Origin of the sequence: Mastigocoleus testarum BC008, assembly GCF_001456025.1 — a bacterium.
Lineage (GTDB): Bacteria > Cyanobacteriota > Cyanobacteriia > Cyanobacteriales > Nostocaceae > Mastigocoleus > Mastigocoleus testarum.
Window position 1 is genome coordinate 1 of sequence record NZ_LMTZ01000152.1, and the last position, 57671, is coordinate 57671.

General features: G+C 37.3%; 38 protein-coding genes. 10 read left to right on the plus strand and 28 right to left on the minus strand.

All coding sequences use genetic code 11. The annotated features are described in order from the left end of the window. The first annotated feature begins 411 nt into the window (after nt 1-411). The gene (locus tag BC008_RS41170) at nt 412-1215 is read left to right on the plus strand and encodes an SH3 domain-containing protein (RefSeq protein WP_058184653.1); all 804 of its coding nucleotides are present in this window, start codon (nt 412-414) and stop codon (nt 1213-1215) included. A 511-nt stretch (nt 1216-1726) separates the two neighbouring features. Beyond that, nucleotides 1727-2881 carry a YncE family protein gene (locus BC008_RS41175; RefSeq protein ID WP_036266773.1) on the plus strand — a complete coding sequence of 385 codons (1155 nt, stop codon included), beginning with the start codon at nt 1727-1729 and terminating at the stop codon, nt 2879-2881. Nucleotides 2882-2991: 110 nt separating this feature from the next. Here BC008_RS41175 and BC008_RS41180 read toward each other — a convergent pair whose 3' ends face one another. Then, nucleotides 2992-3393: a fasciclin domain-containing protein gene (locus BC008_RS41180; RefSeq protein ID WP_027844923.1), complete on the minus strand. Its 402-nt coding sequence runs from the start codon at nt 3391-3393 to the stop codon at nt 2992-2994. Nucleotides 3394-3753: 360 nt separating this feature from the next. Between BC008_RS41180 and BC008_RS41185 the strand changes: the two genes are divergently transcribed. Together BC008_RS41185 and BC008_RS41190 are read left to right on the plus strand one after the other, a co-directional pair. After that, nucleotides 3754-5415, plus strand: a complete 1662-nt coding sequence (locus BC008_RS41185) for a CHASE2 domain-containing protein (RefSeq protein WP_058184654.1) — start codon at nt 3754-3756, stop codon at nt 5413-5415. A 23-nt stretch (nt 5416-5438) separates the two neighbouring features. After that, nucleotides 5439-6275 carry a DUF928 domain-containing protein gene (locus BC008_RS41190; protein WP_058184656.1) on the plus strand — a complete coding sequence of 279 codons (837 nt, stop codon included), beginning with the start codon at nt 5439-5441 and terminating at the stop codon, nt 6273-6275. Nucleotides 6276-6310: 35 nt separating this feature from the next. Here the strand turns inward: BC008_RS41190 and BC008_RS41195 are convergent, their stop codons facing one another. The 4 genes from BC008_RS41195 to BC008_RS41210 form a co-directional block, all read right to left on the minus strand. Next, on the minus strand, nt 6311-10852 hold the full coding sequence (locus tag BC008_RS41195) for a CHAT domain-containing protein (RefSeq protein WP_058184658.1): 4542 nt from the start codon (nt 10850-10852) through the stop codon (nt 6311-6313). 582 nt (nt 10853-11434) lie between these two features. Then, a complete protein-coding gene (locus BC008_RS41200) occupies nt 11435-13051 on the minus strand; it encodes an FAD-dependent monooxygenase (protein ID WP_036266774.1) in 1617 nt (538 codons plus the stop codon). Between the two features lie 145 nt (nt 13052-13196). Next, the gene (locus tag BC008_RS41205) at nt 13197-16553 is read right to left on the minus strand and encodes a ferritin-like domain-containing protein (RefSeq protein WP_027843588.1); all 3357 of its coding nucleotides are present in this window, start codon (nt 16551-16553) and stop codon (nt 13197-13199) included. A gap of 575 nt (nt 16554-17128) precedes the next feature. After that, nucleotides 17129-18643, minus strand: a complete 1515-nt coding sequence (locus BC008_RS41210) for a flavin monoamine oxidase family protein (protein WP_027843587.1) — start codon at nt 18641-18643, stop codon at nt 17129-17131. Between the two features lie 263 nt (nt 18644-18906). On the opposite strand from BC008_RS41210, the gene cbiD reads away from it, so the two are divergent. After that, nucleotides 18907-19968 carry a cobalt-precorrin-5B (C(1))-methyltransferase CbiD gene (cbiD, locus tag BC008_RS41215; protein WP_027843586.1) on the plus strand — a complete coding sequence of 354 codons (1062 nt, stop codon included), beginning with the start codon at nt 18907-18909 and terminating at the stop codon, nt 19966-19968. A 477-nt stretch (nt 19969-20445) separates the two neighbouring features. On the opposite strand, the gene BC008_RS41220 is transcribed toward cbiD, so the two are convergent. After that, nucleotides 20446-20778, minus strand: coding sequence for a hypothetical protein (locus tag BC008_RS41220; RefSeq protein WP_027843585.1), 333 nt, complete (start codon nt 20776-20778; stop codon nt 20446-20448). A gap of 4 nt (nt 20779-20782) precedes the next feature. After that, nucleotides 20783-21664 (minus strand): hypothetical protein, encoded by an 882-nt coding sequence (locus BC008_RS41225; RefSeq protein WP_027843584.1) that lies wholly within the window; start codon nt 21662-21664, stop codon nt 20783-20785. Between the two features lie 340 nt (nt 21665-22004). On the opposite strand from BC008_RS41225, the gene BC008_RS41230 reads away from it, so the two are divergent. Continuing rightward, nucleotides 22005-22799 (plus strand): cobalt-precorrin-6A reductase, encoded by a 795-nt coding sequence (locus tag BC008_RS41230; protein WP_058184662.1) that lies wholly within the window; start codon nt 22005-22007, stop codon nt 22797-22799. Between the two features lie 31 nt (nt 22800-22830). Here the strand turns inward: BC008_RS41230 and BC008_RS41235 are convergent, their stop codons facing one another. Both BC008_RS41235 and BC008_RS41240 read right to left on the minus strand, forming a co-directional pair. After that, complete coding sequence (locus BC008_RS41235; protein ID WP_027843583.1) at nt 22831-24789, minus strand: BamA/TamA family outer membrane protein; 1959 nt, start codon at nt 24787-24789, stop codon at nt 22831-22833. 214 nt (nt 24790-25003) lie between these two features. Beyond that, nucleotides 25004-26230: a serine hydrolase domain-containing protein gene (locus BC008_RS41240; RefSeq protein WP_058184664.1), complete on the minus strand. Its 1227-nt coding sequence runs from the start codon at nt 26228-26230 to the stop codon at nt 25004-25006. 409 nt (nt 26231-26639) lie between these two features. Here BC008_RS41240 and BC008_RS41245 point away from each other — a divergent pair, with 409 nt between their 5' ends. The 3 genes from BC008_RS41245 (at nt 26640) to BC008_RS49020 (ending at nt 29589) form a co-directional block, all read left to right on the plus strand. Next, nucleotides 26640-27833 carry a sensor histidine kinase gene (locus BC008_RS41245; RefSeq protein WP_027843582.1) on the plus strand — a complete coding sequence of 398 codons (1194 nt, stop codon included), beginning with the start codon at nt 26640-26642 and terminating at the stop codon, nt 27831-27833. A 416-nt stretch (nt 27834-28249) separates the two neighbouring features. Further along, entirely contained in the window at nt 28250-28387 is a 138-nt protein-coding gene (locus tag BC008_RS50090) for a hypothetical protein (protein ID WP_161938221.1), read from the plus strand. A gap of 116 nt (nt 28388-28503) precedes the next feature. Then, nucleotides 28504-29589, plus strand: coding sequence for a DUF2927 domain-containing protein (locus tag BC008_RS49020; RefSeq protein ID WP_063800859.1), 1086 nt, complete (start codon nt 28504-28506; stop codon nt 29587-29589). A 156-nt stretch (nt 29590-29745) separates the two neighbouring features. Here BC008_RS49020 and BC008_RS41255 read toward each other — a convergent pair whose 3' ends face one another. The 11 genes from BC008_RS41255 to BC008_RS41300 all read right to left on the minus strand — a co-directional run bounded on the left by BC008_RS41255 (nt 29746) and on the right by BC008_RS41300 (nt 42620). Beyond that, nucleotides 29746-30321 carry a hypothetical protein gene (locus BC008_RS41255; protein WP_027843581.1) on the minus strand — a complete coding sequence of 192 codons (576 nt, stop codon included), beginning with the start codon at nt 30319-30321 and terminating at the stop codon, nt 29746-29748. Between the two features lie 209 nt (nt 30322-30530). Beyond that, nucleotides 30531-32123: a TrbI/VirB10 family protein gene (locus BC008_RS41260; protein WP_027843580.1), complete on the minus strand. Its 1593-nt coding sequence runs from the start codon at nt 32121-32123 to the stop codon at nt 30531-30533. Between the two features lie 43 nt (nt 32124-32166). Further along, entirely contained in the window at nt 32167-32862 is a 696-nt protein-coding gene (locus BC008_RS41265) for a hypothetical protein (RefSeq protein WP_027843579.1), read from the minus strand. A gap of 312 nt (nt 32863-33174) precedes the next feature. Continuing rightward, on the minus strand, nt 33175-33978 hold the full coding sequence (locus tag BC008_RS41270; RefSeq protein WP_027843578.1) for a hypothetical protein: 804 nt from the start codon (nt 33976-33978) through the stop codon (nt 33175-33177). An 89-nt stretch (nt 33979-34067) separates the two neighbouring features. Beyond that, nucleotides 34068-35108, minus strand: a complete 1041-nt coding sequence (locus tag BC008_RS41275; RefSeq protein WP_027843577.1) for a hypothetical protein — start codon at nt 35106-35108, stop codon at nt 34068-34070. Nucleotides 35109-35340: 232 nt separating this feature from the next. Then, nucleotides 35341-36114: a hypothetical protein gene (locus BC008_RS41280; RefSeq protein ID WP_058184666.1), complete on the minus strand. Its 774-nt coding sequence runs from the start codon at nt 36112-36114 to the stop codon at nt 35341-35343. 13 nt (nt 36115-36127) lie between these two features. After that, on the minus strand, nt 36128-36265 hold the full coding sequence (locus BC008_RS50950; RefSeq protein WP_201026229.1) for a hypothetical protein: 138 nt from the start codon (nt 36263-36265) through the stop codon (nt 36128-36130). A 64-nt stretch (nt 36266-36329) separates the two neighbouring features. After that, on the minus strand, nt 36330-39077 hold the full coding sequence (locus BC008_RS41285; protein WP_027843630.1) for a hypothetical protein: 2748 nt from the start codon (nt 39075-39077) through the stop codon (nt 36330-36332). Further along, nucleotides 39025-39402 carry a hypothetical protein gene (locus BC008_RS41290; protein ID WP_058184668.1) on the minus strand — a complete coding sequence of 126 codons (378 nt, stop codon included), beginning with the start codon at nt 39400-39402 and terminating at the stop codon, nt 39025-39027. The genes BC008_RS41285 and BC008_RS41290 overlap by 53 nt, the downstream gene beginning before the upstream one ends. 77 nt (nt 39403-39479) lie before the next feature. Beyond that, a complete protein-coding gene (locus BC008_RS41295; protein WP_036265657.1) occupies nt 39480-39995 on the minus strand; it encodes a hypothetical protein in 516 nt (171 codons plus the stop codon). Between the two features lie 990 nt (nt 39996-40985). Further along, nucleotides 40986-42620 (minus strand): alkaline phosphatase PhoX, encoded by a 1635-nt coding sequence (locus BC008_RS41300; protein ID WP_058184670.1) that lies wholly within the window; start codon nt 42618-42620, stop codon nt 40986-40988. A 1498-nt stretch (nt 42621-44118) separates the two neighbouring features. Between BC008_RS41300 and BC008_RS41305 the strand changes: the two genes are divergently transcribed. Then, nucleotides 44119-46500, plus strand: coding sequence for a phosphoketolase family protein (locus BC008_RS41305; RefSeq protein WP_027843628.1), 2382 nt, complete (start codon nt 44119-44121; stop codon nt 46498-46500). A gap of 205 nt (nt 46501-46705) precedes the next feature. Here BC008_RS41305 and BC008_RS41310 read toward each other — a convergent pair whose 3' ends face one another. The 8 genes from BC008_RS41310 to BC008_RS41345 form a co-directional block, all read right to left on the minus strand. Further along, on the minus strand, nt 46706-47617 hold the full coding sequence (locus tag BC008_RS41310; RefSeq protein ID WP_027843627.1) for a carbonic anhydrase: 912 nt from the start codon (nt 47615-47617) through the stop codon (nt 46706-46708). A gap of 298 nt (nt 47618-47915) precedes the next feature. Then, nucleotides 47916-49010, minus strand: coding sequence for an anthranilate phosphoribosyltransferase (trpD, locus tag BC008_RS41315; RefSeq protein ID WP_027843626.1), 1095 nt, complete (start codon nt 49008-49010; stop codon nt 47916-47918). Between the two features lie 426 nt (nt 49011-49436). After that, nucleotides 49437-50681: a tryptophan synthase subunit beta gene (gene trpB / locus BC008_RS41320; RefSeq protein WP_027843625.1), complete on the minus strand. Its 1245-nt coding sequence runs from the start codon at nt 50679-50681 to the stop codon at nt 49437-49439. A gap of 169 nt (nt 50682-50850) precedes the next feature. Next, entirely contained in the window at nt 50851-51663 is an 813-nt protein-coding gene (gene trpA, locus BC008_RS41325) for a tryptophan synthase subunit alpha (protein WP_027843624.1), read from the minus strand. 60 nt (nt 51664-51723) lie between these two features. Continuing rightward, nucleotides 51724-52560, minus strand: a complete 837-nt coding sequence (gene trpC / locus BC008_RS41330; RefSeq protein ID WP_027843623.1) for an indole-3-glycerol phosphate synthase TrpC — start codon at nt 52558-52560, stop codon at nt 51724-51726. A 393-nt stretch (nt 52561-52953) separates the two neighbouring features. Then, a complete protein-coding gene (locus BC008_RS41335; RefSeq protein ID WP_027843622.1) occupies nt 52954-55158 on the minus strand; it encodes an anthranilate synthase in 2205 nt (734 codons plus the stop codon). 369 nt (nt 55159-55527) lie between these two features. Continuing rightward, complete coding sequence (gene aroF / locus BC008_RS41340; protein WP_027843621.1) at nt 55528-56622, minus strand: 3-deoxy-7-phosphoheptulonate synthase; 1095 nt, start codon at nt 56620-56622, stop codon at nt 55528-55530. A gap of 666 nt (nt 56623-57288) precedes the next feature. Then, nucleotides 57289-57657, minus strand: coding sequence for a hypothetical protein (locus BC008_RS41345; protein ID WP_027843620.1), 369 nt, complete (start codon nt 57655-57657; stop codon nt 57289-57291). Between the last annotated feature and the right edge of the window lie 14 nt (nt 57658-57671).

Sequence of the window (57671 nt, forward strand, 5' to 3'; positions counted from 1 at the left end):
GTGGTAAAAAGTACTTTTTTACTCTTTTATTATTGATTTATTTAAGTAATTACCGATTGTGACAGTTAGAGTGCGGAAGATGGGTTTATTATCGCCTTCCGATCCCCTTACCCTCCTTGAAAAGGACGAAAATTAATTCAAATTTCCCTTTTTAACGGGATTTAAAGGGGATATAATTATTTTTTACTTAAGATTGTAATTTAAAATCCGAGAGACAACTAAAATCCGCGTTTTAACTGTGCATTTTTGATATTATAATTTTTTGTTTTTAAGTATAAACACTTATGTATGAGGTGAATTTTGAATCCTTAACATAAGTTATTAATGTTACATTATCTTTATATGCCTTGATTTTCTGGTGGCATAGTAATAGTTATAAATCATACAATCTTCAAAGTGGTAAGAATTGTCATGGATAATTTAGCATTGTTGATTAGTTATGCCGAGAACGAAAGAGATTCTGTTGTGAGTTCTCATGCTGCACAAACTGGAGCCGCTAAAAAACAAGGTTGGAAAAATCCTAAAGTATGGTTGAGTCTTATAGGTTTTTGTTTATCTTTATTCACTGTTTGCTTATCTGGAGCCGTAGCAGAAGCTGCTCCTGTTAGAGTGAATGCTCGTAGTGGATTGAATGTCCGTACGAGACCAACTACGAGTTCTCGTGTTGTCAGAACTTTATATAACGGACAGGCTGTTAACACAAGTGGGCGCGTATCTAACGGTTGGGCACAACTTGATAATGGTGATTGGGTTGTTCAGAGGTACTTGACTTACATCAATAGCGGTGGTGGTACCGGTGGTGGAAGTCGAGTCGCAAGAGTACAATCGGTGTCTGGAGTAAATGTGCGTAGTGGTCCAAGTACCAGATACAGAAGAATCAATGGCTTAAGAAACGGAACTGAAGTGAGAACAAGTGGTCGCACATATGGTGACTGGGTTCAATTAGCTAATGGTTATTGGATACATGGGGATTACTTAAGCTTCGGTCCCCGTTCTGGTGGTGGTACTGGTGGTGGTACTCGTACCTCATTTATAAGGTATGTAAGTTCATATACTAGTGGAGCAAATATCCGTAGTGGTCCGGGTACTAATTACAGTAGGGTCAATTATTTTTCCAATGGTACACCACTAAGTCTTACTGGTCGTTCCTCTAATGGCTGGTATGAGCTTACCGGAGGTCGTGGTTGGATTTCTGGTAATTTACTTCGGGTTTAATGAAGATATTTGACTAGTGGAATTTACGAGTGTGTTTATAAAAAATCAAACAGGGTGTAGGACTGCAAAACTTTAATTTATTTTTTTTGAACGGTTCAATCTTAGCTAGAATCCAATATCTGTAGTAATTAGATGACAGTATATTGGATTAATTTCAAATGTATACATATTATTAATATAATTCCCTCCAATAACTAAGATGTGGAGGGAGTTTTATTTGTTGTTATTAGATAGGTAGGGGTTTTTGGAATAAGCCAGAATTTTGTTTCTTGTTCGAGAACTGAGTTTAAGAATTATTAATACCTGAACTACTAATAAAAAACACAAATCTGCAAAATATTTTGTTGGAGTTATCTTGCTAAACTTGTTACGTAAAGTTGTTTTTCTTATTCCATTCACTTCAATAAATTCTATCCCTCAATACTTATAAATTAGAGACAATATTGTTACCGAAATTTATATTTATTGCTTTAAAAGTGTGAATACAATTGGATAGAAAAAAAGGTGTGAAATGTTCAGATTTTCGTCTCACTGGATGCAATCCCCTTGGAAACAACTTGTATTAGGTTGTGCGATTGCAGTTATTTTAATAACAACTACAATTTTGCCATTAAAAGCAAACATCATTGAGATGCGTCCCGGTACTCCAGCATCTCCCACTGGATCTCGAATCGCAGTTGCAAATAGAGGTACAAATACTGTCACATTAATAGACATAAAAAGTGAAAGAACCATCGATCTGATTCTGGAAAAAGGATCCGAGCCGATGTACGCACAGAATACCTTTTTTACTGATGAGATATGGCTGGGAGATAGAGGGAATAACAGAGTACTTGTATACGATGCATTACGACTGCGCCGAAAAGCTGAAATTCCCACAGGAAGAGGTGTTTTCCATATGTGGAATAATGGAACACTCGGTCAGATGTGGGTGGTAAATGATATCGATAAAACTATGACAGTCATTGATTTGAGAATGAAAAAGGTATTAGCAACTGTATCAATACCTGCAGACCTCGCACCAAATTTTAAACCCCACGACGTTACGGTAACCTCTGATAGTGCAATTGTTTCTCTGCTCAGTGCTAATGGTTCTGATGAAGGATGGCTGATTAAATATAGTGGAGAGAGTTTTCAAGAAACCAATAGAGTTAAGGTGGGAGGAGATCCGCATCTTTTTTATTGGGGATTTTCCGATAGTTTGCTCTATGTCGCTACACAAATCGATGGAAAAGTGTTGAAAATGGATCCATCAACATTGGAGTTACTCGGGGAAATCGATATACCAGGAGCTCACGGAATATGGGCTGATGAGTCTGAAACAAATCTTTATGTTACAGATATTGAGAGTTCTGATGGGAAAAATTCCGTGTATACGATTGATTTAGCATCCTTCAGTCTTGTTCCTGGAACTCCTGCTGATGCTCCCTTACCATTTCCGCACAATGTTATGGTTTCCCTCGACAACAAAAAGCTATTTATCACCCATAGTCAAGATTCTGAATTTACTTCGATTTACGATCTTGATAAAACTGGAGTTCCTGAGGATAGCCGCATTATCAAGACTGGTGCTACTCCATTTGGGATTATGTTGGTTCGCGACCCTGTTGCCTATAAGTGTGAAAAGAGGAATGCATACAGGAAACGGTGTAAACTGTATCGGTAAGTTTTTTCTCAATAAGTTATTAAGGATAATAAATCTTATCAGCTTTTGCAGTCAAGTGGACTCGTTAAACTAAGAATCCCCGTCCTCATAGGACGGCGGAGTGTCAAAAATCAACCCATAAGAATTACCTTGTCAATCACATGAATTACACCATTATCAGCTTCGATATCTGCTGCTAAAACTGTGGCATTTTTCACTTCAAATCCATTAGTACAATTAATATTAATAGTAGAGCCTTCCACTGAATTTACAGTTTTCAATTTTGCTAAATCGGCTTGCATTAATTTACCCGGTACAACATGATATGTGAGAATTCTTGCTAGCTGGGGAGTATTTTGCAGCAGAGTTTGAATAGTTCCTGGAGGTAATTTTGCAAAAGCTTCATCATTGGGTGCAAAAACTGTAAAAGGTCCAGTACTTTTTAATATTTCTACTAAATTAGCAGTTTGTACAGCTTGAACTAAGGTACTAAAAGAGTCATCACTAACAGCAATATCAATTATATCTGCCATGTTTTTACCATTAATCTAGTAAGTATAATATGCAGTATACGGAAAACAAACACCTAATTTTAACAGTGTTTCTTGGCCTGTAAAAGTTTTAGGGTTTATGGCAAGATATAATTGTTACCTCTAAAAGAGCTACACCCAAATCATTTATACTTTGATGAAGACCAGTTGGCATCACGCTTTTTGGAAAAGTATGTCTACCAAAACACTGATTTATTCCTGAACTATCAACAAACTCAGCCATACTTTTTATAATGGTTAATGAAGACTTGACTTGATTGATTTTCAAAGGAATGAGATAAGCATTAACATTTAGAAGTAAGAGGACGGGACAAATAAAGAGTGACGGGTATTACATAAAGTATGGATTTATCTGGTGGAGAACGGAAACAATTGCAAGAAGTTTTAATGAATGCTTTTCCCAATAGGGGGTCATTAAAGCAAATGCTATCTTTCCACCTAAATAAAAATCTACATGAAATTGCCTCAGAAGCTAATTTAAGTCAGGTAGTCTTTGAGTTAATAGAAAAAGCCGAATCAGAGAATTGGTTAGAAGATTTAGTTCTTGCAGCACGAAAGGCAAACCCTGCTAACGAAAGATTAAAATATCTAGCAAAAAGTTTAGGTATTCCTTTATCAAGTGAGAAGGAAATTTTTGCATCAAATTCCAGTCAGGAAACTGCCCAAGCACCTCCCAATACTACCGTTGAGATAGATATAAATAAGCCAGCATCTCCATCGCCAAAGGGTAGATTAACAAGATTCGTTGAACGAATTCGCCAGCCGGTGTTTAGTGGTTCTGGTTTCCGAACTCTGCTATTGGTGAGTTTGATGATCGCGGGTGGGTTAGTGGTGCTACGTTTTTTTGGTCTGATGGAATGGTTAGAGTTAAAGACTTTTGATCACCTGATACAAATCAGACCATTGAATGAAGGAGTCGATTCACGCTTGCTAATTATAGAAATCACTGACGAAGATATTAAGGCTCAAGATAAACGCCAAGAGCAGGGACAGGGATTTGCTTTAAAAGATGCTTCTCTCAATCGCCTTTTGGAAACCCTAGAGAAATATAACCCTCGACTAATTGGTTTGGATGTATACCGTCCCTATAATGCTGACCCCAATTTGCCAGGGTTATTAAAGCGCCTGGGAAAACCAAATGTTTTTGCAGTTTGCAAAGTACCTGATATCGATCACCAAGGGAAGCAAATTGGACATACCAGTGTCGACCCACCTAAAGAAGTAGCTAAAGAACGTGTTGGTTTCAGTGATTTTGTTACTGATAGAGACGGAATTGTGCGCCGATATCTGATGGTTGTAGAGGGAATTTCTGGTTCTAATTGTCAAGCTAAGCAGTCTTTTAGTTTTTTGTTGGCGCGTCGTTATCTGGAATTGGAGTTGAGGGAAAACAGTAATTATCAAGATCCTTTTAAATCTGGGGATAATCTACAACTTGGTGGTATTACTTTCCCGCAACTACAACCTTTTACTGTGGGTTATCAAGATGTGGACGCTTCTGGTTTTCAGATTTTGTTAAATTACCGTGCTACTGGTTCTGGAGTCGAAAACATTGCTAAAAGGAAGACTCTGGAAGATATCTTAAACAATCGCTTTGACGAGCAAGATGTACGGGACAAGATTGTTTTAATTGGTGGGACTGCCACTCAAGGAATCAATGATAATTGGTCTACACCCTATGGTACAATTCCCGGTGTTGTGGTAAATGGTCACATGATCAGTCAAATTCTCAGTGCCGTACTCGATGAGGTACCTTTATTGCAGGTTTGGTCACAACCAATAGAAATCCTCTGGATATGGGGTTGGTCCTTCTTCGGTGGTGTGTTTGCACTATACTCACCTTCGTTAAGAGATTTGGGAATAGCTACCGGCTGTGGGATCCTAGTTTTATATATGACTTCTATAATTTCTCTTACTGTTGCTAGTATATGGATTCCTTTGATTCCACCTGTACTGGCTTTTGTCTCTACTGGAAATATATATTTTGTTTTCCTTGACCGTAATTAAACTGTACATCAGGCGAGGAAACTATGAACCGACTACATTTCCCTTCCCGAAAAGTAATTTTTGCTTTTGTGCTAATTTTTGTATTGACTAATTTGCTGGTTTACGTACCATCAGTTCAAGCACAATCCCAGCGTAGACCTGGCTTGATTGAGAAAATTAAACGGTTTTTCTTTGGTATTCGTCCTGGAGGGACACCTACTGGTCGTAAGCGAGGAGGAGCGGTACGCGATCGCTGTCCAAATGTAGTTCAACCGCTGACAGCTTTGGTTCCTGCAACAGATGAAGGATTTCCTTATGTTGAGCAAACAATTGCTAAATATCCTACTTTCTGGTTCTATATTCCCTACTGGTCATCCTATCAACGTGATGCAGAGTTTGTGCTAATTGATGAAAAAGAAGATGATGTCTATTATGCTACTTTTCCATTAAAACAAGAGCCAGGAATTGTTAGCCTACAACTACCAAAAATAATGCTTCCGCTACAGTCAGGAAAAAAATATCGCTGGGTTTTTTCTGTGATCTGCAATCCAGATAACCGCTCTGCAGATGCAACAGTTAATGGTTGGGTTGAGCGCATTCCTGTTAGTCCTAACTTAAGTAATCAGTTGCAAGCAGCTTCCCCTAGGGAGGAAGTCTTGGTTTATACTGATGCTAAATTATGGTATGAAGCACTAACTACTCTTGCTGAGCTTCAGCGTACTAATCCACAAAATCAAGAAATACAAACAGATTGGGCTAATTTATTACAAATACTTGATTTGTCTGAGACTGTTCCCCAAACTTGGACTACCTATTTTCTTCCCAATCCATCTAGAAGGGAACGGGGAACAGCTAAATATAACTCGATAGTAAACATATAAATATATAAATAATTTCATTAAACAAATTTACCTATTTATTTCCACTCTCCTTGAATGGTAAAAGCAGCCCAGTAATAAGGATTTTGCCACTGTTGTTCTCGCCACATAGCTAGTTGGGCTGCTCGTAATGCTTTTGCTGGTGGAAGCTTGTCTTTGAGAACGCCTTGATAGAAGCGTTTCATCAGTTCTGTTGTTGCTCGATCGTCTACACTCCACAAGCTCACCATTACGCGCTTTGCGCCACTGTACATCAAGCCACCAGTTACACCAATCAACCCCTCACCTTTAACTTGTTTACCCAAACCTGTGCGACAACCGCTTAAAGTTACCAAGTCTGCTGATAAGTTAAGTTTGAAGAAATCAGGTGTGGATAAGAGACTTCTTTGAAATTCCCCTTGTTCATTTACTAAAGATAGGATAACACCAGAGCGCTCTGGCGTCTGAGAGTCAAGAATACCATGGGTCGCAAGGTGAATATAGCGATACTGGCTAAATTCTGGAGCAAATACAGCTTTGCGATTAGCAGCAAAATCAAATTTTTGCAATTGCTCAGGTGGAGGTACCAGAGACGCAATTTCTTCTGCTTCTTTACGGGTGTTAGGTAGTCGGGGATAAAGCTGTTCAACTACAACATTATTATTACTTTTAACTCCCATAGCATTAGACAAAGTTGATAACTTTTGCTGCGACTGGTAATCAGTTTGATTTAACTTGCGCGTAAGTCTTTCATCTCCCCTACTAAAGATCGGATCTGCTAATACAGCCAAAGTTTTGCTTGGTGGTTGGCGCTTTTCATTATTGCGCCTAATAACTGCAAGAGTGGAAGCTGAGGGAAGATTAACAATTTCATGTTTAACTAACAATGGCTCAACTAATAATGGCTCAACAGCAGCAGATGAACTGACTGTATTTAGAGACGTGGAGTTTGGAATAGGTAAGGCGCTAAAAGGAATATATTGCAGAATTCCATTTGCGACAATTAATAGGCGTTTGTTACCCAGCTGCTGAGAAACCTGTCCTAAGAGCATTTGGCTGAGTTTAACTCCTGATGCTGCTGCTTTGTTAGGTCTAATTCTTAAACTTGACACTGTCAAAAAGTCGTAAAATTGCTTTGCTGCTGCTTCAATATCAGCTCTCTTAGGTAACTCATAAGTTGTGATACTGTTTTTAGTAACAGCCCATAGATAGCTGCGTTCTTCCCCTAGGCTATACTCTAAAAGTAGCGTGTTATCATCGAGTAATTCCTGTTGAATCTTTTGAATTTGAGGCGGTTTGGCTAGTTCTATATAGTTGGGATTAGAATAGTCGGGATTAGAACTACTATTATTTTGAACTTTACCTTCAGGATTGCGACTATCCCTATTAATCATTGCCAGAAGACTACGAGCGTGCGACCGCTCACTAGCTTGTAATGCTTCTATATCGTAACCTGCTGAGGGGTTTTGTTGGTGTTGTTGCATTAGCAGATCGATATAAAAATCATAGTAATTTTGCTTTGATTCTAAATATTTAACTAGGTCAATATAGGATTTATATTCAGTCTGCTTTGGCTGTATTGTGGGGAAATCATCATCCTGGGTTTCTTTAGCTTCTTGAGCCTGAGCTTGGGCGCGTTCAGATTCAATCATTGCTATTGCTTTTTCAATCTCAGTTCTTGCTTGAGTCAAATTTCCTCGCTCACGTTCAGTAGTTGCAATTGCGAGATAAGTATCTGCTTCTTTGAAAATTTCCTCTTTAGCTTGCCATAATTTTAATGCTCGATTGTGAAATTCCAATGCTTTTTCATACTCTTGGTTCGCCCTATGAGCCTTAGCAATTAACGAGAGTGTTTCTCCATAAATATTCGCTGAATATGTGGAGTTGAAATAATCGATCAACATTTGTGACGATTCAACAATAGAGCCTAGGTTTTCTTGTTTGTCTTCTTCTGTAGATTTTTGATTGGAGTTTTGTACTAATGACAGGAATTTTGTAAATATATTTGTTATTTCTTGAGGGTCATATTTTTTGTAGATAGTGCTTTCATATGTAATGCTCAATCGTGACAATGCTAAATCTAGTGAAGTCAAGGCTTCTTGATTCTGTTGCAAATAAAGTTGATTTTTTGCTACTAAATTCAATAATTGTGCTTTTCCTATTTCTGCTGATTTATAAAAGCATAGATTATTTGTGACTTCATTTTTTTTATTCTTGAAAACTGCTTTTTCTTTATTAGCTTTAAAAACTAAGGTAGGAAATAATGTATCAAGGCATAAATCTTCTTTTTTTAATTTTTGGATGATTCCTAAAGCTTGATTGTATGATTCAATCGCTTCACTATTTTTCTTTGAGCTTGCTAAATTTTCGGCATCAATGATATGTTTAGCTAGGGTGATGTACTGTTTGATCTGTTCTTTAAGTTTCGGCTCAAAGTTGTACTGATTTACAAATTGGATTAGTTGTTTTTCAGACTGACTAATAATCTCTTCCAGTTGTAGCCCTGTAACAAACTTAATAGGAATTTGCCAAATATTTAGCAGTAAAGCCTTTGTAGTATCCCTGTTATCACTATAAATTAAATCAATAAAATTCGGTATTTCCTGCTCTGCAATGTTAAGTGATTGTTGTTTGTATTGCTTGCTTAACTGTTTGTTACCTAATTCCTCGTATATTATAGAAATCTGAAATAACAGCCAGCCATTCAATATATTTTTTAAAACATGACTATTTTCTCTTAAGAGGGTAAAGATTTCTTGATCGTTTTCTACAGTTTTCCAGAGTTCTAATGCATTACTAGAATAATATAGAGCCTGTTGATAATCACCAAATGACTGATAATGATGTGTAGCATTTAAGAATGTTACCACTCGCCAAAAGCGGCTATCTAAAATGCAGTTTGATAATTCATCATCTAATAGTTGGATTCCTGTGTATATATATGAACCACTAGCATCACTCATACCTAATCCAAAGAAAAAATGTGCTTTTTTCTCCAATCTTTCTGAAGATTGACGTTCAAGACATTCCTGAGATTGTCTTTCAATTTCAACAGGGTTTTGCTTTAGATTCTGTAATTGCAAAAGTGCCTGATTATATAATTCTATAGATTTATCTTTTTCGTCTAAATAACGGTAGTTGAAGGCAAGATTATTTATAGTTATTACTTCCCATAAAGGTTCATTAAGATATGAAAATATTTTCCTGGCTCGGCTGTAGTTATCTATTGCATTTTGATATTGATTAGTTTGCATATATGTATTGCCAAGATTGTTAAGTAATATGGCCTCCCCCAATTTATTTTTCTTCTGCTGATATATTTTCAGAGATTCTTGAAAATTGCTGATTGCTTGGTCATACTTGTCATATTTGTAATAAACATTACCTACGTTGTTATAAACTTTAGCGACTTCTATCTCCTGATTCTCTGACTGGAAAATTTGCAGTGCTGTTTGATATTTTTTAACCCCATCTTCATAGTGAATTTTATACTGACGATATAAGTATCCCAGTTTTTTTAATGCCTGAGCTTCCGCAATTCTATTTTTACTCGCTTGAGCAGTTTGCAATTCCTGCTGATACTTTAAAATTTCCGCTGCATCACCTGTTAATAGATTCTCAGCGAACTTTAAAACTACAATTTCTTTATTTTTATCTTGACCAGAAATGAATGAATAATTGGCGTGTTCAAAAATTCCCCAGCTTAACAACTTCTGTAAGCTTTTTACTGTTTGAGGATGATTAAAAACACTTCCTGGTTTTAAATCAATTTCTTTGAGAATAGCAGTAGTTAGTGTCTCACTGCTAATTGCTTCTTCTTTCTTGTCTTTATCTTTACCATCCTTATTCACAAATCGGACTTGAATATCTTCAATCACCCCTTCTGCTACTTGTAAGGTAACAACACCATCTTTGGAAACGATAGGTGAATCAACTACATTCGCTAGTACGTAACCTTGCTCTTCATACCACTTAATTAAATGCTTAATCCCATCTCGTAAGTCTTGCAAATTGAGTCTCTTACCGTACTGGGGACGAAAAATTTTATCCACAACCCCTAGTTTCAGCACCGAGGATACAGTACTAGGACTTACTTGCACTTTTACCTGACTTAAAACCGGGTTAAGCTTTACTTCAAAGGTTACTCGCACCCCTGATGGAGTGTCTTCTGGTACTGCTTGGACATTGGAAAAGAAACCCGTATCAAATATGGCATTTATATCTAATTCCAATTGAGAACGAGTTGTTGTACGTCCTGGTTTGGTCTTAACAATCTGGTAAATCTTATCGTTTAATTGTCCTTCTACCCCACTAACTACAACTTCACTTATCAATACTCTTGTTTCTGTTTTACTAGGTCCAGATTCATTAGATGGCTTTTCTGAAGTTGGCTTTTGAGAATCTTGTGCTAGGAATCTGGAGTGGTTTAACTTGGGTGGGATATATGTTTCAGTCTCTAATGAGAGTTCTTTGAGTTGTTTTACATCTTCTCCACGACTAACTGCCATTAAAGCTGAAAAACATAAAATGTTAATAGATAGAGGAAGACTATAAAAAGCAGAACTGAGAAGTAAACATTTCAGTAAAGAGTTTTTCTTCATATCTAAGAGTTATGACATCTTAATATATTCTTGAAATAAAAATTTATAATATATTAATACACATATAAACTTAGCATTATAAATTAACTCACAGATGTGGTTAATTGTATCAGATAATAGTTTTATATTTCTAGGACTTTTATAAATTAACAGGACTTACACAACTAAGATTTGTCATTACGACCGAAAGGCATTGCAGGAAAGCAATCTCACCTATTTTTAAAATTATGTTGCTATCACTAGCAATGGTATAATTACATTTATTTTGCGTAAGATATGATTAAGATACAAATGACATATTATTCATTGTAAATGAGTTTTCCCCCAATATAATTTAGTTTTATTTAAATTTATTGTATTTAATAATTTTAACTAATAATTCAGAAAACTTAAGAACTTAAAAACTCAATTAAATTAAAATATAAACGAAAGTTTATATTTTAATTTATGTTTCTATTTGTATATTTTTATTCCTGTTATTATGAATTAGGACTTACATATTTATAGTAGAAAATGGGATGATTTATAATTATGGAAAAGATTTTATTTCCCAGTTTTTTACCGAAAAGTAAGTCCTAAAACCTATACAAACTCTCCTCGTACCTGATCGATGATAGCTAGAGGATTATCCGGTAAAATATCACCTCTCCAAGCAACATGACCGTCAGGTCTAACTAAGACATATGCTTTTTCATAGAGTTGAGCAACTTCAGGATTATCGATCGCATGTAATTTAAGAGGTACACTCCGTTTTTCGCATGCTGTGACAAAAGTTTCTAATCCTTCTTTTCCTTTAAAGCTAAGTAATACAAATCCATGACCGAATAAATCTAAAGTTGATTTTCCAGGTTCTAACCAAGCATGGGGTGCGCGACAACCAGGATAACTAGTTTGAGACCATTGGAAAGGATCTTCACTAGGTAGATTAATATTATCTTCAATAACGATAGGGGATTGATAACGAAAGCCAAAATGAACTCCGGGAGCGTCGAATTCACGCTTAACTCCACTGCGTTCCATCCCTTCAGCCATTTTTTGGCGCATTTCCCGACCTTGGGGAGAATCGCTGGCGATCGCTGGAGGTATACTACGTTTTTGGGTACGTTGAAGATTGGCGTTTGCTTGCTCGAGATTTCGTACTGCGATGGGACGACGTTCAGTTTCGTAGGTGTCGAGTAGTTTTGAACCTCCCCAACCTTTGATGGTTGCAGCAAGTTTCCAACCCAAATCAACAGCATCAGCGATACCAGTATTCATCCCGAAACCACCGGAGGGTGAAAGTGTATGAGCAGAATCACCAACAAAGAATATGCGTCCATCACGGAAGGTATCTGCAACTCGGTGGGTTAAACGCCATGGCATATTAGAAATAATTTTATATGGGGTATCGATGGATATAGCAGCAGCGATCGCTTCTTGTGCATCGTAGATTTTGCCATCTTCCTGGGGTTTTAAAATTAGGCGATATTTACCTTTTCCATCTACAGCACGCAAAGGCTCTTGAATAATTGGGTTGACTAAGAAGAAAACCATAGCATTATTTGGGCCTAGCAGATCGGGAAGTTGGGGTGCTTCAAAAACAACACTTTGAAATACTTGGGTTTGATGAAAAGTTTGAGCGCCGATTCCAGATTGCTTACGTATTTGACTGCGAGCGCCATCACAAGCAATTATATATTGAGCTTCAATAGTTTGTGTGTTTCCAGATTTTGAACTTCCAGACTCTAAATTGGTTATTTGAGCAACTATACCTGTTTCATTTTGTGTAAAACTTTCTAAACGAGAAAGAAATTTGAGATTTCCTTGGGGGTATTCTCCCAGAGAATTGATAAATTTGGGAGCAAACCAGTCTTGGGGACAAACCTGTTCGGTTTCTGGACTGTATTCGGGTAAAGACCGTTGCGCATAGGATGGAAACTTGATGCGGAAAATTTCCTTCCCACCGACAGATGTAACCCAAGCTACATCTAGAGTATGTTCTTTAGGCCAACCTGCGTTACGTATTGCTTCAGAAATTCCCCAGCGACGGCAAAATTCCATCGACCTGGGACCGACTGTGCTAACTTTTGGGTCAGTAACAACACCGTCAGTTTGCTCTAAAACAATACAATCTATACCTTGGTAGCGTAGTTCGGATGCGATCGCCATACCGACGGGACCACCACCGACAATTAAAACTTCTGTTTTGATAGTGTTCATTATTGGTAATGAGTAATGAGTAATAAGTAATAAGTAACAAGTAACAAGTAATAAGTAATGAGTTACTACTTCTGACTCCTGATTTCTGTACAGACGTAGCATGCTACGTCTCTACGACTCCTGACTCCTGACTCCTGACTTCCTACTACTTTTCTACAAGTTTTTGAAAGAATTCAATATAAAAATCAAACATTTCTGAAACTGTTGTGGGAATCACCTCACACTGGCGCGAGCGTCGGGCTAAACTTTCAAACTCCCGTGATATTCTTTTATAAGCAATTTCTGGATCGGCGATATATATCGCCATAGGTATTTCAAAAGATGGTCCTGCTGTTTTACCCCGTTTCCCAGAAGGTAAAGTCATTAATAGTTCGCCCAGAGGACGCATCATACCTGTCATAATATCAATGCTGGCATTCATTAGTTTGGAACGTCTTAAACTTGCATTGGGATTTAGACCAAAGTGTTGCACCATTAATTGCATCATTAAGAAGTAACAGCGATTGAAAATTTCCATTACTTCTCGGGTTTGAGGTACGGTAACAATATTGGAATGATAATCTTGATAGTTAAGGGTAGGGTTACGCAAGGAAGGATAAGCAGGGTTCCAGGGTAGTAATCTTTGTGTGGAAGTTTTTATAAAGTTTTTTGTAGAAATATGTTGTAAGTGCTGTTGGGAAAGCTTTTGTGCAATACCTTGAAATTGTTGATAGTGGGATTTTTCAAACTTGGGTGAGTTTGGATCGCATCCTTCTCCTTGCTCGACAATAAAGTCGATCGCAAATAGAGCGCTTTCTACATCATCTACTTGAAATTGGAAGTGGGGGTGTTTTTTGTTAGTCTCCTCTCGTAAAAATAAATGATGTTCGCCTCCCGTACTACCTTTTTTAACAACAAATAAATCGGGAATAGTTTCAATCGCTTGTCTAATTTGACGATATAACTCACTTAAAGAACCGTAACCATGTAAGAGATCTGCTTTTGGGTCTTCAAGTACAACTTCATTAGTTAAATCTTCCTCTAAAAAGTCAGGCATTTCAAACCGAATAAATCGTTGAATTGAGGAAGCATTCAAAGGTTCTAGAGCAAAATCGACTTCAATTGGGAAACGACGATTAATTTCGCTGAAATTCGGTGTTGCAGCATAAAAAGGTTCTCCCATAGCCATCAAGATATTATTCACCATCAAGAAGTGAATCATTTCTTCGTGACAAACTTCCAGAAAAACACCGCGCATTCCGTAATCCCGGACTTCTTTCCCATCTCCGCAAGCTAAATGTAATTGTTCTTGGGTCCATAAACCTCGGCGCACATACTCTTCACCTGTGACATAATTGGGTATGGAATAACCTGCATAGATATATTGCAGCATCACCGCAACTTCCAACTCTGCAGCATGATGTAATGCGCTAACTAACTCTTCTCGTGTTTTTAGTTCCCGTTGGATACTCTTAGGTTTTGGAGTTGCTTGGGGAACATAACCCACTTGCTGTTGATTTTGCAAAAATTTACGCAGGAGCATGGCTTTAGGTTCTGACATATCCCTTGTTGGCGGCATATAATAGGTTTTGTTTTTATTTTTGGGATCTGACATTTGCCACATCAAACGGGAGTAAGTTTCAACTTTACATTTGTCAGCCAGACTAAAAACTTCTGCTTTCATAAAAGAGAAGCATTGTTCGTAGTAAGCCAAGATATGTTGATAAATAAAGTCAAAATCTACTGCTCCATCGGGGGTTTGTGCTAGTAAATCCCAGTCATCTGGTAATACTCGCAGGTTGAAGGAACCTACACTAGACCAAAATCCTAATTTATTCTCGTTATCGTAGGCTGTAATAGCTTCATTTGTCCCTAATTCATTTGCTTGAGTTGAAAGTAATACCCGTGCTGTACCTGGTTGGAAACCGCGTATGCTCACCCAAGTACGTCCATCCTTACCAGTGGAAATTCTACATTTAGGGGAAAAATGTCCAATTTCTTCTTGTTTTCCTGGCTTGAAATGAACAATATCTATTTCATTGCTGGGGGGATAATTAAATTCTTGACCGATATTACTTTGATCTTGCTCAAATTTATAACGAAGTTGGGGGAGTGCTTCTGGATTATAGAATTGATGTAAGTAAATATTTTCAATTGCTTGGGGACGTCCTCTAAAAAAGGAAAATACTTCTACTTCTACAGCATAATCTTCACCATTTTGCCAATCTGGACATTCAATAAATAGACAAGCGTCATCTATCTGTAGATTTATTTCTTTCTCTCGAACTAAAATTTGTTGTTGTCCGTCGGCTTGATTTCTAACAATATATAAACCCTGATTTTCTATCTCGTCTTGAATCTCTTCAAATTCTGCCGATAGGGGGACATCGATAATCCCACTGCTGAGCTGATAAACTTGTTTTTGATAAAGTTCCTCGGGAATTTTAGCGATTAATCGTTGAGTATCAATCGTACGCAATTCTAAGTTCCCTAACTTGAGTTTACCCTCGATACTGTGGGTGGGACCAGGTCCTGCTTTGGGAGAGCGTCCCACACAAGGTACTGCTGCGATCGCATTTAAACTCACACCTTGGGGAGTAATTTTTAAACTCAGATTAGATAAATTTTGTGGGGATGACTTATCCCCAGTTACAAGACTATCGGGAATCAAAAGACGACCGTGGGGGTAACTTTTCATCTCTCCCACACACCACAAACCAATTGTGCCATGTAATTCCCAAAAGCTAGGGGAATCGGGTTTGATGGGAGTAGACATATTACTAATGCTAAACTGCACCACCAATCCCAAAACATCGTCTCGCTCCATTGCTTCTCGCAACAGGGACACAGTCGGTGAAAGTTCTGCTTCCTTCATCCAGAGAAAATCTGCAGCATTTTTATCTACTGCAAATTGATACACCGCCGCTTTTTTAAATTCCTTATTGAGACAATGTTCTGGTAATTCCCGAATATAGTCAAAATTTTGCCAACGAGGAGTCTGAAGACCTTCTACAGGTCCAGAAAACATATTTGGTCGCTCTCCAGCGTCACCTTCCCTTCCAAAGGTAAACTGTCCGAGCATGATTGTTGTTGTCCAATTGGAAGCTGGGTCGCAATCAAATATCCGAGCGCGGTTAACGGTGGTACCTAGATATTCGTTGTAATGACCCCACATATCAACCTTACGCCCTACTACCGGATCCTTTTGGTCGATTTGTCCAAACTCACCTTGGGTACTAATAATTTTGGCATCAATTACAAAGTGACCATTTCCACCAAAATCCCAACCCATAGCCATGCTGAATGGACCATTATCATCTTTTTGTCCTTCAGAGTTAAATTTTGCTCCCTTATTGTAAAGATAGTCGTGATATTCAGATGCTTTATGACGATAATCAAAAGGTTCACCGTTCATATAAGCTGTATTAGTACTTAAATCCACTTCCTTATTTTTATTTCCTGTGGGAGCGTGGATACGAGCTAAACCCTGAAAGTGCAAGCGAGGAAAGTCTAAAATACTCATTTTAAATATGGAAATGGGATGACTGATTGGTAATTTAAATAGGTGATATGTTTTTATTTATTTAGTTAATAAAGTACTTTAAAAAAGTCTAGAATCATTGAAAATTATAGTTATAGTAACTATTTTCTTTGATGTAGTACTCTATAGGACCTGTTTAACTAGTTTGAAACTCAAAATAATGTATTGTAAAACCAACTATTTAAAATAATTAACTATAGCTAAATGATTAAAAATAATTGGTTTTAATATCGGTTAACAGATTTACTTTATAAGTATGGGAAATATAATTAGCAGAAAGCGATAGAAGCACACTTTATCAAATTTTAATTAGGTGATTTTGACTTGGAAATTTCCAATCGGGTTTGTTATCGTGCATAAATTTTCCTTTCATAGAATGTTCTCCGTCGTAACTTACAAGTAGACTATTGTGCTTCCTTAAAATTACATAGAGTAAAGTGGATGATATTTATGCACTTATTCTTAACGACATTAGATAATTTTTATTAGAACAACAAATTCCAAATACAAATTCCAAATACAAATTCAAAGAAAATATTCCAAGAACAAGACTTACTTTATGCTGCAAAGATATTAATACTGTTCGCTCTCACCGGTAAGATGCAAGAAGCATCCAAAGATTTATCCAAACGAGGTTTGTGAGTAACAATGTCATATACGGCTTCAAGTGCAGACTCTAAAGAACCTTGAATCCATGCAGGAAAGCGAGAACAATGTTCCCCAGCAAAGAAGAGAGTGTTTTGAGGTCTTGCTGCTTCTAAATAATTGATTGTGTGCTTCGACTCATCACCATCCCAATGAATTGTACATCCACCAGCACTCCACTTATAATTACCCCAAGCAATGGAAGCTTCATCTACAACCATTCCTTCTTCTTGAATTTCTGGGTGAATTTTTCCAACCACCTTTTTTACGTAATCATAACGTTCTTGCTCCACCATTGCGCCCATTTTGTCGGCATCCTCGCCAATGCTGTAACTTGCTAACATGGTGGTATTACCTTTTACTGAAGGATAGTAAGTTTGACGAATACCTTCACCACTAAAGGATGCTCCACCTCGAATTCCATCTTTTTCCCAAAATCTTTGAGCGCAGTTAAATGCAACTTTTGTCGCTGGACAATAAACTGTGTTATGAATAGATTCCAATTTTTTGCGATCAAAGCCAACTAATTCTAATTTTCTCAATACTGAGAAAGGAATCGTACATAATACATAGTCACAATTACTGCTATAAAATTCTCCATTCTTTTGTAAGGAGACTCTCACACTATTTTTACAAACTTGTAAACCAGTAACTTCAGTATTGCAATTGATATTCCCTTTAATAGAAGCAACAAGGCGATCAATAATTTGTTCTGTTCCTCCTGCAATTTGCAATAGATCGTGACTGGTTTCAATTAAAATATCACTGAGAAACATATCCAGTGCTTGGGAACATTTTGCCCGAAAACTAGGATTTTCCTTAATGAAATTCTGTAAATCTATGGTCTCGCCATCTTCACTAAAGTAAGGTGTCAAATCTAACCGTTCTAATTCACCCATCAAGTGAGTTTGTAAATCCCGTTCCAGACTTTTTCTTAAGCTTTCAGGAGATATCGCATTAACAATCGTTTGTAACCAAGCAGCAAAGAATCTTGTTTGTTCGCTATAACGTTCATCCTTAAAAATTCCTTGATACTGTTCTTGCAAAACTCTAGGTGCATCCTTCATCCGGAAAACTTTTCCTTCCATATTCATCAAAGCGTTTTGTTCCTCAAAAACAGTTACAAACTTACAAAGTTTGTCACCCAATCCCATTTCCCGAACATAGTGGAGAGTATATTCGTGATCTGAGGGGATACGCATTGCACCTAATTCCCCGTAAGCTGCATCTTCACCATCTCCAAAACGGTGAGTCCAAATTCGACCACCGATGCGATCGCTAGCTTCAATAATTTCGACTGTGTGACCTAAACGTTCTAATTCATATGCTGCAACTAAGCCTGCAATACCTGCGCCGAGAATGAGAATTTTCTTACCTGTTGTATGATTCCTCAATCGGCACATATCTAGCATTGTTTGAATATCCATAATTCTGATCCTCTACCTGAGTACAATCTGTATTTTTTAGTTTGCGGCTATCTGACCGCCTCTTTTTATTCGTTAGAGAAAGCGCAAATTTTTTATGCAGCGAAGAAGGAGTAAACAAGGAAATTTTGAGAACTTTTTTGCTTAAATGCTTAGCGTTATTGAATAATTAGCAACTTTACAATTTTAGTAGAGTTCGTTTTTGAACTCACGACAATCTTATTTTTCCTGTATCCTATTTCCAATGCTCAATTCCTAATTTCACCATGCCCCGTCAAGGATATACCTTACCTGTTTTTGCTGTAGCGGCTGCTAAAGCAGCATTGTTACACCTTCAGAACAACATAATTACTCACAATACAGTCAACCTCGATTTACTCCCTGAAGCTGCAGATATTCCTATTCAACAAGTTGCAAATTTAGCAAATGATACTGCTTTAGCTATTACCAATAGCGATCCAGGGGATAACTTAGATATAACCAAAAATACTCCTATCTGGGCTTGGGTAAAGTTATTACCGCGCGAAAATAGAGCAGAAGAATTCATTTTAGAAGCCGGTGAGGGTTTGGGAAAGACAGTAGATGGAGAAGCTGCAATTTATCATTTTGCTCGTCGTTTGTTTGAGGTTAACGTTTCACCTTTAATTTCTCCAGATCGAACAGCTATTATCAGAATTATCCTACCCGAAGGTCGTCAATTAGCCCAACGTACCTCAAACGAAGCATTTGGGATTCTCGAAGGTTTAGCACTATTGGGAACTAGTGGTATTTCCCAACCTTTGAGTGCTGCTGACCATTTGGAGGAATTTCGCGCCGTACTGCGTGAGAAAGTAAAAAATTGTTCCGACTTAGTATTTTGTATTGGTAATAATGGTTTCTCAGTAGCCCAACGCTTACCAATTCCAGAATCAGCCATCATTCCTACGGGTAATTGGTTGGGTGCATTACTTGTGGAAGCAGGGTTGTACAAAGCAAAATCGGTAACTTTATTGGGATATCAAGGAAAGTTAATTAAACTTGCAGGTGGAATTTTTAATACATCTTCTCATATTGCAGATGCCAAGCTGGAAATCATTGCAGCAGCTGTAGTTGAAGCTGGAGGGGACATACAAATAGTTCAAACTGTGTTACAAGCCAAAACGGCTGATGCTGCATACAAAACTTTGGTTGGAGTTCAATTAGCAGATCGGGTTTTTGCTCTTTTGGCTGCTAGAATTGGCGATCGCGCTAAGAAATATGTGCAAAAGTATGCCAGTGTAGAGTTAGATATAAAGGTTATTTTATTCGACCGTCAAGGAAATATTATTCATAATTTAAGTGAGTTCTGAAATTTTGTAGCAACAGACACCTCGTTTGGGACATTATAGTTTTGCTTTCAAGGGAACGAAGAACAGAAAAAAGTCCTAAAAATTATGATGACTGCTATATATTTTGAAAAAATCTCATCATTGGTTTTGCATTGTCCTAGATAAACTAAAACAAAAGAGCAAAGAAGACTATTACTACACCACATTAATTTTGATAGGTAAATTAAGGTTCGTAGTAGCGCTTTAGCGCTTTAATATCAAGACTTTACCGGGGCTATTAGCGTTAGCATGTCCATCAGGACATAGCCCAACTACAAAACCCTCAGAACTTATGTGGTGGAGTACTATTCTTCCTGCTCCACTGAGATTTTAAATTTTGATTTGTTGAAGATAGATAGAATTTAATCCAGTTCCATCCCCAAGATATATTTACTAAATTTTTTATTGTCTAAGGTAAATAAATTTAAATTTATTATCCTATATTTGATTGACTATCAACTATATAAACATCAAAATTCGGGAAGCAACACGAGAAACATTACTGATGTTTCTTAAAATTCTGATTGTATTATTAATACTTTGCAATTCCTGTTCTAACTCAGAAATAGCATTTTCTAATTCTGGCTCCAAAGATTTCATTTTTTCAGCAATGTGTTCTAAATTTTGTTTTTCCAAATTTTGTAATATGCTTACATATTTTTGACGCTCTTTAACAAAATTTACCCTCTTTAATTCATCTGGGTCTTGTTCTAGAGCAAACTGTATCTCTGGCGAAAACAACATCCGCTGTTGTCTCCTCATAAGTTCGATTAGTTTATGAGTTTTTGACATGATTTTAACTTTCCTGAATAATTATTGATTTTTTGCTATTTTCAAGTATTGATAAAAATGAGTCGATATCTTTTAATGAATTATTGAGACGCTGAGAATTGATTTTTCCCTCTACAGAAGCCTGGAAAATATCCTTAAATTCATCTAAAGCTTGGCTTGCATCTGTAAGCTCTTGAATCTGTTGATCCATAAAGAAAATTTTCCTGCGTTCATTAATCCATATATCTGCACTTCTTATGGGATTGCTTGCAATCAAAGGACGAATAATTAGGCGGTTTTCCCTCACTTGCTTCATTTCTTGGGTTCTATGCTTCATGAAGCTACCAATTTCCTTCAGCATTTCCCTTTGTAGGGTTAATTCCCGTAAAATTATTTGATTGCGTTTTTCAAGTTCTTTTCTAATGACACCTTTAATTCGAGAATGTATTGCAAGATTTGTTATGTTACCCACAATACCTTGAATTGGAGGTGTAAAAAACTGACTTTTTTGGATTCTTAAACTAACAGAGTTGATATTATCAGCAATCGCTTCAATTTCTTCTTGAGCTTCTGATGGCGCATCAGATTTCGCAATTTGGTCAAGTTTATTAAAGTATCTTCTTAGTAATTGATTATGTAAACGAATATTATTAATAGTTCGGATCATTTCCCTATCTTGTTTGGAAATATTTTGATATTGCTCGACGGTTTGATTAGCAATTATGTCATCCTCTAATATTCTTTCAGAACTTGAATCCAAATGAAGCTCTCCTGCTGCAAGCAATAGTTTATCAACTGCAGTAGTATATTTATTTCCGGCTTCTGTAAGCTTTTGATATTCTTTACTATAACGACATCCACTTGTTAAAGCTGCAATAATTGCAACTAATAATAATGTTTTTCGCATAATTGTTTGACCTAGATATGACTAACTTCAAATTTGAATTAGTCTTGTTTTTTATAACTATCTATTCATAGTTACAGTGACAAAAACTTATGCAGTAAAAAATATATTTCTCAAATCAAATTTTATTTCAAGTTCATTTTTTATAAATACTAAAACTATATTTATGCCGTTAGTAATTTCTCAAAAATCCTGAATTAAAGGGCTTTGACAGCTTTTTGTTCAATCTCAAAATAGATCAAAAATATAATATAAAACTTAATAAAATATTTTAAGACCTCAACTTAAATCTAAACTTAAATCTAAATTAGTCAATTTAAAGCATATTATTCAAGCACATTAAATGAAGCGTTTATTAATTCTGGGTGGAACAAAGGAAGCATCTCAATTAGCGATTAAAGCCGCAACTATTTCTAATGTAGAAGTAAGGTTATCTGTTGCAGGTCGTACTACTCAAGCTAGGTACCAAGTAGGAGTGACACGAGTTGGTGGTTTTGGTGGTGTTCCAGGCTTAATAAAATATTTGCAGGATGATGCAATTGATATCTTAATTGATGCGACTCATCCATTTGCAGCCAAAATATCTCTGCACGCAGCAGTAGCAGCAAAGGAACTAGATTTACCCAGACTGATGTTGATTCGACCAGAATGGTTATTGCAAGCTGGAGATAACTGGCTTGAGGTTGATAGTATTATAAATGCTGCAAAGATCCTAGAAGAAAATGCAAAACGAGTATTCTTAGCTGTTGGTAGACAACAAATTATCCATTTTGCATATATAGACAATATTTGGTTTTTAATGCGATTAATCGAACCCCCCAAGCAAGATGATTTAATTCCCAAAGGATCGGTAATACTCGATCGCGGACCATTTAAATTAATTAAGGAAAAAGAGTTATTAATCGAACATCAAATTGATACAATTGTCAGTAAAAATAGTGGTGGAGATGCAACAATTGCTAAAATTACTGCTGCACGAGAATTAGGAATCAAAGTTGTTATGGTAAACCGTCCCCAACTTCCCTTAGGAGAACGGGTTAATAATGTTGAGGATGCTTTGAGGTGGTTGCTTTTATTAAAAAATGCATTATGGTGCAGTTCTTTGTTTTTCTTCTCTCAAATCTTACTAGCTAGATAAAGAAAGTTAAAGACGATTTATTTCCACTTTTTTAAAATCTCTCTCCTAAACCAAATTGAATCCGACTTTCTCCATCATTATTAAAACCATAGTCAAGACGAACAGGTCCTAGTGGAGATTGGATGCGAAGACCAGCACCATAACCAAAACCACTACCTGATTTATCTCTTGCACCTCCGGGGTTACCAACAACGCTACTACTACTACCCAAATCTGTTGCAGCATCAAAAAATACAGTTCCACCCAAAAAAGATAATACTGGAAAACGATATTCAGCCGACGCTTGGACAAAACTACGAGCGCTACCCAAATCTCCTTCAGCAAAACCTCGAACAGAATTCAAACCACCAAGGGAAAATGCTTCATAGGGTGGTAAATCGCCAAGAACAGTTCCTGCTTGGAGATTAAAAGCAAAAGCTTGGGGACATTTATCTGTTTTAGAATTAGATTTGGAATTACGACAACCCTTTGTGAATTTGGTTAAATGTGTAGGAACATAAAAGCTATAATTTCCTCGCAGTTTGTTGGATAAAATATTTCCATCTCCAATGGGAATTGATTGTTCGCTACTCAGACTTAAAAAAGAACCTTTTGTGGGACGCAAAGGATTATTACGTTTATCTCTCACTAAAGCTAGGGGTATGCTGAATAAATCATCTTCACCATCACCACTAAAGCTAAGATCGTTTCCTAATTCATCCTTAGCGTTTAAATTCCCATCTGAATCACGAATCGCAATTTTTTGATACTTTAAACCCGCACTTGCGACCCAATCAGACTTTTCAAATACATTTTTACTCAACGGACGACGAAAAATAATATTACCACCGGTACGAAATACTCTAGGGTTATCACCGTTGGGTAGTTCTACATCTGTTTCCCCACCATCAAATATTTGTGAAAAAGAACGTTTTCTAAAAGCACCAACTTTATAAGAAGTTCTGTAAGGATCTCCCGCAATCCAAGGGTCAGAAAAATTAACGTCAAAAGTTAAATCTCGTCGACTAACTTCAACATTTGTACCAAATTTCTGATTTCTACCACCAATATTCTGTGCTTGAAAATTCCCAGAAGCAAATAGTCCACTACGAGAACTGAACCCTCCTGTGGGTGTAAGACTAATATTTTTCCCTTCTCTAAGGTTTACGACTAAAACTACTTTTTGTGGGTCTTTCCCGGGATTAAATTTAAGATTGAGATCATTAAAAATTCCCAAACTTGCAATTCGTTGCAGGTCTTTTTGAGCAACTTCACGCTTGAATACTTGTCCGGGTTTCAATTGCATTTCCCGAGTAATAACGTATTTTTGTGTCCGACCTTTAATTGGTTTACCTTCAGCGTCTTTTTCCTTTCCTTCCTCATTAATAAATTGAATTTTAATGTCTTCTATAATTCCTTCTGCAACTGCTAAAGTTACACTTCCATCAGAATTAAAACTAGGGGGAGCGATCGTCTGAGCTAATACATAACCATTATCCTGATACCACTGATTTAAATTTTTTACTCCTTTTTGAAATTCCCGAAAATTGATTATCTTACCGTACTGTTGGCTAAAACTTTTATCTATTACCTTTTGAGGTACAACATTACTACCCTTTACTGTTACCCTGCGCAGTGTTGGATTGGGTTCAACAACAAAAGTTATCTTTACTCCCAAAGGTGTATCTTTTGGTATTACTCGAACATTAGCAAAGTTACCTATAGCAAATATTGCATTAATATCTTGTTCTAAGCGATCGCGAGTAATGGTTTGACCTGCTTGAACTTGGATTACTTTGGATATTTTCTGTTTTAATTCTTCTTCTACTCCCTCAATTACAACTTCTGAAACCATTACTTGGTCTTGTTCTGGCTTTTGTTTAGTTTCCGTAGAGCTTAAAGAATTATTATTTCTGGAAGTTGTTTGAGCTTTAGCAGCAGGAGTGAAAGAAAAATAATTTAAGGTTGCAGCTGAGAACAAGCTAATACTCAAAAGATACAAATTTTTCATCTAAACTTTTCCTTTTGTAGAATACTTCTTCAAAACAGCCAAAGCTCTAGTTAATCATGGATTGAACAAATCATATATTTGCTTAAGTCATATATAATAGTGACTTAAGTCATGTTATTTGCAGATTTATCTATAGTCGCAACGAAGCAAAATTATGAGTTATTCCAATTGATTTTGTTAATTTATTTCAATATTTGCAATATCTGTAAAATTATTAATTTGCATAATCTGGAAGCGTTCGGAAGTTGTCCCTTAAGATATTAATTCCTAAAGTTTCACCGGTTTGAGTTCCATAAAAAGTTTCCTTACCAAACCAACCTTCATCAATACGGTTAGAAAGTACGATTACCACGGTATTATTAGAATCGGCATACTTTATAAATATGGCATTTTGCGAATCAGTTGCACCATCATGGGAAATAATTTTGCCATATCCTGGTATTTCTTCGGTCACCCATCCATAACCGTAGTAGCTTTTTCCATCTTTATTTTCTTTGATATGAGGTGCAAACAACTTCTTAGTGGATGTTCGAGAAAGAATCAAATTCTTTTCTAGAGCAATATTCCAGAAATAAAGATCCTCTACCGTCGTTAATACACCACCGAAACCAACCAATCCCCAATAAGGACCAGGTCGCTCTGCAGCAGAACCAAAATCTTTTCCGTTATTATAACCATGTGCTACTGTCACTTGGGACCATTGAGGATCGTTATAAAAACCCGTATTAAGCATATTAGCGGGCTTAAATAAGTTGTCTTTTAGATAATCTTGAAAAGACTTACCAGAAACAACTTCAACAATTATTGCAAGTAACCCATAACCAGTATCAGAATATAAATATTTTGTTCCTGGTGAAGTTTTTAATCTAGCTTTGAATACTAATTTTTGTGCTTGTTGACGGCTAAGTTTAGCAAAATCACTATCAAATGCGTATTCTGGAAGACCAGATGAATGGGTTAAGAGTTGGTGTAGAGTAATCTTGGCTTTATCTGACGGAACATCATGAAAAAATTTAGCCAATGTATCTTCAACTTTTAATTTACCCTGTTCTTCTAGATGCAGAATAGCTGCTGCTGTAAATTGTTTGGAAAGAGAACCTGAATCGAAAACTGTTTTAGGTGTAATCGGTATCCTGTTCTTCCGGTCAGCTAAACCATAACCATTTTCAAAAATGATTTTGTCATTTTGACTTACGAGTACTGCACCTGAAAATCCATTTTCCTCAAGTATTTCCAGATACAAACTAATTTTATTTATTCGTTCTGCAGTAGATATATTTCTTACATTGGTAAGTTGATTATCATTTGAAGTCGTTTGATTTTTTGAACTAGTTTGATTATTGAGAAGATTATTTTCTTTAAAAACACACCCATATAAAGAAATCAGTAAACTCGAACAAATCACGACAACCAAACTGGAAGAATAGGATTTGAAAATCATTAGTTCCCTGAAATCTAATTTAATTAAATTTTTACCGACAAATCTCAACCAACTATATTTTAACTCAGTAAAAAATATTTAGATTTAAATATCAATAGTAAATAAATATGCATTTATATTGAAAATAGTTAAATAAGCCCTCCTTAAAAGGAGGGTAGACAAGGAGCAAACATTTTAAAATGTTTATTACTCTATTTACTCGATTAGAAGTGCTCAAAAGGCAAATAGATATAATATAAGTTTGGTAAAATACTTATTGAAAAATAACTAAAAATATTAAAGCATAAATTTATTGGGTCGCATATTGTCTAAAGTAATAAATAGTTATGACTTTAGTCATACTATAAGTTCTATAAAATTGTGCATGATAGCAATTAATAAGTTAATAATCCTGTGTTCGAGGTTGAGTATGATTGATTTAGTAAAAACACCGGACTCTATTCGTCGAACTGTACGCTATATAGAATGGACCTTGATAGTTGTATATTTCTTATTATTCTTACTAAATCGCCGTGATAGCAACTATTATTCTCAATTAATACCCACTTATGCAAATATTATTTATCTTACTTTCTGTTTATTTTTAAGCTTTATATTTCCCATCAATTACCCCAACTGGCAAAGATATATTTATATATTTTTAGAGATAACATCTATTATCTTAGCAAGAGCATTTGGAGCAAACTTTGAAATATTACTTTATCTTGTATTAGTCAAAAGTTGTTTTCTTGTAAATAGAAAAAAAGTTATTATTATTGCATTTGTATCAGGTATATTTTGGAATATTGCCCTAGGTTTGAGTCTACCTGATATTTTAAAATTTCAGTTCAAGAATATTAATAAAATTCTCGATGAACTCTCTGACACTAATTTTGTTATCATCAGGATTATAATTAACAATACTGGTGTTTATCTAGCGGCGAGTACTTTTGTTATATTATTTAGTTTTGTCATATTAGCAGAACAAAAAAGTCGTCAACAGGCAGAAGAACTAACAAAAAGAGTTGAAAGTTTGGCTGCAAATTTAGAACGTAATCGCATTGCAAGAGAAATTCACGATTCATTAGGTCATTCTTTAACTACTTTAGATGTACAACTAGAACTTGCTCAAAGATTATACGAGCAAGATCCAATCAAAGCTGCAAAATCTTTAGATATAGCCAAAGAATTAAGTAGTCAATGTTTAGATGAAGTACGACGTTCTGTTCAAACTATGCGCCAGTCAAATTTTAATTTAAGTGAAGCACTTAAGACATTAGCGCAAAAAGTAGAACGAAATCAATCTTTTGTAGTACGAGTAAATGTAAAACTACCGCACCTACCAGTTCAAATTAGTCATCAACTTTATTGCATTGTTCAAGAAGGATTCACAAACATCCAAAAACATGCTGAGTCTAAGTTGGTCACCCTGAATGCAAACAAAGATTCTAATGGAATACTTTTGGAATTAAGAGATGATGGTCGAGGTTTTAATATTAACGCACATCATACAGGTTTTGGATTACGGGGAATGCAAGAAAGGGTAAACATTTTAGGTGGAGAACTGACAATTAAGAGTTATCCCGAACAAGGGACAAAAATTCTGGTTTGGATTCCTGTTTGAGGATTTTTGCAAGGAAGAGTAATATATGTCACCCTTATAATTCCTCAATAACTTTAGAATGGTTCAAAACAAAATAACTCGACTAGGACTTACGTACTTATAAGCAATTTCTAATATTGGAATTTCTAATATTTGGAAGTTGTAATTTTATGTGCGTAAATTTCCGGTAACCTTGTATCTTAATTACTCCAATTACCTCGTACGCCAATAATTATTGTTGATTATAAAGCAAATTTATAGTGGCTACAATCGCAAAGAAATATTGGGTTCATCTCACATGAAGCAAATGTATTATTGCGAATAACTAGAGGATAAGATTTTCACATTACTAGGTAAGGTGGGTGTTTTTACGAAAGTGAGACGCTCCCGAAATATTCTCATTTTATCTGTACATTTATAAAAAACATGAGGTATAAATGGAAACTACTAATGACACACAAACATTATTTCAGAAAGTCAAAGTCAAAAGCGATCGCTCGCAGAATCTATATTTGATGTTCCTCATACAACAAGGTTTCCAGAAAATACAGAAAAATATTTTTGTTAAAGGCTAAAGTTCTAAGGGCTAAAGTTTTGGATCTTTGATTATTTAAAGTTTTAAGTAGAAAGGTTTGGGTGTCATCAGAGCCAAGTTTCCCATATTTCCCATCATTGAATTTACACAGGATTTATGAAAATAAAGCAGATTTTTGTCTCTGGGATTCGTAATACTCTTGCTTTGAGCATCGCATCGACCACAATTGGAGGAACAATATTAGGGATTGCAATTTCTTCCTCTGACGCACAAACAGCAGTTCTCAACAGTAAAAATCCTACCAGTCAGATAAATCTTCGCTTAGCACCTAGCACCCTATCCGATGCTGTTGATTACGGTAGATCTGGCGATCGGGTAATCATCCGCAATAATACAGAGGGAATGGATGGCTTTACTTGGTACTATGTCAAGTTACAGGAAACTGGTATCACTGGTTGGGTCAGAGGTGATTTAGTTGCGAGGGGAAACCGGGATAAAAGTGTCGAACACAGAAGTAACATTATTCCTATCCCACCGGAAAATTACAATGGAATAAATAGACAAGGAATAAATACTTCAAGTTCTAGATATATAAACCCAACAGTAAATAGTTATAGAAAAGAACAAAATTATCAACAAGCTTACATCACACCAAATATATATACACCTGAAGAAATTAATTATTTTCTTGAAATAGCACTTGGTGCTGAATTTTCTGCAGGTTCCAATCTGATCAGAAAATGGGATAGGGATTTAAGAATTAAAATCATCGGTTCCCCAACCCCTGAAGACTTAAATACTTTGAAAAGCGTAATTAATGAAATTAATAGTTTAGTATCCGGAATAAAATTGAATATAGTTGACAATAAACCGAATGTAAAAATTCATTTTGTTCCCGTATCTCAGTTTCGGCGGTACGAACCTAATTATCAACCAGGAAATTATGGCTATGCTTGGACTAACTGGAATCAAAATAATACTATAAATAGTGCAAACATTTTGATCGCAAGTGCTGGGGTAAATCAACAAGAACGATCGCACTTAATTAGAGAAGAATTGACCCAATCTTTGGGACTTCTAAGAGATTCTTATAAATATAAAAATAGTATTTTTTATCAACCTTGGACTGACACAAATAGATATTCTCAAATTGATAAAAAAGTTATACAAATACTCTATCAACCACAAATTCGTCCTGGAATGACTAAATCGCAGGTTATAAATTTTTTTAAAAGAACTTAAGAGTTGATAATAAAAACATTTAACAGGAAGGACTATTTGGTTGTTTTCATTACAGCAATAGTTACTAATTTCAATCCTATAGCAATCATATTTGATTTTCGTAAATGATTTAGGATTGCTATAGTTTAATTAAAAACATATTCACTGTGAAGCAGCTTACTGATCGATTCGTACGCAAGGATTTTCGCTAGAAGATGGAGGATCGGAAAAAACAGCCATAGTATTGTATTCTGGCATTCCGTCTCCATAAATCACGCGAAAAGTATATAATTTTCTCCTACCTCCTCCTTCCGTGACCACAGTTAACAGAGTTTTGGAATTATTACTTCGAGGGGGAAGACCGGGAATATCGAGTTTTTCAATCCGTCGCATGTGAATTACGCTAGCTGCTGAATTTTCACAATCTCCTCCTTCTTGTCCGCCAAAATTCACACACATGGGACCATCAAAATCTAAGGTGACCTCTGAGGGATCGTCTAACCAAACTTTTTTGATAGTTTCACCTGCGGGAATAAAGCTTAAATTTGTACCGTTTTGATACCAAACTTTTACACTGGGTATTGCTCCTCCCAAACCCTGTGCTTGACATGAAAAAATGGAACGGAGAACAGCATTATTAGCAAGTACACGATTGGTAACGCACAATCCTACTGTTAAAAAAAGTAGAGATGTTAATGGGAGAAAATAAGAACTTTTGACGATATTCCGGCAAAAATTAATGTATTCTTTCATCGGCTGCACCTAGATTCTGCCCTGTATTTTCCTGGGATTTATTTACTGAACAATTATTTTTTCTAAGTTAGAATTATTCATCAATAATTTCGTTACGTTAGGATACACCCAACTGTGCCCTCATTCAAAGTATATTTTTGATGTAAAACTCCTTTATTTAAAATTGAACTTCCTTAAACAATAAACTCAAATTGCCTCAGCACTACAAACTACAAGCGAACTTCTTGGTTGACATAAACCTCAACTTCTTTACCTGCTTTGAGAAACCAAATATCACTTTTTCGATTTATGCGCGAAATTGCTTGTTGGTTGCGACGAGTAACTTGGGGAACTAAACTTCTCATCCCACCTTCTAAAATTCCAGCCGTGATGTTGGGATCGTTATTATTAGTTTCTGAAAAAACAGCACCTTCGTCACGAACAATTCTAGTTTCAGTGCGGTTAAATAATTGAGCTGCTCTTCCCAATCCACCCAAACCAAATGTTAGCGCATCCCTTCCAGCAATCGATGAACCCTTGTTGGGATAACTCTTAGCCATTAAAGGTTTACCTTCAGGAGCGCGAATTGTTAGAGCATTTGGTGATAGACTTTTTTCAATTAATTCATCTTTATCTTTAACTAACAATTTGGTGACATTAAGTCGCATTAAACCTCTGTCTGATATTGAACTGACTTGAGTTAGAATTTCGCTACCTGCGGGTACTATAACCTCACCATCTCTTGCTTTGAGTGGTTCTTCTAAACGTACGACAAATACATTGTTGTCTGTGCTAGAGTTATCACTATTTCCGCTACTTCTACTTCTACTTCTACTTCTCCCCCGGGATTTTGTTGTTTCGCCAAAAATAGCGGTTGCAATTACGGCTTCAGCACTACTACCAACAACTGTACGTTTACCACTTCCCGATCTTCTTGATGTACTTGGTTTTGGCGTTACCTTTGATTTCGGACGACTGACGAGGGGTTCAACTTTTCTTTTTGGTGCAGATGCTGTTTTTACAGTATTTTGCTTGCTAATATCTTGAGTCACCATCCCATAACTACCCAACTTCGCCAATTTTTGCCATTTCTGCATTGGATCTGGATCTGGTGTTGGATCTGGTGTTGCTACTGGTTGTGGGGGTGGAGGTTCTGGAAGTGCAGGTTGAGTTTGATTAATCTCAACAGGTCGGGGTTCTCGTATTACTCGGGTAATAACCTCAGGTGGAGAAATATTTTGTGTAGGTTTGGGGGGTTTCGGTGGTGAAGGTTTATTTACAACTTCAGGTTTTGGTTTGTTTCTTCTAAGTTGTTGTTGTGCATTTTTGACTGCTTCTGCTTGTTTCGCAAGCGCAAGTTTGGTTTTGAGTGTATCTACTTCTGTTTCTAGTTGTTCGAGACGATTTGGGGTTTTAACTTGAGGTGGTTGAACAGTAACATTTTTTTTAACTTGCTGTTTTCCACCCCCACCCATAATTTGTGATAAAAATCCTCCAGCAAATAGGACAGCTACTAAAGTACTAGCACCAACTAAACCAGCTTTTGCAAAAGGATTTGCAGACAGGGATTGTTTGGTACGAACTGAGTTTGGATCTGGAGTTTCTTTGCTGACTTCTATTCGTTGGTTTTCTGATATCGCTTCTGTTAGGGATGTTTCCTTGATTTGGGAACTGGGTGATGTTACTTCTTCTTCTAAACCAACTAACTTGGCGATACGCGATTCCCATTCAGAAATATCTGTACTTGAAGGAGAATTGTCAATATCGGTCACAGTTGAATTTCGGGAAGATACAGGGGTAGAGATTTGATTTTTTGGCTTCATAGTTAAGTTCTTATTGATTTAGTTAATTTCTTATTTGTTTACTTTACATTTTTTTACTTGTAGAACATTTTTTATCTTTTAGTTCGCAGATATTATAAATTTCTAGCCTTGCTTCCCGTAAGCCACTAATTGCTAAATTAGCTGGTATCCCTGATTGATCTGCAGTGGCTTTAGTTGTTTCTATTGCTCGTACAAAAATCTGTTTATTAAAAGGAATAGAAGTACCTGTTTTTTCTGCGCCTTTAAAAGTTAAATAATTTGCATAAATATCGACTTTCCAGTTCCCCTTACTAACTTCTTCTGGTTGGGATATTCTTGCGATCGCTAGAACATTTTCTGTATTTCGCAAATTCCTATCTAACCCATAGTCGAAGCCCATATTATTATTCTTAGAATTTAATTTTTGCCTCAAATCTTCACTTAGTAGTGGAGAAGTTATTTCCTTAATTAAGCTTGGAGGTAAATTATTGGAAGAAGTTAATATTAAAGTCATAGCTTCACCCACAAAGCGACGAATAGTTTGTTGATTGCGTTCTAAATTATCGGTAGCAGCTACTGCAATTGTTCGACCATCAACTAATTGAACTAAGGTTTCCGGCAAGGTTTTACGTTTTACCTGCTGCAGCATTGTGTTATGGAACATTAATATCAGCACCGTGAACAAATGTAAGCTAAAAGTTCCAATAACAAATAAAGGAATAAGATTATTATTATTTTTTTTAGGATTTAAAGAACGCATTTGATATGCTCCAATCGACCCAAGTTTTTGTAATTTATAGTAGTAAGTATATAGTTAGGAGATTAGATTTTACTGAGAATAGAACAAAGAACAGGGAACGAGGAACAGAGGGGTAAGAAAAATTACCTAAATCAAAAGCTTAGTACTAATCTCAATGGAAATAATCATATCAAATACAAAGCTTTGGTTTTTTAATGATTCAGACTTAAATAATTTAAATTTAAAGTGCTAAATTTAAATAAAATCAAACTTCAAGTTACACTTAAACTCAAACCCAGACTCAAAATTTAAATATTGATGGGAAATTTGAAACTAAAATTTTACTTTACAGCGCAACCATCTTTGTTTCGCTGTTTTATCATATTCATCAGTCAGACATAAATCGCGAATTTCATAGATTTCTAAGCTATCCGAACGCACGCTATAAATAGCTTGTTGTAAATCTGTAATTTGCTGTGTCAAAGGATGTTTAAAACTATCTATTGATTGTACTATTACATCTTTATTAAAAGGGATTATAACTTTTTTATTGTCACGACCCTTAGTTTGGATTAGATTTGCAACGATTCCTACTCGCCACTTATCCGGTGCAATTTTTTCTGGAGGATAGATTTGAGTAATATCTAACTTGGCTGACATTTTTCGTTCTGGTCGGTCGGAAAAGACCTCAGGTGGAGTCATTTCAGCAATTTGACTTAAAAAACCTTTACGAAAATCCTCTGCGAATGCAAAACTAGCCAACCAACTACTAGTCGCAACTCTTTTAACACCTCCGGATGGTGTCTTAATTAAAATTCCCAAATCAGATTGAGGTTTTGAAACTTGTTCAATAGTTCGGGGAGGTAAATTTCCCGACCAGTTAAAAATTGACACCATTGTTTTACTAACAAATTGGCGGATTGCTTCTGGTTCCCTAGCCAGAGTGTCTATGGTTTTTATCGGCTTCCCATTGACTAATTGTACGAAAGTAGGCGGCTTTTGCAGACTTAACTGTCGAACAGTAAATCCTTGCAGAATTAAAATAAATAAAGTCAATAAATGTAAACTGAATGTTGCGATCGCAAATACAGCGAGAACATTTACTACTTGTTTTTTTTGTTTTAGTAGTTGCACCATTTTGATTGGGAATTAGTGATTTGGGATTGGGGATCTGCGACTGGGGTTAGCAAAGCGTCACGCTAACGCCAACAGCTAACTCTCAATCTCTAAACTTTTTCACTGACCCAAGAGCTTGTGTTACTGATTGCGTTAAAAACAGCAAATCCCCCTGAAGCTGCAATTAACAAAGATAAAATCGGTGCTAAAACTCCCAGGAAAATCATAAACCACATCAAGTCTACATTGGTATTAGGATTTGAAGATGTTCCATTTACGATCGCACTTGAAGTTAAAATTGCAATAATGTTGAAAGAAATTTTGGCAATTCCCATAGCGATAAATCCTGTAACCCATGCAAATATTGGTTTTCCAGCTACAGGTAATAATGAACCACCCACAGCTAACGGACCCAATGCTGCCACAAGTAACATTGTAACTTCTATCAAGTTTTGAAAAGCAGACTGTAAAGAAATCAGAAAGCTTTTTATACTTGGTTGAATAGTGGAACCAAGGAGAGAATTAAAGGCAAATTCTGAAACATTATTAGGATTTAAGGTAATTTGATTAACCTGTTCTTCCAACCTTACAATCCAAGGACGATCGCCATATAAATCTCGGTATTCTTGCCAAAGAGTATCAGTTTTTTCAGTTGCCTTAGTAAAACACTGAACCCTCTGTTCGCCAGATAAAGATTGACAAGGACGCAAAAAAGAAGCTACAACCTCTTCGGCGACGCTCATACTTAATGCTTGTTGATAATATTGGTCTGCATCTCCAATTCTTACCACCTGTTGATTAATACTATTAATGTAATTTCTAACACCTAAAGTTAAGCTAGAAAGAACTGAACCATTACCAGTATTAGTTAATAATAGAACTACAATAAACGGCCAAATCAAACTCGATATAGGGCGGGAGTATTCGCTGTAAATTAAATCTTTAAGCCACTGCATCATAAAAAATAGCAGGGTACCCACCGCAAAAAAAACGCCAAGATTTGTTAAGGAACCATATAAATTTTCACTGCTATTATTTTGCAATAAATTTAACCATTGTTCGTCCCAAGCTTCAGCGATACTACGTGCAGTTGTTGCACCATCACCAATAATTTCATCAACACCAGTTTGAGCCAATATCTTGATATACATTTTTGGGGATTAGGGATTGAGGACAAGTCAAAAGTAAAAAGTCATTAGCGTTCGCCGCAGGCGCATCTCAGCGTGTCCGTAGGACATAAGTCAAAAAATAATTGACCAATTAACCATTACTCCTTACTTGTTACTTACTTGTTACTCATTACTTGTTACTCATTACTTATTACTTATTACTCATTACTTATTACTCATTACTCATTACTTATTACTTATTACTTATTACTTATTACTCATTTTCTTCTCTACCAAATAAATCTGATTGGGAACTAGCTCTTAAAAGTCTAGCAACAGATGCAGCTGAGTCAACGCGACGCGCATTATTTGCTTCTTCTACTTGTTGGGAAATATTTGCCAAGTTTAAATTAGAATACTGTAGATATTGATTTTGTTTAATATTTTGACCTAAAGATTCTGCAATCATTCTTGATTGCTGTCTATTAATTTGCAGTTGTAGATTAGTTTGATTTGAAATTAATCGTCCTAGAAAATTTTGACCGGTTGCTGCTTGACCTAAACCAGCTAATTGATTGAGAATATTTTGATTATTTTCACGCGCTTCATCAGCTTCGCGATCAATATTTTCGATGACATTTTGAACAGTTTCTAGCTTTATTTGTAATCTTTCTTGTCCTTTAACACCGAAGTATGATTCTGTCGCAGCACGGGTCAGTTGACGTTCGATTTCATTTCCAATTAACTTACCTTGAACTGCTGGATTATTTTCAAAAATGTCAGAAAGTGAATTATCTGTTACGTCTTGAACGACCTGTTGTCTTACATCAATTGGATTGGGTAAATTGAGTGCACCTGTAGAATTATTAATTGCGGTAAAACTTCCTTCTCCTGCAGGATTTACAGTTTCGTCAATATTATTTGTTAAATAATCTTGAAAATCGACAGCGTAGTTTTGAAAATCTGTCCATATATATCCCAATCGCGCCATCGCTGGTAAGCTGACTAAAAATGTAAAACAGATAGTTAAAAAAGCAGTTTTTCGCATAATTTATTAGTATTTATAATTTGTTAATTTTTAATAGGTAATAGGTAATTGGTAATTGGTAATGGGTAATTGGTAATTGGTAATGGGTAATTGGTAATTGGTAATGGGTAATTGGTAATTGGTAACTCAATTTTTCATTCCTAGTCGCCAATCCCTAATCCCCAGTCGCCAGTCCCCATATGCCGCAAGGCGGCACGCAGTGCTATCCCCAATCCCTAACCCCCCCGCAAAGATGCGACTAATTGACGTGCAAAGCTGGAAATCGCTTCATATTTATCTTCATACTTTTGCATACTTTTTTGACGAGCGCTTTGTTCGTCGGGGTTATTCGCTACCACTGCAAGTTGCTCGTAACCTGGATAATAGCGACAAAAAGTGTAAATTCCGTTGTCATCAAGCAACCATTGACTGTAAATACCTTCTTTGCGGGGAAAGAAACTTTCTGATGCATTACGTCCGATAATTTGACGGGGATATTTTAAAATATCGACAAAACTGTCTACTGCGACTGGTTGAATCCTTCCTATTAACCTGGTAGTTAAGTTTTGCAAAATTTTCGATGCTGCTTTTGATTTCGCGATCGTATCCGGGTCCTGGGCTGATAAAATTACTCTCACACCTGCTTTGGCTCCGTTTGCACAAATTCTTCCTACTAAATCAGAAATTTGGTCAAATTCAAATAAAATTGGTGCCTCATCAATAAAAAATATGGAAGCTGGACTGCTAAGGGCGCGGCGTAATGCGGCAGAATAAGCGCTTAGGGATAGAACTGCTGCATCTTCACTATCCGATAAGTTTCTCAGAGCAAAGACCAAAAGCTGAGCATCAGTTGGAAAGCTTGAAGGATAGGAAATTGCTTTACCTACACGACTTGATAACCAAAATCTTAATCTGAGGTGAATTTGACTCAGAGCATCTTCTACTCTGCCACCTAGGGTTTCCATCTGTAAATGTTCGGAAGAACAAAATGTTAAAAAGTCGTGTAATGTGGGCGTTTTGTCCCAAGCATGACTCCCGAAACCCCCCTCGATCGCATCTTGATATCTTTGATTGATTCCCGCATCTTGAAAGAAAGCTGCTAAAGCTAAGTTGAGAACGGAACGTACTGTTTGTGATAGCAGTTGGTCTTGGTTAGATGAACCCAAAACCATGGTCATCAAAGCTGATTCTAAAAAGCCAACATAATCTTGAAAGCGATCGCGTTGTTCCTCAGGACTCAAGAAACGTAAATCTGGTTGTTCAAATAGGTTATTTGATTGTTTGGAGATATCGAAATAAGCTCCCCAACCGGACATAAATTCTGTATAGTCGGTAAAAGTAGACGTACCATCAGGCTTAGGAAAATCTAAGGCGACGACCGGAATATTATGGGCTAAGGCTTGGGTTAAAATTCCCGACACTAATACTGATTTACCTGCACGGGTAGTAGCAAATAATGCTAAATTTTTATGTCGCTTAAATAAGTCCAAATGTACCGGCGTTCCTCCTTCTTCAGCAATCAACTCAAACCCTTGGCGATCGCCCTTGCGGGTATGGACGAGAGGTATTAGTCCCGGTACTTCATTTGTTAAATATAGTTGACGGCGATTAAAGGGTTTTGCTAACAAGACTTCCCAAACTATAGGTAAAGTTTGCAACCATATTTTCCAGGCATATTCTGTTTCCCTAATCACCTGTGCTGGACGCTGAAAGCTGTTCTCAATATATTTTGTTGCTTCGTCTAGCTTTTCTGTACTATCCCTATGTACTAAAACTGTAACTCCAGTATAAATAGGTACGGCACCTTCGTATATTTGTTCTTGTGCTGCTAAGGATTTTTTTAGTTTTAACTGGGCGTTAACATCTATGGTTTTACTTTTCGACTGCGCCATCGTAGCAGTCATATTTGATTGTTTGAGGACGCGCTGCAATGTATTTTTGACTAATCCTGGGTTTGCTGCACTCAATTGACAAAAAACCTCTGTATCGACCACTGCTTCCCTAGCGAGCAACTCCCATAAATAACGCAATTGGGATTGTTTATTTTGCCAACCTCCGGGTTTCTCTAGAAAAGTTAATACACCGATATAACGATTTTTTACATGTACCCAACGGCGATCAGCGCAGGGGATGTGAGATTCCATTAACAAAGTTGTACTGTGGGGATTATCTATCAGTAACTTGCTACTAGCTAGATCGGAATAAACCTCTTCATGCAATCCTTCCTCATTTAAGATTAGTAATTGGGGAATCTCAATTGCTGATGTATGGTTAAACCGGTACCAAATTTCTTCCCATAGCTCACCTGCGTTCATCGCTTTGACATCCAAACCCATTTTATTGGATAGGATCTGCTCCCAACGGCGAAAACCTTCTTTATAAGCATTAAGGATAACCGTTTCCAAATGCTGGTTTGCTAATACTGTGGCGTCCCCCTTAAACCTCAGCCACCAATCTTCACCTTTTGCAAGTAACCTCTCAATCCAATCATCAGTTTCAGCAGCGTTGGGTTCAACTGTATAGGTCACATAAATTCGTAAAAACTTGGGTTTGCGAATACCATCCCGGGTCAATTCTCTCACCCTGGCACGCTCCGCCATCAAAAGATATTTGATGTCAACTGAAGCCGCATCCTTAACTAGAGATGACAATTCCTCTTGACGCTGAGTTTCCGAGCTAAAGGAACTTAGGTGAAACGTCAGCCTTTCCCCTGCAGGAATATCTTTTAAGCCAGCTTCGATATTATTACAAATCGTATCAACTTGCTCTGGTCTGAGGGTTGTATGAATACCCTGACAATCAAACCCGAAAACAAAGCAAAATCTATCTTTTTGATTACCCTTGGTAAGAACATAAGCCCCCACCTCCCTACCATCCAAACTGACCTGCAGCATGGTAGCAAGATGGAGAGAATCCTCAAAAGGAGTTAATCTAACGTCGCTTCCTGCGAGACCGACGCTTTGTTTTCCGATTTTTTCCTTCATGTTTTACTTCCAGAAAACTTCGATAACGGGCTAAACCTCTTGTCCAAGTAGGGACGCCAATAAACTTGCTAAGAAACCGCCAACTCCTTCCACCAGTTAAAATCCACCACGTTCCCATACCCCAACCAGCAATTAGTGAAGTCCACAGCCATTTTTGAAAGTCATCCTGAAAAACTCCTCCAAAAACTCCATTGACAACAAAATAAGAGGCTAAAGCAATGATTGTCCAAGGAAATACTTGATCTGCGGGTAAGGGTCCTAATGATGGTTGAGTTCCCAATATCCGGTTTACAGGTCGAAAATCCTTATCTCTTTCTTCAGACATTTGTTAATGGTAATGGGTAATGGGTAATGGGTAATGGGTAATGGGTCACTGTCAACTGTTAACTGATAAGTGATTCCTCAGCTACCACTGGTATCACCAATGATAAAGCCCGTGAGGACGTCAGCGATAGTAACTGCTACTACTACTAGTAAAGGTGTTCTAGCAATACTTTGCCAATCTTCATCCTTACGAACCGCATTGACCACACCAATTAAGGCAACTGCAATATAAAGCAAATAAAGTGCTCTTAGAACATTAAACACCAAACTGACTGCAGGTTGGGTGTTTCCTGCGTCGGTACCTTGAGTTAGGGTATTTTTAAAAAAATCTTCAGCCTTACCAAAGAATTGTGCATGTGCTGGTGCAGCAAAATAATCCAGCCAAAATGCGCTTAAAATAACTGCAACTGCTAAAATTTGACATATTAATAACCATTTCTTTGGTAAATGCACCTGATTTCCAACTTGTCTGATAACGATGACGAGTAAACTTCCCATCAGCAAACAAAACAGCAATATTGGATTTTTTAGACTAACCGCAATTAAAAATACGGCTACCGTTAGTAAAAATGGGATAGATTCTTGCCACCTCATACTTGCCGCTAATTGTATTTTTTGTAACTTGGTTTTACGATCTAAATTGTTTCCAGTTGAATAATTAATTATGTAACTAGAAATTGTCAATTCTTTATATTTAAGAACAGCTTTAGAAATTTTTACTTTCTGTATTCAGATCTTTTTCAATTTAACATTACTACCAATAAATTTTCGCGTTCCAAGGTAGTATACCTATCTTAGAGTTACCCAAATACAGTACTTTGAATTTTCTCTTTTCGACTCACTGTAAGCTTAAGGTTAAAATAAATACTTTATTTGAGGTCGTAATATGTCTGAAATCGTTATTTTTTAAACTGCTATGACACTCAAAAAAATATCACAGTATTATTTATTGCTTGGTTTACTCCTGATTTCATAAATTTTATTAGTTGAAGATAGAATATCTTTGGTATGCAAATCGATATTGGTTTGAACTAAATATAATTACTTTGGTGAACTTAATTTAATTGTTGTTAACAACCCTAAAGAATTTTATCCCCGTATTATCCTCAAATTTAAAATAGTGGATTCTTTGGTTGCGGATTTACTTTGTCGCACTCATATCTATACTTTCTAGAAAAAATAAAGATAGATGGTATTTGATAAACAGTATTTGTAAGTCGCAAAATAAATACCTAAGATGCAATCTTGTCACAGCGAAGGAAGAAGGAAGAGGGAAGAGGGGCAGAGGAGTTTAATTAATGAGGATTTTTGCACGAAACTGAATGGCACAATTTCCACACCTCCCACACTCCCCAAACCCAATCAGTTAAAGGTTTGAGTCTTAACGAACGTGCCACTCGACCGTGGGGGATATAGTTCGAAGACTCCACTCTGCCTCTTAGTTGTTGCAAATGGTCAAAGATGCAGATTTATCAGATATTTACTATTAGCTAGGAAATGTACACCAAGGTGGATTTTTGGGCTAAGTTATGTCAGATTATTATGGCAATATTTTTCCGCTGCGATCAAATAATCCTTATTGCCTTAATCATCATCACCTCTACCATCGTCATCTCCATCACCTAAGGAAATCGAACGACCATCGGTGCGCCAAATGGCGTAAGTAATACCAACTCCCTGAGAATTAACATACATAAATTTTCCATTACGCGAAAAACATGCTCCAGCAAATTCGCTCGTATCGAGATTGTTTTGAGCAAAGGTAAACAAGCCACCTGAAGCATCTACACCCACAACGCGCTGACTGAAGTTTGGAGTTCCAGGTTCCCCACTACTACCATCTTCGCAAAGATAGATCGTACCATCGGGGGCAAAAGTCATGTTGTCAGGACCATCTAGTAGGTTTTCCTCGGTCGATTCAACAATCATGGTAACGGTTTGTTTTTTGGGGTTATAACACCAAACTTGACCTTCACCAGCATCACCTGCACCGCTGTTCACCCAATAATGTAAACCCTTGTATTCCCAAGCACCTTCACCGCGCCAGAAAATTGTTGCTCCCTTAGACTGGGCTTCGTATCGCAGAGTGTCTTCATCTGGATCGACATCATCAAGTTTCACCCAGCGAACCTTGAGGGGCTGACCTAAGAATGGAAGCATACTACCTGAAGCTCCGCGATCTAAACCACGAGTATCAACAACTTTGGTTGTTGGATTATCAATAGGAGCCATAACGGTAGGTAAGGGTTCACCAGTACACTTAGATTTTTGATTTGGCTCGATCGCAATTGCAAAGAGCGAACCACCTTCTTGTAACTGACCGGGACGACGAATTCGTCCACCACGCTGTACTACATTCGGGACAAACTTGTAATAACAACTATCACCCCGATCTTCCGTCTCATAGACAATCCCAGAACGATCTACAGATACTGCTTCATGGTTCATCCGACCCATTGCAACTAGGGGAACTGGCTCAACAGCTTCAGTAGCGAAAGCAGGAACCTCAAAGTTATAACCATGTTTTTTGGTAACCAGTTCGTCGTTGGTGGGTGTTGAGACATTTTCCTCACAACTAATCCAAGAACCCCAAGGGCTTGGACCGCCAGCACAGTTACGGATCGTACCTCCCAGAGAAATAAAATGCTTTACTACGTCACCCTTATAATTCACTACAACAGTCGTAGTACCTCCACTTCCAAGACCAGCAGCCTCTCCTTGGAAGGTATCGTACTGTCTACCGTTTGGAGCTAAGGCTCCTTTTAGATTACCTGCTTCCTCCTCTGTAGGACTTAATTCGTGGTTGCGCACCAAAATATTAGTACGAGAACCTCTCGGACCGGGAAAACAAGCCATACCATCATGGTCGCCGGGAACAAGCGCACCATCGCTCATTACTTCTCCCCTAATGGAAATAGCTTTATATTGAAATCCTGCCGGTAGTAGCAACAGGGGAACATTACGTAGATCACCAGCACCTGCAACGTCACCCAATTGATTTGTATTTAAGGGAATTACAGGACTTAGGGGACCAAAACCAAATACGCTAAAACTGGCAGTAGAACACTTCTTTTTTCCTTCTCTTTCATCATCATCACCTTCTTCGCCTTCGTCAGCCAAAACCCGGCGACCATTTAGCAAACCAATGGGAGCGACAGCAGTACCTGCAGCAGATGCGACAACTAATGCAGCAAACTGTCGACGTGAAAGTTTAGACATAATAAGTTTAATCTCTGCTTAATCTCTATTTAATCTTTGCGTTATAGTGCGCATGTTTAATATTGGATTAATGGTAGTTTCAGACAGGAAGTCCGAAAACTATTGGTCCAATATCAATTACTTATTCCGGAAACTATGACCGGAAATTTTAGTTTATTCATTCCCCAAAATAACCGGGATGTCAATGGGGGTCACGCAAAAAAAATGTTTTTAGAAATAGATAATTAAATTACTTTGTTTAAAGTAATACAAGACCTTTTGTTTATTAAACTTAAGTGATTTTAAGAAATTAATAATTACGAATTTCCCGCAGTAAATCCAAATATAACCGAAATAAATATCCTCTTCTTGTCAGGCTGAGCCTTGTATGTAGTGATTATTATACATTGTGGAGGCAAATATTATTATCGGATGAAATCAAAAGTAAAAATAAAATTACCTCAAGCCTTAATAAGAAGTTGCAATTAGTAAATAAGTTACAATTACAACCTCCAAATTTGTCTTTAATGATATTTTTTTCTATTTAATTAAAGCTTCTAAAATTTTGGTTAGTTTATGAAAAGGTTAAAATTTTGCTAATTATAATTTTGTAGTTTTTATTAGACATCTTCTCAATAACGGCTTTGTTGCAACGTCTAGGATTAAAATATTGAGAGTATAAAATTTCTTATTCAAAATTTATTTTTCAGTCAGTATTCGCTAAATCTTAGTGGAGTAAGTAGAGGGTATTTAAGTAATCCTCGTCGAGTCTGTTCGCTCGACAAGCACTCTTATTTTAAAGCTTAAACAAAATCAAACTCTTTCCTGAGTGAGGTTCTATGACGATACAAATCTTTCTACCCAACATCACGCTTATCTCTGAAGGCTCAGGAGCTCGCTAGGGAAGTCGTTAAAACAAACGCAGCAGGAATAAGCCGTGGAGTTTACAAAAACCATCACAAAAATTAAATTTTTTTGGATAATTTATTTCTTATAAGTCTTTATTGAATCATCCTTACATAATACCAAAAATATCTATGCTCTGATAGCAAGAAATTACGTATATCTGCTTGATGTTGATTGTAGAATCAGCTGAGGAGACCACGAGCAGCTAGCTCCGGAGAACTTTGATGAAAAAGAATTAAATGAATTTGATACAAATGATTCGAATTATTGTGTTAAGTAATTTATCTAAATAGAAACATTTTCTCATTTGATTTTGCTATTTATCTCAAAAGAATATTTTTGAAATTCATATGGTTATGGCACATACAGTACTGATGCGATATGCTGACAAGTGTATTTGATGAAAGCTTATTTAAAGCTGATTGATTAACATATTGCGAGGAAAAATATATAGGAATGGATCAATATACTTTGGATGCTAATCGCTAATTGATAATAATTAGATGTTCATCTATTGTTGCTAATTAAAATCACAAAACATAGCACAATATTGGCACTAATTTATATTGATTTAATCCTATTGATTATCGTTCAAATGTGAGGAAACTTTTTTATGACAGTAGCTGCTTCAATTCAAACTAAGCCCTTATCGGCAGAAGAGTTACGCAAAATAGATGCCTATTGGCGGGCTGCGAACTATTTGTCTGTAGGGCAAATATATCTGTTAGATAATCCTTTACTACGGGAACCTCTAAAGCTGGAGCATATAAAACCCAGACTATTAGGACACTGGGGAACCACACCTGGATTAAACTTTATTTATGCTCACCTCAACCGAGTAATTAATAGATATGACTCTAACATAATTTATATTGCAGGTCCCGGTCATGGTGGTCCCGGATTGGTAGCTAACACTTATTTGGAAGGAACTTACAGCGAATATTATCCTAATGTTTCCCAAGATACCGTGGGTATGAAGAGGCTGTTCAAACAGTTTTCCTTCCCTGGTGGAATCCCTAGCCACGTTGCGCCAGAGACTCCAGGAAGTATCCACGAAGGCGGTGAGTTAGGCTATGCTGTCTCCCATGCTTATGGTGCGGTTTTTGATAATCCTGACTTAATCGCTGCTTGTGTTGTTGGAGATGGCGAGGCTGAAACTGGACCTTTAGCAGCAAGTTGGCATTCAAATAAATTCCTTAACCCTATTCATGACGGTGCTGTTTTACCAATTTTGCATCTCAATGGGTATAAAATAGCCAACCCAACAATATTAGCACGCCTCAGTCATGAGGAATTGCAAGAACTGTTTGTTGGATATGGCTATAAACCTTATTTTGTAGAGGGTTCTGACCCCGAAACAATGCACCAACTGATGGCGGGAACCTTGAATACCATCATGCGGGAAATTAAGGAGATTCAAGAATATGCTCGCACTAATAGTTACATAGGTCGTCCCCAATGGCCGATGATTATTTTGCGATCGCCTAAGGGTTGGACTGGACCCAAAGAAGTTGATGATCAAAAAACTGAAGATTATTGGCGATCGCACCAGGTACCCCTTGCTAATGTCCGGAACAATCCCCAATATCTGCAGCAGTTAGAAGACTGGATGGCGAATTACAAGCCAGAAGAACTGTTCGATGAAAACGGTCGATTCATTGCAGAATTCGCAGAACTTGCACCCAAAGGTACTCGCCGTATGGGAGACAATCCTCATACTAATGGTGGTATGCTGCTGCGAGATCTGAAAATGCCTGATTTCCGTAAATACGCTGTTGAGGTAAGCAAACCAGGTCAAGCAATTGCTGAAGCTACCCGCGTCATGGGCACCTTTTTGCGGGATGTCATGAAAAAGAACCTAGAAAATAATAACTTTAGAATTTTTGGTCCTGATGAAACTGCATCTAACCGGTGGAGTAATGTATTTGAGGTTACCGATAGAACTTGGTTAGCCGAAAAATATGATTTTGACGACCACCTTTCCTCAGATGGTCGGGTCATGGAGATCCTCAGCGAACATACTTGTCAAGGTTGGTTAGAAGGCTATTTGCTGACTGGACGTCATGGCTTTTTCTCTTGTTACGAGGCATTTATCCACCTGATCGACTCTATGTTTAACCAACACGCTAAGTGGTTAAAGACTACTCGTCACATTCCTTGGCGCAGACCTATAGCTTCTTTAAACTATCTGCTGACTTCTCATGTTTGGCGACAAGACCACAATGGTTTTAGCCATCAAGATCCAGGTTTTCTCGACCATGTAATCAATAAAAAGGCGGAAATTGTTCGGGTTTATTTACCACCCGATGCTAATACTCTGCTTTCGGTCACAGACCATTGTTTGCGTAGTCGTAATTATGTGAATGTAGTTGTAGCTGGTAAGCAACCCGCGCTGCAATACTTAGACATGGATGCAGCCATTAAGCACTGTACCAAAGGCATTAGTATTTGGGAATGGGCAAGTAATGACCGAGATGGGGAACCTGATGTTATCATGGCTTGTGCGGGAGATATTCCCACTTTAGAAACTTTGGCGGCTGTGGATATTATGCGGCAGAATTTCCCTGACTTAAAAGTACGGGTAATCAACGTCGTAGACTTAATGACCCTACAACCAGAAAGCGAACATCCCCACGGTTTAAGTGATATAAATTTTGATTTACTATTCACAACTGACAAACCAATAATTTTTGCTTTCCACGGTTATCCTTGGTTAATCCACCGCCTAACCTATCGCCGGACAAACCATAAAAATCTCCACGTGCGTGGTTATAAAGAAGAGGGAACCACAACAACACCCTTTGATATGGTGGTAATGAACGATTTAGATCGCTTCCATCTCGTAATAGATGTAATTGACCGCGTACCAAAACTAGGATCGACTGCAGCTTATGCTAAGCAAATGCTCAAAGATAAATTGATCGAACACAAACACTATATTGCGAAACACGGCGAAGATATGCCAGAAATTCGCAACTGGAAGTGGGAGTATTAATTACTCCTTTTAGGTGTACTAAAAAATAGGCATTGGTGAATGCGTAATGCTTTTGATGCAAATATCTAGGAAAAATCAATGTTTCAATAATTTGATTTCTTGATTAGAAAGATACCAGAAGCCCACACTGTAATTTTTAATTCAGTGTGGGAGCGTCACGTTATCCATACTCAAATTACGAATTTTTAGTTTTTATTTTTAATTTTTAAACATGGGCGTAAATCTTACTGGTCCAAACCTGAATTGGTTCAGCAAACAAAGCATGATAATTTTTCAACTCATTGCGGTTCATACCAGAATTCTGCGCTTGTTTAAATAAACCCAAAAGTGACTGTATCGCAGCTTCTGCTTCTTTCCCGGACTTAGGATCGGCTACTAACAAATCTGCAAATGCAATTCTGAGATTACCTATAGATTCGTTATCTACTTTGGAATCTCGATCTGATAAGTATGGAGCTAGAGAACTTACTTTACCTTGAGTCTTACCATTAGGCAATTGACTTTGGGGATGAACGTAGGTGTGAGTATCAGCATCATATGCTAAAACCTCTCCTGTTTCAATTTGATAGATCCAAGCATAAATTTGTAATCTACCTTGATGAAGCTTAGCTCTAATAACTGGATAGGTTTTGAGGTTTTCGATTTGAATTAAAACATTTTCTGCAACTAAAGTTTCAACTAATTCTTCTTCGGAATAATCTTTATAATTCTCTTTGACTAAACGTCGAGTTGCTTCGGCATGTTTTAACCAGTCGTATACTAAAGGCATATCAGCCTGAAGTTTATTGAGTTTGAGTAGTCCCTTCATTGCTCCACAGTGGGAGTGACCGCATACTACAACTTGCTCAATTCCTAGGGCGGTTATAGCATATTCAATGGTTCCACCTTCTCCCCCATTTGCTGCACCGTAAGGCGGGATAATGTTTCCTGCATTGCGAATGACAAATAAGTCTCCGATATCCGTACTAGTAATAAGATTCGGTGCAACCCTAGAGTCAGAACATGTGATAAATAAAACTCTGGGTTTCTGCCCATGGGAAAGTTGTTCCAGAAGTTCTAGGTGCTCAGTAACATAGTGTTGCTGAAAATGATCGAGACCGCGAATTAACTTTTTCACTCTAGTTTTGAATCTACTGACTTTAAAGGTATATAAAAATATATTTTCTATTATCTGATAACTTTGTGATTTTTTGGAAATTGGGGACTGGGAGAAGTGTGGGAAGTGTGGGGAGTGTGGGAAGTAGTGTGAGGTTGGGGATTAGGTATTTTGCTGTGCTTTACGCCCCACTTACGTTAACCCTGTCAGCGCGGTCTGTTCTGACTCCTTATTCATTACTTCTTACTTTCTACTTCTTAGCCAAGGAATTGGGAATTGGAATAATAAAATACCCGTTCCCACTTCCCATTCTTTATCCCTAACGAAGAAAATCGGCAAGCTCTTCTAATTTATTCCAAGCTGCTCCACTACGAAGGATATCTTGAGCCAGATTAACGGCTTGAGTAAAATTCTGTAAATGATCTCCTGTATCTGGAATTATTTCACCAACATACAAAGCAAACGCAGCATTTAAAGCTATCACATCTTGTTGTGCTTGGGTTCCTTTACCCGAAAGAGCTCCTTTAAGAATTTCTACATTTTCTCGAACATCTCCGCCCCGAAGTGCAGTCACAGGGGCTGAACGCAATCCAAAATCTTGGGGTTCTAATTCTAATAAATGGATTTTACCATCGGAAACTAAAGCTAAGTCAGTTTTATCACCAAGACCAGCTTCATCTAATTTTTCCCGTCCATGAAGTGTGATTGCACGGTTAATTCCCATTTGGTGAAGAACCATAGCAAAAGTTTCCACTAAACTGGGATGATTAACACCAATTACCTGTCCTGTGGGTCTTAATGGATTAATTAATGGACCCAGCAAGTTAAAAACTGTCCGGACCTTAAGTTTTTTCCGTAATGGTGCAACAACTTTAAGTGTGGGATGCCAATCCGGTGCAAATAAAAAAGTAATTCCAACTGCATCAACAGCCTCTTGAACTTTTTTACTGCCTGCTTTGAGATTTAAACCCAATCCTTCCAATACATCTGCCGAACCAGTTTTACCGGATGCGGAACGGTTACCATGTTTAGCGACTTTAATTCCTGCTGCAGCTGTAACAAAAGCAACTGCTGTAGAAATATTAAATGTTGACGCACCATCACCACCAGTTCCACAAGTATCAACTAAAGGTGAGGTTCCAACAACTCGATCTCGCAAAGTTGCTCTGACTGATTGAGAATATAAAACCTTTACCATACCCAGCAATTCATCAGCAGAAACACCTCTCATCTGAATTGCGGCTAAAATTGCACCTGATAAGGATGGAGGTATGGAATCACTCAACCAACCATACATTAAATCAGATGCTTGATATACAGAAAGGGACTTTCCATCTAAAATTTGTTGTAACAGTTTAGACCATTCAGGGAAGTCTCGGTTTGATGTTTTGTTTTCTGTTTTAGTTGAAACCATATCAATTACTAGTTTTCCGTTAATGAGTTATTCGGTTGTTAGGATTATTGATGAATTGAAATATTGGAGTAGTTTTAATATTTCGATAGTCGTCGGTTTTCCCAAAGTCTTGAATCTGTCCAGATTTTAAATTTAGAACACTTAAGGATTATTATCTCAGCCGAGCGAGAATGGGAACAAGTAATAAATTTCAGGATTTAAATTTTAGTATTTAGATTTCAGGACTTAGATCTCAAAACTTAAAGGTAGATAATATTTACTCTCAAACTCAAATCTTCTTAGATTCTAGTGGTTTATTTTAATTAATTCTAACTTGCTTGTTTTCCTATGACTCCTGTAGAGACGCACCACCCTACGTCTCTACAATCCGTCGGGACTAATGAAATAGATAACAGTTAGAGGATTTCAAATTTCAATTGATTTATTTCACTTTAAAAATTTAGCAACTGTTTGCACATCTTTATCTCCACGTCCAGAGCAGTTGATAATAATCCGCGGACTACCGCTGAGTTGTGGACAAAGAGTTTCTAAATATGCGATTGCATGGGCGGTTTCGAGAGCAGGAATAATTCCTTCTAACTGCGAAAGTCTTTGAAATCCAGCTAAAGCTTGTTCGTCTGTCACGCTGTAATATTCAGCACGTCCGATTTCTTTAAGAAAGCTGTGTTCGGGACCGACCCCAGGATAATCCAAACCTGCACTAATAGAATGGGGCTCGATAATTTGACCGTTCTCGTCCTGCAATAAATAACTCATTGCTCCGTGCAAAACCCCAACTCTACCCTTTGTTAGTGTTGCTGCATGTTTGTCAGTGTCAATACCGAAACCTGCAGCTTCAACTCCAATTAAACGTACGGATGCTTCATCAACAAATTCGTGGAAAAGTCCGATCGCATTAGAACCCCCACCAACACAAGCAAGAAGAATATCAGGTAGTCCACCCCACTTTTCTATCGCTTGAGCGCGAGTTTCTCTACCAATTACAGCTTGAAATTCCCGTACCATCATTGGGTAAGGGTGGGGTCCAGCAACTGAGCCTAAAATATAATGAGTTGTTTCGACATTTGTCACCCAATCTCTAATAGCTTCGCTGGTAGCATCTTTAAGTGTTCCTGTTCCTGCTTCTACAGCTTGTACTTCTGCGCCCATGAGTCGCATGCGGAAAACATTTAAAGCTTGTCTTTTCATGTCATGGACACCCATGTATATGATGCACTTCAAACCAAATAAAGCACATACAGTTGCGGTTGCAACGCCATGTTGACCGGCTCCAGTTTCTGCTACAACACGCTTCTTACCCATTCTTTGAGCTAATAATACCTGACCCAGGGCATTATTAATTTTGTGTGCTCCGGTATGATTTAAATCTTCTCTTTTTAAGTATATTTGTGGTCCTGTACCATCAGGTTTTGCATAACGAGCTGTTAGACGTTTAGCAAAATACAGAGGTGTAGAACGCCCAACGTATTCGAATAATAATCCTTGCAGTTCATTTTTAAACTCTGGATCGTTGCGATATCGTTCAAATGCAGCTTCGAGTTCTTTCAGAGCTGACATTAAAGTTTCTGGTACGTATTTACCACCAAATTGACCAAATCTACCATTAGCATCAGGTTGTTGAGCGAGGGGTAAATTTGAAACTTTAGGATTATTAGGTTTATTTGCTAACATAACGATTTTTGCAGATGTCTAATATTAAACGAATCAGGGTGGGAGCAATCGATGTGAAATTACTGGAAAGGAAAGAAACTGCTAAATACTTAAGACGCTCTGAGCATCAAAAGTAAAAGAGATTAGAAGTAAAAGAGATTAAGAATATTAGGAGCTTAAGTTTCAGAAATTACTTAGCACTACTGATTAAAGAAATTGATGATTTAAGTTCGCTACAGAAGTCTTTAATATTCCGCAGTCCGTTAAATGGTGTACTTTCCGCTAATTTTTGAACAAAAGCACTTCCGACAATGACACCATCAGCACCCCACTCTTTCATTTGACGTGCTTGCTCTGGTCCAGAAATACCAAAACCAATTGCAACTGGTTTATTTGTGGATTGGCGAATTTCCTGAAGTACATCTTTTACTCTACTTTGAACTTGAGAACGCATTCCAGTAACACCTGTGACACTTACCAAATAAATAAATCCACGGGATTGATGAGCGATCGCTTTAATGCGTTCTTTAGAACTTGTGGGAGTTACTAATAAAATGACTTCGATTCCAACTGCATCAGCGCTTTCAATTAAATGGTTAGATTCTTCTAAGGGTAAATCTGGGATAACTAGACCTTTAATACCAGAAGCTGCAGCTCGATCTAGAAATTCCTCTATACCCAAATTCAAAATTGGATTGTAATAGGTAAAAAGAATAATTGGCGATCGCAGAATTTTAGTTAATGGCTGGATTTTGTCTAAAACATCGAGCAGTCGCACTCCCCGGTTTAAAGCGCGGGTTGCTGCAGCTTGAATCACAGGACCATCAGCTAAAGGGTCAGAATAGGGTACCCCTAGTTCAATAAAGTCTGCACCGCTAGCATCTAGAACTTTGAGAGCTTCTATTGTTGTCTCTAGGTCGGGATCCCCTGCGGTAATGAAAGGGATCAAAGCACATTGGTTTTTTCCTCTTAAACTTTCAAAACGTTGAGAGATTGAAGTCATTTCTTTAAGATGATAGGTGATAGGTAATAAGTAATCGGTAATGGATAAATCAGTTACTAGTTAGTCTTTAGACTCTTGTGGAAGGAGATTTCTTACAGCCTTCTCAATGTCGGATTGTTTAACTAAAGATTCTCCAATTAAGACAGCTTCAGCTCCTGCTTGAGCAACAAAATTTAAGTCATCGCGGGTATATAAACCAGATTCACTGACCACAGTAATACCCAAATTTTCCAATTCTTGTCGACGCTCTGTTAATAAGGTTTTTGTGGTTCCTAGATCCACTTTAAAGGTTTCTAGATTGCGATTATTTATTCCGACTAATTGCACTTTAGGTAATTTCAAGACTCTGTCTAGCTCAGCTAAAGTATGTACCTCTACTAAAGCTGTCATACCTAGATAATAAGTAATCTCCAAAAAATCTATCAACTGTAAGTCGGATAAAATTGCTGCAATTAGTAATACAGCATCTGCTCCGTTGACCCGTGCGAGATAAATTTGATATGGGTCGACAATAAATTCTTTGCACAACAAAGGTAATTTGACGGAGTTTCGAACTATTTGTAAGTTATTGAAACTACCTTGAAAAAACTTTTCATCCGTTAGGACTGAAATACAACTAGCACCACCATTTTCGTAAGCTCGAGCAATTTCTGCAGGGTTGAAGTCTGCACGGATAATACCTCTACTAGGTGAAGCTTTCTTAGCTTCGGCTATAATTGCGGGCTTATGCTGATTAGATCGCAATGCGCGCAGAAAATTTTGTGGAGGAGATGCAAATTGTTGTTTTACACGTGTTAGAGGAAATGACTCTTTTTTTTGGTTAACCTCTTGACGTTTGTGTAAAACGATCTTCTCTAAAATATGTTGAAATTTGGGAACTTGTTGGTTAGCAATCATCAGTCATCAGTGAATTTTGATAATTAGTTATTAGCTGGATAAGTGATGGAGATGGTTTGAGTAACAAGCATAGAAATAGAGTATACAAATGGGTAAGACAAATGGGATTTCAAACACAAAATTATTACTCATTACTGTGCGCTGTGTACACTTACGTGTCCCGCTAGACCGCCCCGTGAGCGGCGAATGCTAACGCGCCCCACAATACCTAGAGCCTGCGGCGACGGCATGCGGCGACGGCAGCTCGGAACGTGACGTTAGTCATAGCCTCTAGCTGCGCTAACGTCGTCAGACGCGTGCATTCGTCTTTAGACGCGTCCAAACCGGTACGCTGACGCGCTTCTACGCGCCCCGCTACCCTAACATTACTCATTACTTATTACTCACTACTTCTTACTTCTTACTCCTTACCGGTAACTGATAGCTACTATTTACATAGGTATTGACCAAGTTTTTAACAATCCCCAGTCCAATACCTTCTGCCAAAGTCATGATTGATTCTGGATGGAATTGAACCCCTGCAATTGGTAGGGTTTTATGCTCAATACCCATAATCACACCATCATCTGATATGGCTGTAACTTTGAGTTCCCCTGGTAAACAGTCGGATAACGCATATAAGGAGTGATATCTTCCCACCTCAAAGGATTTAGGTAAATTTTTGAAAGTTACTGATTCTGTTTCTGCAACGGAAATTTGGGATATTTTACCGTGTTGAGGATAGTCAAGGATTCCTAGTTCGCCACCAAAAGCTTCCACAATGGATTGCAATCCCAAGCATACCCCAAAAATTGGTATTTTTCGTTTGACACAAACTTCAATAGTTTCTTTGACGCCGAAATCAGTTGGTTTTCCAGGTCCAGGAGACAAAACAACTAAATCTGGTTTTTCTGTATCAAATATTGATTCCGCAAATCCATGACGTAATGTTTTTACTGTAGCCCCTGTTTGGCGAATGTAATTTGCTAAGGTATGGACGAATGAATCTTCATAATCTATTAACAACACACGCTTACCAACAGCCAAATCCTCTTGTTGAAATTCAGATTGTAAATTGTCTTGGAAATTGCTCTTGTTGTAACTAGTCTGAAGTAAAGCCTGAAATAGGGCTGCACCTTTAGTTAAAGTTTCTTGAGCTTCGGCTTCCGGGTCAGAATCATAGAGAACTGTTGCACCTACTCGCACTTCTGCAATGGAATCCTGAAGTCGAATCGTGCGCAGAATTAATCCTGTATTTAAATCACCAGTAAAGTTTAAATAACCTACTGCACCGCCGTACCACCTTCGAGGACTGCGTTCGTGTTGTTCGAGGAATTGCATCGCCCAACGTTTGGGTGCACCGGTTACAGTTACAGCCCACAAATGACTTAAAAATGCATCCAAAGCATCAAATTCTGGTCTTAATACGCCCTCAACATGATCTACTGTATGGATCAGATGGCTATATAGTTCGATTTGACGACGACCAATAACTTTTACTGAACCAGGTTCGCAAATACGTGATTTATCATTGCGATCGACATCGGTACACATCGTCAATTCGGCTTCGTCTTTTCCAGAGTTGAGCAGTTTGAGAATTTGGGCTGCATCGCTAATCGCATCCTGTCCCCGACGAACTGTTCCACTAATGGGACAGGTTTCAACCCGTCGTCCCTCAACCCGGACAAACATCTCTGGAGAAGCACCAATTAAATATTCCCCACCCAAGTTAAAGATAAATCCGTAAGGACTGGGATTAATTTCTTTCAAAATTCGGAATAGTTCAGTTGGGGACTGCTCGCAAGGTTGGGAAAATTTTTGTGAAGGAACAACCTCAAATAAATCTCCACGACGGAAATATTCAAGTGCTTTATGAACTTGTTCTTGATATTCACCTTCTTGATGGTCGGATGTTTCAGATGGTACTAAATATTTACCTCGGTAATCAATACTTTCTCCTATACGGGGCAAGTCTCTAGTGCTACCATACTTGGTGACAAAGTCATATTGCAAACGAAATGCTGTTTGTTGATAATGATCCACAACAACCAATTCATCCGGTAAATACATTACCAAATCTCTTTGGTCGGGAGTCCGTTGTAGCTCCTTCGGCATTTGTTCAAATTGGAATACTAGATCGTAACCAAAAGCACCATAAAGTCCTAAGTGCTCATCCTCACTACTTTTGAACGTAGATAATATTTGGCGAATAACTGTGAAAACTGATGGCTGCTGAGAACGTTCTTCCTCAGAAAATAATTTATCTGTGGAGCGAATAGTCCCAGTTACACAATTATTTTCCTGTTTTACTTCCTTTAAATCTGGGCGATCTATCAATAGTTCCAGTAAATGCTTTAGCAACACAAAACCCCGTTCATTGTGTGCTGTTAGCGTAAAATGATTATCACGGGTAGATAACTCTAGAGGAGGATTAACAAAACCAATTGCCCATCTCTTATAACGTCCTGGATATTCGTAACTGCTAGTCAATAAACATCCTCTTTGGGAATCAAGACGTAATAAAACTTCTTCTATACCAGTTTCCATGGAAGTTTTAGTCGCAGTTCGAGATACGAAAATCCCACCGGAAGTTGTATAAGAATGAGTATCTAAATACATAGATGATTTCCCCGATCCTGTTGATAGTTAATTAATATTTTGAGTTAGACTGGACTAGATAAGTTTGATGTAAACTTCGTTAACTTATCTAGTGTAATGTCGATTTATTATTGCTTGGAAACCTAGCATATTTATCGCGTATACATAGCATATATACGTATCATGTCTTGAGAAACTTGGTAATGAGAGTAAGTAATAGTTAACTGGTAATTAACAATGTGTAACAAATTAAAAACTTAATTAATACAATAAACTAGCCAGTTGACCATAAATCAAGGATGCACAAATGATGTCATTAAACTGATTTATTGCGTGTAAGTCCAATTGTGGCATCATTTTTTTTGTTCTCAAGTTACGATCATATAGTTTTTATACTTTCGAATAATCTTTTGTCACAAATTGGGATAATGTTTGACTTTGTAAAGATTTAGTCCCACGACCGAAGAACTGGGCTAAAGGTTTTACCTCAAGCATTAGTTCTTGAAATTCCTGTGGTTTTAAAGATTGGGGACCATCAGAAAGTGCTTTGGCTGGATTGGGGTGAACTTCAATCATTAGAGAATCCGTACCTGCAGCGATCGCTCCCATTGTCATCGTTGGTACGTATTGGGATTTACCAGTAGCGTGGGAAGGATCGATTGTAATTGGTAAATGAGTTAGCGTTCGCAACACTGGAACTACGGATAAGTCAAGAACATTACGGGTATGCTGACGGTCAAAGCTACGAATACCCCGCTCGCATAAAATCACATTGGGGTTACCAGCAGCCAAAATATATTCTGCAGCCATCAACCATTCTTCAATTGTTGCCGAAAGCCCGCGCTTTAGTAATACTGGTTTACCTGTTGCTCCCACTTTTTTCAGTAGAGAAAAGTTCTGCATATTACGAGCACCAACTTGCAAAATATCTGCGACATTAGCAATTTTATCTACATCTGCGGTATCCATTACTTCAGTAATAATCCCTAACCCTGTCACTTCCCGCGCTTTTGCAAGTAAGTCTAAGGCGCTTTCCCCATGTCCTTGGAAAGCATAAGGAGAGGTACGAGGTTTGTAAGCTCCTCCTCGAAGAAATTTTGCTCCAGCGGCTTTTACTACCTGCGCTGTTTCTACAATCATTTCTTCATTTTCGACAGAGCAAGGACCAGCGATGACTACCAAGGGAGAATCTTTCCCAAAATCTACTTTTCCGTTAGGTGTTACAACTGTAACTGTAGAGTATTCACCGTAGCGAAATTCTAAGGAAGCCCGCTTATAGGGCTTTTTGACTCTAATTGTTTCTTCGATAAAGGGGCTGATCTGTTGGATATATTCGGATTTTATTGCTGCAGTCTCACCAACTAAACCGATAACTATTTTGTTTTTACCTACTAATTTTTCTGGTACGACATCCCAGCCCTGAAGTTCGTTTATAATGCGTTCAATCTCACTTGGGGGTGTCTCGTCCTTCATGACAACGATCATTTTGGATTCTCCTAAGTCGATATTTTTTCATCGTCTTTTTTTGTCTTGATTTTATATAGGAGAATACAAGGAAATGTTATGCACACAGATGTCTTAATAAGTGGAATATATATTTGTATTATTTTCTCTATAAGTACAGATTATATGACCATGCTTACTACTCCTGGTAAATTATAAAGTTGATATACCAAGATTATGTATCGGTTTCGCATCAAGCAAAAATCATCAGCTAATATTATTAACGTCTTCCCTGTCTCGTCGTCTATTTCTATTACAGATGTTATTGGGTGTTACTGCTTGTGCAACCACTGCTAGATATAGCAATAATCTCAAATTGATTATTGGAGCTATCAATTACGACGAGGGAGAAGAAACAAGCAAAATACTTCGCCCTTTTTCTGAATCGTATTTGCAACATCTAGTTTAGCTGCGTTAGGGAAAAGCAAATATCAGTAGTTTCCAATTTTTTATCTTCAGCTAACTATTAAGTTACACTCTATATTTGTTATCTGTAAGAATAGTAATCTCGAAAAACTCACTGATTAAACGCCCAAAGGGAGCGGTCTGCTTTGCTCCGCTACCCCTACTTGTTAACGCTTTGCTAGCGAATATCCGCTAATAACTTGCGCGTAGCGCTATATGGGTCATTTATCGGACGATACTAAATCAATTTACTTCTTGTTGAGAAGTATCTTCAGGAGTATGAAAAGTTGGTTTTTTCTCCTCTATTTCTTCAATTTTTTTAATCTTCGTCATATCGATTTTGAGAATAACTTCACGCTCATAACGCTCTGGATGTACAAGAATGTCTGCCTCTGTTTCCAACTTGCGTCTTCCTTCTTCAAGGAATCTTTCAGATGCTGTTGGTGAGATTAAGCCATTTAAAACTGATGGATGGAGATCAGGTAAAGTTCTTGGTACGGGAGCATTATTATTTGCTTTAGCAGTGCTCATCGCACTAATTATTACTAACGCGAGCGCGATCGCTAAAGAAGTAGAAAAAAAAGAAACAAGGCGTAAAATGTTCGTTTTCATATCGCCCTCCCAGC

Coding starts and splice junctions, on each gene's coding strand:
- BC008_RS41170 (WP_058184653.1), top strand. CDS start 412: ATGGATAATTTAGCATTGTTGATTAGTTATGCCGAGAACGAAAGAGAT.
- BC008_RS41175 (WP_036266773.1), top strand. CDS start 1,727: ATGTTCAGATTTTCGTCTCACTGGATGCAATCCCCTTGGAAACAACTT.
- BC008_RS41180 (WP_027844923.1), bottom strand. CDS start 3,393: ATGGCAGATATAATTGATATTGCTGTTAGTGATGACTCTTTTAGTACC.
- BC008_RS41185 (WP_058184654.1), top strand. CDS start 3,754: ATGGATTTATCTGGTGGAGAACGGAAACAATTGCAAGAAGTTTTAATG.
- BC008_RS41190 (WP_058184656.1), top strand. CDS start 5,439: ATGAACCGACTACATTTCCCTTCCCGAAAAGTAATTTTTGCTTTTGTG.
- BC008_RS41195 (WP_058184658.1), bottom strand. CDS start 10,852: ATGAAGAAAAACTCTTTACTGAAATGTTTACTTCTCAGTTCTGCTTTT.
- BC008_RS41200 (WP_036266774.1), bottom strand. CDS start 13,051: ATGAACACTATCAAAACAGAAGTTTTAATTGTCGGTGGTGGTCCCGTC.
- BC008_RS41205 (WP_027843588.1), bottom strand. CDS start 16,553: ATGAGTATTTTAGACTTTCCTCGCTTGCACTTTCAGGGTTTAGCTCGT.
- BC008_RS41210 (WP_027843587.1), bottom strand. CDS start 18,643: ATGGATATTCAAACAATGCTAGATATGTGCCGATTGAGGAATCATACA.
- cbiD (WP_027843586.1), top strand. CDS start 18,907: ATGCCCCGTCAAGGATATACCTTACCTGTTTTTGCTGTAGCGGCTGCT.
- BC008_RS41220 (WP_027843585.1), bottom strand. CDS start 20,778: ATGTCAAAAACTCATAAACTAATCGAACTTATGAGGAGACAACAGCGG.
- BC008_RS41225 (WP_027843584.1), bottom strand. CDS start 21,664: ATGCGAAAAACATTATTATTAGTTGCAATTATTGCAGCTTTAACAAGT.
- BC008_RS41230 (WP_058184662.1), top strand. CDS start 22,005: ATGAAGCGTTTATTAATTCTGGGTGGAACAAAGGAAGCATCTCAATTA.
- BC008_RS41235 (WP_027843583.1), bottom strand. CDS start 24,789: ATGAAAAATTTGTATCTTTTGAGTATTAGCTTGTTCTCAGCTGCAACC.
- BC008_RS41240 (WP_058184664.1), bottom strand. CDS start 26,230: ATGATTTTCAAATCCTATTCTTCCAGTTTGGTTGTCGTGATTTGTTCG.
- BC008_RS41245 (WP_027843582.1), top strand. CDS start 26,640: ATGATTGATTTAGTAAAAACACCGGACTCTATTCGTCGAACTGTACGC.
- BC008_RS50090 (WP_161938221.1), top strand. CDS start 28,250: ATGGAAACTACTAATGACACACAAACATTATTTCAGAAAGTCAAAGTC.
- BC008_RS49020 (WP_063800859.1), top strand. CDS start 28,504: ATGAAAATAAAGCAGATTTTTGTCTCTGGGATTCGTAATACTCTTGCT.
- BC008_RS41255 (WP_027843581.1), bottom strand. CDS start 30,321: ATGAAAGAATACATTAATTTTTGCCGGAATATCGTCAAAAGTTCTTAT.
- BC008_RS41260 (WP_027843580.1), bottom strand. CDS start 32,123: ATGAAGCCAAAAAATCAAATCTCTACCCCTGTATCTTCCCGAAATTCA.
- BC008_RS41265 (WP_027843579.1), bottom strand. CDS start 32,862: ATGCGTTCTTTAAATCCTAAAAAAAATAATAATAATCTTATTCCTTTA.
- BC008_RS41270 (WP_027843578.1), bottom strand. CDS start 33,978: ATGGTGCAACTACTAAAACAAAAAAAACAAGTAGTAAATGTTCTCGCT.
- BC008_RS41275 (WP_027843577.1), bottom strand. CDS start 35,108: ATGTATATCAAGATATTGGCTCAAACTGGTGTTGATGAAATTATTGGT.
- BC008_RS41280 (WP_058184666.1), bottom strand. CDS start 36,114: ATGCGAAAAACTGCTTTTTTAACTATCTGTTTTACATTTTTAGTCAGC.
- BC008_RS41285 (WP_027843630.1), bottom strand. CDS start 39,077: ATGAAGGAAAAAATCGGAAAACAAAGCGTCGGTCTCGCAGGAAGCGAC.
- BC008_RS41290 (WP_058184668.1), bottom strand. CDS start 39,402: ATGTCTGAAGAAAGAGATAAGGATTTTCGACCTGTAAACCGGATATTG.
- BC008_RS41295 (WP_036265657.1), bottom strand. CDS start 39,995: ATGAGGTGGCAAGAATCTATCCCATTTTTACTAACGGTAGCCGTATTT.
- BC008_RS41300 (WP_058184670.1), bottom strand. CDS start 42,620: ATGTCTAAACTTTCACGTCGACAGTTTGCTGCATTAGTTGTCGCATCT.
- BC008_RS41305 (WP_027843628.1), top strand. CDS start 44,119: ATGACAGTAGCTGCTTCAATTCAAACTAAGCCCTTATCGGCAGAAGAG.
- trpD (WP_027843626.1), bottom strand. CDS start 49,010: ATGGTTTCAACTAAAACAGAAAACAAAACATCAAACCGAGACTTCCCT.
- trpB (WP_027843625.1), bottom strand. CDS start 50,681: ATGTTAGCAAATAAACCTAATAATCCTAAAGTTTCAAATTTACCCCTC.
- trpA (WP_027843624.1), bottom strand. CDS start 51,663: ATGACTTCAATCTCTCAACGTTTTGAAAGTTTAAGAGGAAAAAACCAA.
- trpC (WP_027843623.1), bottom strand. CDS start 52,560: ATGATTGCTAACCAACAAGTTCCCAAATTTCAACATATTTTAGAGAAG.
- BC008_RS41335 (WP_027843622.1), bottom strand. CDS start 55,158: ATGTATTTAGATACTCATTCTTATACAACTTCCGGTGGGATTTTCGTA.
- aroF (WP_027843621.1), bottom strand. CDS start 56,622: ATGATCGTTGTCATGAAGGACGAGACACCCCCAAGTGAGATTGAACGC.
- BC008_RS41345 (WP_027843620.1), bottom strand. CDS start 57,657: ATGAAAACGAACATTTTACGCCTTGTTTCTTTTTTTTCTACTTCTTTA.